Origin of the sequence: uncultured Clostridium sp., from assembly GCF_937920395.1 — a bacterium.
In the GTDB taxonomy this organism is placed as follows: domain Bacteria; phylum Bacillota; class Clostridia; order Clostridiales; family Clostridiaceae; genus Clostridium_AD.
In genome coordinates this window covers 1-57,671 of record NZ_CALEVF010000037.1, presented here as the reverse complement: position 1 = coordinate 57,671, position 57,671 = coordinate 1, and the positions used below count along the sequence as shown (strand labels likewise).

General features: G+C 30.8%; 60 protein-coding genes (1 of these 60 running past the window's edge). 3 read left to right on the top strand and 57 right to left on the bottom strand.

The window, feature by feature from the left end; translation table 11 throughout:
• The 24 genes from Q0649_RS03340 to mraZ all read right to left on the bottom strand — a co-directional run.
• Window positions 1-258 carry the 5' portion of a class I SAM-dependent RNA methyltransferase gene (locus tag Q0649_RS03340; RefSeq protein WP_298837273.1) on the bottom strand. The gene continues 882 nt to the left of window position 1, outside the view, so 258 of the gene's 1,140 nt are visible here — the first part of the coding sequence; its start codon is at window positions 256-258; the stop codon falls past the left edge of the window.
• Between the two features lie 206 nt (window positions 259-464).
• A complete protein-coding gene (uraA, locus tag Q0649_RS03335; RefSeq protein ID WP_298837271.1) occupies window positions 465-1,748 on the bottom strand; it encodes a uracil permease in 1,284 nt (427 codons plus the stop codon).
• A gap of 185 nt (window positions 1,749-1,933) precedes the next feature.
• Window positions 1,934-2,470, bottom strand: coding sequence for a bifunctional pyr operon transcriptional regulator/uracil phosphoribosyltransferase PyrR (gene pyrR, locus Q0649_RS03330; protein WP_298837269.1), 537 nt, complete (start codon window positions 2,468-2,470; stop codon window positions 1,934-1,936).
• Window positions 2,471-2,686: 216 nt separating this feature from the next.
• Window positions 2,687-3,598: an RluA family pseudouridine synthase gene (locus Q0649_RS03325; protein ID WP_298837266.1), complete on the bottom strand. Its 912-nt coding sequence runs from the start codon at window positions 3,596-3,598 to the stop codon at window positions 2,687-2,689.
• On the bottom strand, window positions 3,599-4,045 hold the full coding sequence (lspA, locus tag Q0649_RS03320; protein WP_298837263.1) for a signal peptidase II: 447 nt from the start codon (window positions 4,043-4,045) through the stop codon (window positions 3,599-3,601).
• Window positions 4,046-4,149: 104 nt separating this feature from the next.
• On the bottom strand, window positions 4,150-4,746 hold the full coding sequence (locus Q0649_RS03315) for a TraR/DksA C4-type zinc finger protein (protein ID WP_298837260.1): 597 nt from the start codon (window positions 4,744-4,746) through the stop codon (window positions 4,150-4,152).
• A 233-nt stretch (window positions 4,747-4,979) separates the two neighbouring features.
• Complete coding sequence (locus Q0649_RS03310; protein ID WP_298837256.1) at window positions 4,980-5,672, bottom strand: 5'-methylthioadenosine/adenosylhomocysteine nucleosidase; 693 nt, start codon at window positions 5,670-5,672, stop codon at window positions 4,980-4,982.
• A gap of 117 nt (window positions 5,673-5,789) precedes the next feature.
• The gene (locus tag Q0649_RS03305) at window positions 5,790-6,404 is read right to left on the bottom strand and encodes a DivIVA domain-containing protein (RefSeq protein WP_298837254.1); all 615 of its coding nucleotides are present in this window, start codon (window positions 6,402-6,404) and stop codon (window positions 5,790-5,792) included.
• A 16-nt stretch (window positions 6,405-6,420) separates the two neighbouring features.
• Window positions 6,421-7,194: an RNA-binding protein gene (locus Q0649_RS03300; RefSeq protein ID WP_298837252.1), complete on the bottom strand. Its 774-nt coding sequence runs from the start codon at window positions 7,192-7,194 to the stop codon at window positions 6,421-6,423.
• A 15-nt stretch (window positions 7,195-7,209) separates the two neighbouring features.
• Window positions 7,210-7,476, bottom strand: a complete 267-nt coding sequence (locus Q0649_RS03295; protein ID WP_298837250.1) for a YggT family protein — start codon at window positions 7,474-7,476, stop codon at window positions 7,210-7,212.
• Window positions 7,477-7,562: 86 nt separating this feature from the next.
• A complete protein-coding gene (locus Q0649_RS03290) occupies window positions 7,563-8,009 on the bottom strand; it encodes a cell division protein SepF (RefSeq protein WP_298837248.1) in 447 nt (148 codons plus the stop codon).
• Complete coding sequence (locus Q0649_RS03285) at window positions 7,999-8,685, bottom strand: YggS family pyridoxal phosphate-dependent enzyme (protein ID WP_298837245.1); 687 nt, start codon at window positions 8,683-8,685, stop codon at window positions 7,999-8,001. The genes Q0649_RS03290 and Q0649_RS03285 overlap by 11 nt, the downstream gene beginning before the upstream one ends.
• A gap of 125 nt (window positions 8,686-8,810) precedes the next feature.
• Window positions 8,811-9,521 (bottom strand): DUF881 domain-containing protein, encoded by a 711-nt coding sequence (locus tag Q0649_RS03280; RefSeq protein ID WP_298837242.1) that lies wholly within the window; start codon window positions 9,519-9,521, stop codon window positions 8,811-8,813.
• 9 nt (window positions 9,522-9,530) lie between these two features.
• Window positions 9,531-9,872 (bottom strand): small basic family protein, encoded by a 342-nt coding sequence (locus tag Q0649_RS03275; RefSeq protein WP_298837239.1) that lies wholly within the window; start codon window positions 9,870-9,872, stop codon window positions 9,531-9,533.
• Between the two features lie 10 nt (window positions 9,873-9,882).
• Window positions 9,883-10,602, bottom strand: a complete 720-nt coding sequence (locus Q0649_RS03270) for a DUF881 domain-containing protein (protein ID WP_298837236.1) — start codon at window positions 10,600-10,602, stop codon at window positions 9,883-9,885.
• Window positions 10,603-10,639: 37 nt separating this feature from the next.
• Entirely contained in the window at window positions 10,640-11,452 is an 813-nt protein-coding gene (locus Q0649_RS03265; RefSeq protein WP_298837233.1) for a cell division protein FtsQ/DivIB, read from the bottom strand.
• Between the two features lie 249 nt (window positions 11,453-11,701).
• On the bottom strand, window positions 11,702-12,808 hold the full coding sequence (gene spoVE / locus Q0649_RS03260) for a stage V sporulation protein E (RefSeq protein WP_298837230.1): 1,107 nt from the start codon (window positions 12,806-12,808) through the stop codon (window positions 11,702-11,704).
• Between the two features lie 20 nt (window positions 12,809-12,828).
• On the bottom strand, window positions 12,829-13,782 hold the full coding sequence (gene mraY / locus Q0649_RS03255) for a phospho-N-acetylmuramoyl-pentapeptide-transferase (RefSeq protein ID WP_298837228.1): 954 nt from the start codon (window positions 13,780-13,782) through the stop codon (window positions 12,829-12,831).
• Window positions 13,779-15,173 (bottom strand): UDP-N-acetylmuramoyl-tripeptide--D-alanyl-D-alanine ligase, encoded by a 1,395-nt coding sequence (gene murF, locus Q0649_RS03250; protein ID WP_298837226.1) that lies wholly within the window; start codon window positions 15,171-15,173, stop codon window positions 13,779-13,781. Before murF ends, mraY begins: the two co-directional genes overlap by 4 nt.
• Window positions 15,174-16,616 carry a UDP-N-acetylmuramoyl-L-alanyl-D-glutamate--2,6-diaminopimelate ligase gene (locus Q0649_RS03245; RefSeq protein ID WP_298837223.1) on the bottom strand — a complete coding sequence of 481 codons (1,443 nt, stop codon included), beginning with the start codon at window positions 16,614-16,616 and terminating at the stop codon, window positions 15,174-15,176.
• A gap of 328 nt (window positions 16,617-16,944) precedes the next feature.
• On the bottom strand, window positions 16,945-19,140 hold the full coding sequence (locus Q0649_RS03240) for a stage V sporulation protein D (RefSeq protein WP_298837220.1): 2,196 nt from the start codon (window positions 19,138-19,140) through the stop codon (window positions 16,945-16,947).
• A 41-nt stretch (window positions 19,141-19,181) separates the two neighbouring features.
• Window positions 19,182-19,649 (bottom strand): hypothetical protein, encoded by a 468-nt coding sequence (locus Q0649_RS03235; RefSeq protein ID WP_298837218.1) that lies wholly within the window; start codon window positions 19,647-19,649, stop codon window positions 19,182-19,184.
• 27 nt (window positions 19,650-19,676) lie between these two features.
• Window positions 19,677-20,609: a 16S rRNA (cytosine(1402)-N(4))-methyltransferase RsmH gene (gene rsmH / locus Q0649_RS03230; RefSeq protein WP_298837215.1), complete on the bottom strand. Its 933-nt coding sequence runs from the start codon at window positions 20,607-20,609 to the stop codon at window positions 19,677-19,679.
• Window positions 20,610-20,621: 12 nt separating this feature from the next.
• Window positions 20,622-21,050: a division/cell wall cluster transcriptional repressor MraZ gene (gene mraZ, locus Q0649_RS03225; protein WP_298837212.1), complete on the bottom strand. Its 429-nt coding sequence runs from the start codon at window positions 21,048-21,050 to the stop codon at window positions 20,622-20,624.
• A 239-nt stretch (window positions 21,051-21,289) separates the two neighbouring features.
• Here mraZ and ychF point away from each other — a divergent pair, with 239 nt between their 5' ends.
• On the top strand, window positions 21,290-22,387 hold the full coding sequence (gene ychF, locus Q0649_RS03220) for a redox-regulated ATPase YchF (RefSeq protein ID WP_298837209.1): 1,098 nt from the start codon (window positions 21,290-21,292) through the stop codon (window positions 22,385-22,387).
• 54 nt (window positions 22,388-22,441) lie between these two features.
• On the opposite strand, the gene Q0649_RS03215 is transcribed toward ychF, so the two are convergent.
• A complete protein-coding gene (locus tag Q0649_RS03215; RefSeq protein WP_298837206.1) occupies window positions 22,442-24,739 on the bottom strand; it encodes an AAA family ATPase in 2,298 nt (765 codons plus the stop codon).
• A 244-nt stretch (window positions 24,740-24,983) separates the two neighbouring features.
• On the opposite strand from Q0649_RS03215, the gene Q0649_RS03210 reads away from it, so the two are divergent.
• A complete protein-coding gene (locus Q0649_RS03210) occupies window positions 24,984-25,403 on the top strand; it encodes a hypothetical protein (protein ID WP_298837204.1) in 420 nt (139 codons plus the stop codon).
• 118 nt (window positions 25,404-25,521) lie between these two features.
• On the opposite strand, the gene Q0649_RS03205 is transcribed toward Q0649_RS03210, so the two are convergent.
• Window positions 25,522-28,131, bottom strand: coding sequence for a calcium-translocating P-type ATPase, PMCA-type (locus tag Q0649_RS03205; RefSeq protein ID WP_298837201.1), 2,610 nt, complete (start codon window positions 28,129-28,131; stop codon window positions 25,522-25,524).
• Window positions 28,132-28,412: 281 nt separating this feature from the next.
• On the opposite strand from Q0649_RS03205, the gene Q0649_RS03200 reads away from it, so the two are divergent.
• The gene (locus tag Q0649_RS03200) at window positions 28,413-30,056 is read left to right on the top strand and encodes a putative manganese-dependent inorganic diphosphatase (RefSeq protein ID WP_298837198.1); all 1,644 of its coding nucleotides are present in this window, start codon (window positions 28,413-28,415) and stop codon (window positions 30,054-30,056) included.
• Between the two features lie 89 nt (window positions 30,057-30,145).
• Here Q0649_RS03200 and Q0649_RS03195 read toward each other — a convergent pair whose 3' ends face one another.
• From Q0649_RS03195 to Q0649_RS03045, 31 genes are all read right to left on the bottom strand, one after another.
• Window positions 30,146-30,907, bottom strand: coding sequence for a hypothetical protein (locus tag Q0649_RS03195; protein WP_298837196.1), 762 nt, complete (start codon window positions 30,905-30,907; stop codon window positions 30,146-30,148).
• 144 nt (window positions 30,908-31,051) lie between these two features.
• Entirely contained in the window at window positions 31,052-31,837 is a 786-nt protein-coding gene (locus Q0649_RS03190) for a flagellar hook-basal body complex protein (protein ID WP_298837193.1), read from the bottom strand.
• 29 nt (window positions 31,838-31,866) lie between these two features.
• Entirely contained in the window at window positions 31,867-32,649 is a 783-nt protein-coding gene (locus Q0649_RS03185; RefSeq protein ID WP_298837190.1) for a flagellar hook-basal body complex protein, read from the bottom strand.
• Window positions 32,646-32,807 carry a hypothetical protein gene (locus Q0649_RS03180; RefSeq protein WP_298837188.1) on the bottom strand — a complete coding sequence of 54 codons (162 nt, stop codon included), beginning with the start codon at window positions 32,805-32,807 and terminating at the stop codon, window positions 32,646-32,648. Before Q0649_RS03180 ends, Q0649_RS03185 begins: the two co-directional genes overlap by 4 nt.
• Window positions 32,808-32,842: 35 nt before the next feature.
• On the bottom strand, window positions 32,843-33,301 hold the full coding sequence (locus Q0649_RS03175) for a DUF6115 domain-containing protein (RefSeq protein WP_298837185.1): 459 nt from the start codon (window positions 33,299-33,301) through the stop codon (window positions 32,843-32,845).
• Between the two features lie 47 nt (window positions 33,302-33,348).
• Complete coding sequence (locus Q0649_RS03170; protein ID WP_298837358.1) at window positions 33,349-34,074, bottom strand: FliA/WhiG family RNA polymerase sigma factor; 726 nt, start codon at window positions 34,072-34,074, stop codon at window positions 33,349-33,351.
• An 18-nt stretch (window positions 34,075-34,092) separates the two neighbouring features.
• Entirely contained in the window at window positions 34,093-34,737 is a 645-nt protein-coding gene (locus tag Q0649_RS03165) for a flagellar brake protein (protein ID WP_298837182.1), read from the bottom strand.
• A gap of 12 nt (window positions 34,738-34,749) precedes the next feature.
• Window positions 34,750-35,607, bottom strand: a complete 858-nt coding sequence (locus Q0649_RS03160; RefSeq protein WP_298837179.1) for a MinD/ParA family protein — start codon at window positions 35,605-35,607, stop codon at window positions 34,750-34,752.
• On the bottom strand, window positions 35,601-36,848 hold the full coding sequence (gene flhF / locus Q0649_RS03155) for a flagellar biosynthesis protein FlhF (RefSeq protein WP_298837177.1): 1,248 nt from the start codon (window positions 36,846-36,848) through the stop codon (window positions 35,601-35,603). Before flhF ends, Q0649_RS03160 begins: the two co-directional genes overlap by 7 nt.
• On the bottom strand, window positions 36,845-38,920 hold the full coding sequence (gene flhA / locus Q0649_RS03150; RefSeq protein ID WP_298837174.1) for a flagellar biosynthesis protein FlhA: 2,076 nt from the start codon (window positions 38,918-38,920) through the stop codon (window positions 36,845-36,847). The genes flhF and flhA overlap by 4 nt, the downstream gene beginning before the upstream one ends.
• Window positions 38,921-38,926: 6 nt before the next feature.
• Complete coding sequence (locus Q0649_RS03145) at window positions 38,927-40,762, bottom strand: fused FliR family export protein/FlhB family type III secretion system protein (RefSeq protein WP_298837171.1); 1,836 nt, start codon at window positions 40,760-40,762, stop codon at window positions 38,927-38,929.
• Between the two features lie 11 nt (window positions 40,763-40,773).
• A complete protein-coding gene (fliQ, locus tag Q0649_RS03140; RefSeq protein WP_298837168.1) occupies window positions 40,774-41,043 on the bottom strand; it encodes a flagellar biosynthesis protein FliQ in 270 nt (89 codons plus the stop codon).
• A gap of 10 nt (window positions 41,044-41,053) precedes the next feature.
• Window positions 41,054-41,878, bottom strand: coding sequence for a flagellar type III secretion system pore protein FliP (fliP, locus tag Q0649_RS03135; protein ID WP_298837165.1), 825 nt, complete (start codon window positions 41,876-41,878; stop codon window positions 41,054-41,056).
• Window positions 41,862-42,239, bottom strand: a complete 378-nt coding sequence (locus tag Q0649_RS03130) for a flagellar biosynthetic protein FliO (RefSeq protein WP_298837162.1) — start codon at window positions 42,237-42,239, stop codon at window positions 41,862-41,864. The genes fliP and Q0649_RS03130 overlap by 17 nt, the downstream gene beginning before the upstream one ends.
• Before the next feature lie 7 nt (window positions 42,240-42,246).
• Window positions 42,247-42,699 carry a flagellar basal body-associated protein FliL gene (gene fliL, locus Q0649_RS03125; protein ID WP_298837159.1) on the bottom strand — a complete coding sequence of 151 codons (453 nt, stop codon included), beginning with the start codon at window positions 42,697-42,699 and terminating at the stop codon, window positions 42,247-42,249.
• 14 nt (window positions 42,700-42,713) lie between these two features.
• A complete protein-coding gene (locus tag Q0649_RS03120) occupies window positions 42,714-42,905 on the bottom strand; it encodes a flagellar FlbD family protein (protein WP_298837156.1) in 192 nt (63 codons plus the stop codon).
• A 114-nt stretch (window positions 42,906-43,019) separates the two neighbouring features.
• Window positions 43,020-43,943, bottom strand: a complete 924-nt coding sequence (locus Q0649_RS03115) for a flagellar hook-basal body complex protein (RefSeq protein ID WP_298837154.1) — start codon at window positions 43,941-43,943, stop codon at window positions 43,020-43,022.
• Between the two features lie 114 nt (window positions 43,944-44,057).
• Window positions 44,058-44,480 (bottom strand): TIGR02530 family flagellar biosynthesis protein, encoded by a 423-nt coding sequence (locus Q0649_RS03110; protein ID WP_298837152.1) that lies wholly within the window; start codon window positions 44,478-44,480, stop codon window positions 44,058-44,060.
• Between the two features lie 29 nt (window positions 44,481-44,509).
• Window positions 44,510-45,172, bottom strand: coding sequence for a flagellar hook capping FlgD N-terminal domain-containing protein (locus tag Q0649_RS03105; protein WP_298837149.1), 663 nt, complete (start codon window positions 45,170-45,172; stop codon window positions 44,510-44,512).
• 40 nt (window positions 45,173-45,212) lie between these two features.
• Window positions 45,213-48,023, bottom strand: a complete 2,811-nt coding sequence (locus Q0649_RS03100; protein WP_298837146.1) for a flagellar hook-length control protein FliK — start codon at window positions 48,021-48,023, stop codon at window positions 45,213-45,215.
• A 58-nt stretch (window positions 48,024-48,081) separates the two neighbouring features.
• Window positions 48,082-48,534, bottom strand: a complete 453-nt coding sequence (fliJ, locus tag Q0649_RS03095) for a flagellar export protein FliJ (RefSeq protein WP_298837144.1) — start codon at window positions 48,532-48,534, stop codon at window positions 48,082-48,084.
• Window positions 48,535-48,561: 27 nt separating this feature from the next.
• On the bottom strand, window positions 48,562-49,878 hold the full coding sequence (fliI, locus tag Q0649_RS03090; protein ID WP_298837142.1) for a flagellar protein export ATPase FliI: 1,317 nt from the start codon (window positions 49,876-49,878) through the stop codon (window positions 48,562-48,564).
• Window positions 49,879-49,895: 17 nt separating this feature from the next.
• Complete coding sequence (locus Q0649_RS03085; RefSeq protein WP_298837139.1) at window positions 49,896-50,648, bottom strand: flagellar assembly protein FliH; 753 nt, start codon at window positions 50,646-50,648, stop codon at window positions 49,896-49,898.
• Entirely contained in the window at window positions 50,632-51,645 is a 1,014-nt protein-coding gene (gene fliG, locus Q0649_RS03080) for a flagellar motor switch protein FliG (RefSeq protein WP_298837355.1), read from the bottom strand. The genes Q0649_RS03085 and fliG overlap by 17 nt, the downstream gene beginning before the upstream one ends.
• Before the next feature lie 6 nt (window positions 51,646-51,651).
• The gene (gene fliF / locus Q0649_RS03075) at window positions 51,652-53,220 is read right to left on the bottom strand and encodes a flagellar basal-body MS-ring/collar protein FliF (RefSeq protein ID WP_298837137.1); all 1,569 of its coding nucleotides are present in this window, start codon (window positions 53,218-53,220) and stop codon (window positions 51,652-51,654) included.
• A gap of 15 nt (window positions 53,221-53,235) precedes the next feature.
• A complete protein-coding gene (gene fliE, locus Q0649_RS03070; RefSeq protein WP_298837134.1) occupies window positions 53,236-53,559 on the bottom strand; it encodes a flagellar hook-basal body complex protein FliE in 324 nt (107 codons plus the stop codon).
• An 11-nt stretch (window positions 53,560-53,570) separates the two neighbouring features.
• The gene (gene flgC / locus Q0649_RS03065; RefSeq protein ID WP_298837132.1) at window positions 53,571-54,005 is read right to left on the bottom strand and encodes a flagellar basal body rod protein FlgC; all 435 of its coding nucleotides are present in this window, start codon (window positions 54,003-54,005) and stop codon (window positions 53,571-53,573) included.
• A 6-nt stretch (window positions 54,006-54,011) separates the two neighbouring features.
• Window positions 54,012-54,416 carry a flagellar basal body rod protein FlgB gene (gene flgB, locus Q0649_RS03060; protein ID WP_298837129.1) on the bottom strand — a complete coding sequence of 135 codons (405 nt, stop codon included), beginning with the start codon at window positions 54,414-54,416 and terminating at the stop codon, window positions 54,012-54,014.
• Between the two features lie 442 nt (window positions 54,417-54,858).
• Window positions 54,859-55,701, bottom strand: a complete 843-nt coding sequence (locus Q0649_RS03055) for a flagellin (protein WP_298837127.1) — start codon at window positions 55,699-55,701, stop codon at window positions 54,859-54,861.
• 206 nt (window positions 55,702-55,907) lie between these two features.
• Window positions 55,908-56,351 (bottom strand): YjfB family protein, encoded by a 444-nt coding sequence (locus Q0649_RS03050; protein ID WP_298837124.1) that lies wholly within the window; start codon window positions 56,349-56,351, stop codon window positions 55,908-55,910.
• Between the two features lie 91 nt (window positions 56,352-56,442).
• Entirely contained in the window at window positions 56,443-57,669 is a 1,227-nt protein-coding gene (locus tag Q0649_RS03045; RefSeq protein ID WP_298837121.1) for a flagellin, read from the bottom strand.
• Window positions 57,670-57,671: the final 2 nt, after the last annotated feature.

Genomic DNA, 57,671 nt, shown 5'->3' with positions numbered 1-57,671 from the left:
TATTAAATTACCCCACTCAACAGCTTTTGTACCTTGAAATAATTCTTCAAAAGACAATGCATTAAATTCAGCCATTTTTATAAAAAGTCTCTCTGCAGTTCTTAACCAAATATTGCATATAGCAATATCCATTTCATCCCCTTCAAACATGACTCTTCCATTTTCAACTATTAAATCCTCGTACCCTAGTGCCTTTAGTTCTTTAGCTGTAACTGCTTCTAACCCAAAGGTTGTAGTGGCTATTAAAGTATATGTCATATATTATCTCTCCCATTTCTTCTTTTCCTTAGGAATATTTAAATAAATATTATAATAACTTTTATTTATTTCAATGTCCCTTTTAACTTGTATCACTCATATTATAATATCTCTATTTGCTATTATTGTCTATAATTTTTATATTAACCGTTCTTTGAAAAAACAAAAGTGCCAGAACTAGTCTGACACTACATATTATGATTTTCTTAATTCTCTCCCGACTTGCTTGTTTGAGGTAAAACTAAATTTAATACTATACCAACCAAAGTTGCAAGTGCAACACCTGCTATTTGTACTTGTGCGCCTGCAAAGTTGAAATTAATTCCCCCTCCACCTACTCCTAAAACTATTATAACTGAAGAAATGACTAGGTTTCTCTTTTTACTAAAATCAACCTTATCTTCTACAAAGATTCTAAAACCAGAGGATGCTATTATTCCAAATAACATTACACTCACTCCACCAATTACAGGTAATGGAATATTACCTATAACTATAGCTACAGGCCCTATAAATGATAATACAATTGCAATGATTGCCGCACCGCCAATTACCCAAACACTATAAACTTTTGTGATTGCCATAACGCCTATATTCTCACCATACGTAGTGTTAGGTGGTCCCCCTACAAATCCAGCAAACATTGTAGCAATACCATCTCCAAGTATTGATCTATGAAGCCCTGGATCTTTTGTAAAATTGCGACCACAAACATTACTTGTAACATATACATGTCCAATATGTTCTGCAAGTGTTACAAAAGCTATTGGAGCCATAAGCATAATAGCATTTATGTTAAATGTCGGTAAAACAAAACTCGGCAATTTAAATAATTTTGCTGATGCTATTTCCTTTAGAACTTCATGTGGAATTACTCCAAATAATATGGACAGTATATAACCAACTACCATCGCAATTAAAATAGGTACTACTCCGAAAAATCCTTTAAAATACATAGTCCCCACTATTGCTACACCTAAAGTTGTCATTGATATAAATATCCATGTAGATCTAGCTACGCCTTCAAGTCCAGGATCCGTAAATGTTGAATTTAGCCCTGACCAATTTATTGCACCACTTGCAAGACTTAGGCCAATTACAATTACAACTGAAGCTACAACAACTGGCGGAAGCATTCTATCTAACCATTTAATCCCAATACATTTAATAATTAGAGCTACAATTACATATACAAGCCCAGCAGCTATAATTCCAGAAAGCATTGAACTTTGTCCATATGCCTTTGTAGCAACACCCATTGGTCCTATAAAAGCAAAAGATGAACCTACATATGCCGGAAGCCTAGCCTTTGTACACAATATATATAATAGTGTTCCCACACCACTACAAAACAGTGCAATTGAGGGACTAAGACCTGTAAGCATAGGTACAAGTATAGTTGCCCCCACCATAGCAAATAAGTGCTGGAAACTTAAAGGGATAGTCTTTAAAATAGGTAACTTTTCATCAACATCTATAAAATCTTTCATTAGTTAGTTCCTCCTTTTTAGTCTCGCGGACTATATTAAAAGATTAGTCATCACCTGCAGTGCTGTAGTCATCACCTGCGGTGCTGTAGTCATCACCTGCGGTCCTGTAATCATCTTTTGTAAAACTGTAGTCATCACCTGCGAAGCTAGTCATCTTTTGTGAAGCTGCGGTATCTTTCATAAAACTAAAGTTCATATATACTTACTGAATCTTTTTCATCAGTTTCTAAAAGTTCAACAGAAATCATTTCTTTACTGGAAGTAGGTATGTTTTTGCCTACATAATCTGCTCTTATAGGCAGCTCCCTGTGCCCTCTATCTACTAAAACGGCTAATTGTATCATTTGAGGTCTACCCTTATCTATTATGGCATCTATTGCAGCCCTAGCAGTCCGTCCTGTATAAAGTACATCATCTACTAAAATTATTTTTTTACCTCTTACATCTATGCCCAAATTCACATTATTTAATACTGGTTGATCATTTAAAGTGGTAAGATCATCCCTATATAAGGTAATATCAACAGAACTTACTGGTACTTTAACTCCCTCGAATTGTTCTATTAAAAACGCAATTCTTTGTGCAATTGGTACTCCACGTCTTTTTATTCCCACTAAAATAATGTTTTCTGTACCTTTATTTTTTTCAGTAATCTCATGTGCAACTCTTGTTAATGTTCGATTTATGGCTTTTTCATCTAATAACACTGACTTAAATTCCATAATTTCACCTCCTATAAAATATATTATTTATATGGATTTAATATAAAAAAGCCTTCACCAAAAGGTAAAGGCATACTATAATTACATAATAGTATTGCTATCTTTATCCTTATGATCTCTCTGGAACATTTAAAGGGATAGATATTATATTAAAAAACAATACACATAATATGTGATATTGCACTTTCAATATAATATCACAGGTTACATACTATTTCAACTATTTCTTAATTTAGTTATTAAATTCTCAAAGTAAGTTGGAATTGGTGACTCAAATTCCATGTATTTATTAGTAGTTGGGTGTATAAATCCAAGCTTTTTGGCATGCAAAACCTGTCCCTTTAAATTAAAATGCTGTTTTTTGAACCCATATATCAAGTCACCAACTAAAGGATGTCCTATCTTTGCCATATGTACTCTTATTTGATGAGTTCTCCCTGTTTCTAAATTACATTCTACTAATGTATAACCATTAAATCTTTCAATAACTTTATAATGAGTTACTGCTCTTTTACCACTCTCAACTATCGCCATTTTTATCCTATCTTTGGGATGTCTTCCAATAGGCTCATCAACTGTACCTTCATCATCTTTAATAACACCTTCGACTATTGCTAAATAACTTCTTGTCATTGAATGATCTTTAAGCTGTGCTGCTAGAGAATTGTGTGCATTGTCATTTTTAGCTACCACTAACGCTCCAGATGTATCCTTATCGATTCTATGCACTATCCCTGGTCTAAGAATACCATTTATACCTGACAGGTCTGTACAGTGATTTAAGAGTGCATTCACCAATGTGCCAGTATAATTTCCTGGTGCAGGGTGAACCACCATGTCTTGAGGTTTGTTAACAACAATTACATCACTATCCTCATATATAACGTCTAAAGGGATATCTTCCGCTTTTACGTTTAACTCAACAGGATCTGGAATAGAGAACCCAATCATGTCGTCCAATTTCAATTTAAAATTACTTTTTCGACATTTACCATTCACAGTAGCATTTTCCTTCTCAATTAGTCCTTGAATATATGACCTTGATTTATCTTCAAGTTCATTTGCAATAAATACATCAAGCCTCATACCAACCGAGTTTTCTTCAACTTTAAAATCATAATTTTCCATCTATATCTCTTCCTTTACTATTGAAATTGCCAAAACCAATGTTCCCACAACAACTAACATATCTGCTACGTTAAATGTTGGAAAAGAGTAAACCTCTTTATAATGGATTAAAATAAAATCTACTACATACTTATAAAACAGTCTATCATATAAATTTCCAAGTGCTCCACTTATAATCAATGCAAAACTTATTCTTAGAAATTTTGATTTTGGCTTATACTTAATAATATAATATATCATGCAGAATATAACAAGTAATGTAACTAAAGCAAGTAATATTAATTTGTTCTGAAGTATTCCAAAAGCAGCTCCGCGATTCTCTAAATATTCCAATTTAAAAAAATCCTTAATTAATATAACTCCATTACTATCTTTCAAATAAGTGAGAGCCCAAACTTTAGTTAATCTGTCCAATACGAGGCCTAAAAAAATAATTAAAACTTCCATACCATTCCCCCCCAATTATACAAAAGAGAATATATATTGCTCAAAATTTATTATTTAAAATTATAAGCAATATATACTCTTTTATTCTTTATATTTATATATTGTTAATCTGGTAACTGATTTTTGTATTGCTGATTACTTATTTTATCTATAGGCTCAACATAACCATCGTCATCATCAAATTCAATTATGTCATCTAATTTATTATTAAAACGTTCTACTCCCTGATAAATATCTTCTGCATCAACACCTACATCGCTTTTATTGCTATATTTAAAAAACGATCCAAGTATATCTTCCTCAACACATCTATTGTTTTGCTCTGCCGGTTTCTTATTCCCAATAGATTTTTCACATGCCACACAATTAGTAGCATAAGGTATAAATTCTAATCTTTCAGGATCGATATCAACTCCACAACTTTTGCATTTACCATACGTATGATCCTCAATACTATTTAGCGCATCCTCAATTTTATTTAATACTGATATCTCATTTCCTTTTAACGCAATTCCTTTTTCCTTATCAAACAATTCGGTGGCAACGTCAGACGGATGATTGTCATAAAAAGATAATTCAGTTGCCATTTCACTATTAGAATCTATAACCCCATTTTGTCTCATTAATTTGATAAGATCAAGGACACGTGACTGTTCATTTATTAATTTTGTTTTAAAATATTGTATTTTATTTCTTTCCATGATAACAACTCCTCAAGTTTTAATATAGTAGTAATATAAAAAATATAACTTCTATATGATTATGTTTTCTCATGGGAAGAATTTTATTACACTTATTTAATAATATTTATATTTTTAACGACATTTCAGAAGGAAAGTCTCCAACTTTTATAAGTTGGATTATAAATCTCCTTCTGAAGTCGTTAATATTTCAGCTCCGCAGGAGATGATTTAATACCAATAAAAATTAATTTCTAAATTAGTTTCAACATATTATTTAAAATATTTGTAGAATTTTCAACTGCAATATCCTTAAATTTTTCATATTCCATTTGAGCCCCATTACTTGCATTGTCTGATATAGATCTAATAACAATAAATGGAGTTTCATTTAAATAACATACCTGAGCAATACTTGCCCCTTCCATTTCACATGCCAAACATTTAAATTCAGAATTTAACCACTTTATCTTATCAACACTTGCAATAAATTGATCTCCTGACACAATTCTTCCGGTAAAATGATTATGTCCTTTTATATTTTTACATGATTCTTCTGCAAATTTGATTAATGAATTATCACATTTAAAATCAAAAGTATCAAGCCTTGGAATTTGTCCTATCCTATCACCAAATATAGTTGTATCTATATCATGTTGTACTAAATTGTTTGCTATTACAATGTCCCCTGGATATATATTATCTTCTGTTCCACCTGCGATACCAACATTAATAATGTAATCAACATTAAAATCATCAATTAATATTTGAGCGCAAATTGCTGCATTAACTTTACCTATGCCACTAGTTACTACTACAACATTTTTATTATGTAACTTTCCAAGACTAAATTCCATTTTAGCCTTCACTTCTTTTCTTAAAAACTCCATATCCCTAATTAAAAATTGAACCTCTTCCTCCATTGCTCCAATAATACCTATGTTCATTCTTTATTCCTCCTTATTTTATAAATGTCTAACAATTTTTAACTATTTTAGTCTAATATGTACATTCCCTATTTGGCACATAAAAAATCTCACCCTAGGAGTGAGATTTTTAGATTTTTACTTTTTAGCAAAAAAACTTTTTATTTCTTCGAGCTCACCATTTTCATGAAAATCTTTTTCATCAATATTTTTGAGAGTTAAATTCGAACATTCAGAATCAATAGCAACTTCTCCCTCTGTTTGATGATCATTAATAGCATTTCCTACATTATAATTTTTAAGATAATCATTTTCAAGTCCCTCAAACATCTCAAGTTGACAATTCATGAAACTTCTAAATTTAGTCCTAAACTTTGCAAATTCCTGCTTAACTCTTTCATATTCATCATTTACTTTAAGTACATCATCATGGGCTTTTTCAAGCATCCTTTCAGAAGAATCGTTTGCATTTCTAACAATCAATTCCGATTCCTTTTGAGCAGAAATCTTTGCTTGTTCTGCTGCATTTTGAGCCAATACTAAAGTGTTCTGAATTGTTGCTTCTATCTTAACATGATGATCTAGTTTCTCTTGTAAAAAACTAATTTTCTCTTTAAGCGTAGAATTTTCTTTATACGCCATTTCATATTCATCAGATATCGTCTCTAAATAATCATCTACCTCTTCTGAATTGTATCCTCTTAATACCTTTTTAAATTCTTTATTATTAATGTCCATAGCTGTTATTCTCATTACGTCCCCCCTATACCTATATGTACCTCTTTATTGCAACTTTCAAACGACCCTTTTGTGTATTTCCTATAGTCTCTACTATCTTAATCTTCCCATATCCCCTAATTGTTAATGTATCATTGTTTTCAACTACTTTATCCTTCTTTGCACTTTGAAAATAATTAACTAGTACTTTACCTGTTGATATTAGTTCAACCGAACTATTCCTAGAAATATTACATACAGCTGAAACTAAACCATCCAATCTAAATGACGTAGTTATAATAATTTTCTCCTCAAATTTTCTTTCAGGTAACTTCTGTGATATATAATCATACTCAGTTACTGTGCAAGGGCAATTCTTAACTTTATTTAAATTATTAATTATGAAGTTACTAATGTCACTACAAACCGGTGCATAACATATAGAATCTTGAATTATTAAATCACCCAATTTTTCTCTTTTTATACCTAGTGACATTATTGCACCCAAATAATCCTTATGATCAACCTTAGAAAATTTAGATTTATTTTTTATTTCAAGTAAATCTATAGGATACTCTGTAGGCGAATCCCCGGTCGAAAATGATAACATTCTCCTATCTGAGTCTTTAAATATTCCATTCGTAAATGATTTTATTTCATACTCTTCACTTATATCCATAATTTGATGCCATATAGCTGGAGGTAAAAAATCATTAGTAAATATGATTTGTTTTGTTTTTTCAGCTATTTGTATTTTATTAAATATGTTAGAAATTAAGTTCTTATCTTCACAATTTATACTATTCAAAAAATGTTTTTTATCCATCTGTATTTCTCCTTACTATAATAATGTAAATAAAACATATACAATTTGTCTTAATATCATTATAATAACAAGCGCGATTATTGGTGAAAAATCGATCATCATATTACCAAAGAATCTATCTTGTATCTTTCTACCTGGTTCTAGCAAAGGATTGGTGACTTTATGTAAAATTTCAATATATTGATTTGATCTTCCTGCATAAACCCAAGACAAAACCACTTCAATAAGAATTGCATATTCTAACACCTTAAAAAACATATTAATTACATTATACAAATACAAATTTTATAACCTCCTGAACTTTTCAAATATAGACAACAATATTTTATTGTGTCCTAAATATTTCTTCATTCCTTTAATACATATTTTTACTTATTCCAATTAAAAATCCCCTTTGAACTTAGCTCGTTTTTTAATTCATTATTAACTTCTATATTTGATGGTGAAATTATATATACTCCTTTTTCTACCTGCTGAAGATCACCACCTAAAGCGTAACATACTCCACCAACAAAATCTAATAATCTTTGACCAGTTCTAGGTTCTAATGCAGTGGTATTTATCACAATTATCTTTCTTGACTTTAAGTTATCACTAATCACAGTAGCTTCATCAAAATCCTCAGGTTTTATAATTACTACTTTTGTAGATGTTGACGTATGAATATTCACTACTTTACTCTGTTTCTTATTTGCACTCATTAATGATTCAATGTCCACATTTTCATCTTCGTTATCCATTTCTTGAACCTCATCCTCTTCTTCCTCTGCCATACCTAAAAAACCCATAACCTTATTAATCACTTTACTTGCCATTTTGTATTACCTCCAGTTTTTTATAATCTCTTTTTCCAAATATTTTTGTGCCAAGTCTTATCATATTAGCTCCTTTTTCTAGAGCAATTGGAAAGTCTTTACTCATCCCTAATGATAGAAACTCCATGGAAACATTTTTATATTTATAGTTCTTTAGATTATCAAAAATAGCCTTCATCTTAGCAAAATACTTTCTAGAGCTTTCATCATCACCAATTGGAATTGTCGCCATAAGCCCTTTTACTTTAACATTCGTGCATTCTTCGCATACTTTTATCAAGTCATTTACTTTCTCAACATCAATACCAGTTTTTGAAGCTTCTTTGCCTATATTTATTTGGATTAAAACATTTGCTATTTCATTCTTTGATGAATAACGTTTTTCTATTTCTTTGAGTAAATGTATGCTATCTAATGAATGTATAAGATAAACTTTTCCAACTATGTACTTTACCTTATTGGTTTGCAAATGTCCTATAAAGTGCCATCTGCTGTCTTTCTCTATATTGTCATATTTTTCAAGAAATTCTTGAACTTTGTTTTCTCCAAAGTCCCTAGCTCCACAATCATAAGCTTCTTTTATCTCACTAATTTGCCTGGTCTTAGAAACACATACTAGTGTTACGTTTTTTGGGATTTCATTCTTTATTTTATTATAAACTTCTCCAATTGACAACTATCCGTCCCTCCTTAGTTTTTAGGGCGCATTGCAATTATTAATTGCCCTATCCTATTTCTGTACTAATTCTTCATTAAACATAAAAATCCTTTAATATTCGTGTATTTTAATGATTTATAAAATTATTTATTTACTAAACTCATATACTTATAAACAACATTACCATTATATGCCAATATATTTATACTATTTGACTTAACAATTTTAATTTTAACATCACTACTTTGTAACAATGCTGTATGTGTTTGCTCTAAGGTTAAATAATTATACATTACATCTTTATTCCCAATGGCACTAATATAAAATGGAGTTACTATCTTAACACCATTTAAATCAATATTAGAACCAGCACACAATCCCCAATTATTGTAAATAACCCTTATTCCATTTACTGATATTGCTTCTGCACCTGCATTTCGAAGATCATTTATTACTTGAACAATATCAGAATCATGAATTAACTGACTCATAGTAACATTGTTATCAAAGCTGTCAACACCATCCTCTAGTGTAATTTTAACGCCTTGACCACTAACATCGCTATTTCCAATTATTAAGTTATTATTAATAACTTCCTTTTTAATTTCTTTTGAAACCTGAAGTGTTTTTTCATCACCAGAATTATATTTTTTAAGTTTTAAGTTGGTAATATAATATTGTTGCTTTAAACTATTTAGTTCCGCATATAATTCAATTCTCTCATTATAGGCCTCATCATATTGTTTTACATCTAAAAAATCACTTTTCCCTTTAAATCCAATATTCATGGATATAAGAATCCCTATGATTATTGAAGCAATAAAAACAAATATAGTAGCTTCATTATTTTTCATTTAATCACCTCATGAATGGGATTTAGTTTTATCAATTAAAAGTCGTCTAATAATTGCAAAGTTATCAAATATCCGACCTCCAAATACAATAACAGCAGCCAGATAAATTGGTATTCCTAATTTATCACCTAAATATACCATGGCTACAGCTAAAGCTGCATTTCCGAAAAAACCTGACACAAAAATATCTGCACGAAAATTATGAGATATTGAACCCCTTAATGCACCAAAAACAGAATCTAAACACGCAAAAATTGCTACTGAAATATATGGAGAAAATTTAACTGGAATGTTTACATTCCATACAATTCCTAATATTACACCTATAAGTAACCCTACAAAAGCAACCATTTAATCACCTCTACTTCTTTTCTATTGGCTTTGCAAACTCAAATTTATATGTTTCATTTGATTTAGCAATTTCAATTTTATTTGATTTTTCCATTGTTATATCACAAGTTTGACTAAGCGTTTGCGGAATTGCTCCTGGGAAGCTGATGGCACTTTCCAATATATCACTTTTACCGATTGCTTTAATAGTTATTCTTTTACTATAAGAGACTCTTTCATCACTTATAATAATCGCATTTCCAGCATTCCTTATGCCACTACGTGAAGTTAGTCTAATATCATTAATAGAAATAGCTTCTGCATCTGCAGCATTTAATTCATTTACTATATGAACTAAATCTGTATCATTTATTTGCTGATCCTGCGAATCACTTCCGAAAATACTGCTTTTAGGTGTTACATAAATTATCATACCTTCACCTTGTACATCTGTACCTCCAGTAAGTATTCTCGTCTCATCCAATTCTTTACTTAACAATTCACTTGCTGCGTTTTTACCACCTGCAGCCGTTTCATATTCTTTTGTTTTAGCATCCAAATCATCAATCTTTTTTTGCATATCTACCTTACTCTTTTTTAATTGTTCATTTTCAGTTATAATTTCAGGTGCATTTTTACTTGTATCTGCTGCTGCGTTTTGTTTACTTATCATTTTAAATTGGTAACTTATCATAAATCCTAATAATACACATATAATACCAATGGATATTTGGGATTTAAACTTCTTCATAAACTTCCTCCTTGTTACTCTCTGGGGGAGATAATTTTTACTTTTGGTGTTCTACATAAATCACTGGGCTTCCTGTAAAACTAACATCTACATACCCCTTTGCATTTTTATATTGAGGTTGAGTAATAATGTTTATCGCCTTATTAAATTTGTTTTTTAAATCGTGTGTTGTTCCAAATTTAATATACATATTTTCATATAAGACCCTAATGTCTAACACATTATGTACATCTACCATCATTATCTTACTTGATTTACTATTTTCATCATAATTTTTAATAATACTAGCCATCAAAACTAGAATATCTATTTTTCGATCACCTTTTGTTGCAATTAAAGAACCTGCTTGGGCTTTGTCGTAATTAAATCCAATTAAATTCACTAATTTCATCCCTTGAATATTAGATCTTTTTTGAAGTAGCCAGCCTTTATCATCTATGATGTAATAATTACCATTTGATTTCCCGTAAAACATAGCTTCTTTTTCAGTTACTTCTATTATAATCTTGCTTGGAAAAACCTTTTTAACTTTTACACTTAGGATATATGGATCCTTCATAATTTGTTTCTTACTGTCACTAAAAGTATCATATAGAATATTACTTCCCAAATGAGTTTTAGCTATATTGTTAATTTCAGTTTTAGATGAATTAACATTTCCTATTATTTCAATCTTTTGAAGATTAAAATAAGGCAATTTCATACATAATGTAATTAATGTTGTTATCATAATTATTACTAATAACAATAGCCCTCTTATTTTTTTTCGTTTTTTTCTTTTATATAATAGTTTTTCTTTATTTTCTATAATGTAATTCCCTTTTTCAAGATTATTACTTTTTTTCCCCATTCACTTCCTCGCATTCCTTAACAAATTTACAAATTATATATTAATACACACCAATAAAATTTGTATATTGCAAAATAGATTCAAATTTAATTTGTACAATATCATTTAAAACTAGTCCTATATATATAATAACACTTAAGTTAACTATTTTCATCTGAAATTCAACCTATTTATAGTATTTATTTAAAAATGCTCTCATTTAGTTTACTTTTAAACATAGAAAAGGCAATGCATTTACGCATGCCTCTTCTAACTTTTACTTGAAGTTTGCCTTGATATATTTAAAAGTACTCCAACTGCAAACATATTAAAAACCAGAGCTGATCCACCGTAACTTATAAATGGCAATGGAACACCAGTTACTGGCATTGACCCTGTAACTACAGCAATATTTATTACTGCCTGTATTGCTACAACTGATGTAATTCCAATACCTAAGATAGTTCCATACATATCTTTAGCTGTAACTGCTGTTTTAATACCTCGCCATACGAAAATTATAAATAACAATATTATAAACGCGCATCCGATTAACCCCAATTCTTCACCAATTATTGCAAAAATAAAATCTGTTTGGGGCTCTGGTATATATAAACATTTTTGCCTTGACTGGCCAATACCTGCACCAGTAATGCCACCTGACCCCAGTGCAAGAAGTGACTGAACTAATTGATATCCCTTACCTTGGCTATCAGCAAAAGGATTTCTAAAGTTCATCAGTCTAGCCAATCTATATGGTTCAAGAATCGTTAAAGCACCAACTGCTGCAACAAGTGATGAACCTATTGCTAAAAGATGTGATATTTTTGCACCTACTGCAAATAAAATAATCACAGTAACAATCATTATAACAGCTGCAATACTCAAGTTTGATCCAAGCAAAACCAAACCTGCATAAAGTCCTGAAACTAATAAATATGGACATATACCCTTAAGAAATTCTTTAACTCTTTCTCCCTTTCTCTCTAAACTTTTAGCCATAAATAGCACCACAGTATATTTAGCGATTTCTGATGGTTGAATAGATGCGAATCCTAATGGAATCCATCTTTTAGCACCGTTGATAGCCGGGAAAGCTAAAACTACAATTAAAAGTGCTATCGTAATCACCATAATTATTCCAGTATATTTTTTTATAATGTGATAATCAGTTTTAATAGCTATAGCCATAAAAATACAGCCAACAACTGCCCACATAAGCTGCTTTTTCAAAAAATACTCTGGATCATTATATTTAAAAGCCGCAACATATGAACTGGAACTATAAACCATTACTACTCCAATAGCCACAAGAACAATTATCGTTGCAAATAATATAAAATCTATCTGTCCCATTTTAGAATTATACTTTTTCATATTATATCCTCCTTACATCACTAATAGGAAAATGATAAAAATCCGATTAAACATAAAATTACTGTTACAACGGAGAATACTGCAACAACTTTAGTCTCATGCCATCCACTTAATTCAAAATGATGATGAATAGGGGACATTTTAAATACTCTCTTACCTGTAGCCTTAAATACCGAAACTTGAATAATAACTGAGAGTGCCTCCATTACATATATTCCACCTACTATTACAACGAGGAACGGTGATTTTAGTATCATGCCAACGGCTGCTACTGCTCCGCCAAGTGCTAAAGATCCCATATCCCCCATAAAAATTTGTGCTTTATAAGAATTGTATTTTAAAAATCCTAATAGAGCACCTGCAAGTGCTGCACAAAATATTGAAAGAGAAGGATGAAACAGCATATTGCTAACTAAAGCAAAAAATGTCATAACCACTATCGTAACTGAAGTTGCGAGTCCATCTAACCCATCAGTTAAATTAACTGAATTAGTAGTTGCTGCAAAATAAATAATAATAAAAGGTACGTACCAAATTCCCAAATTCACACTTCTACTAGTAAATGGTATCGTTATGTCAGTTCCTAACCTAATTGAAGCGTAATAGCCAATTATTCCTGCAACTATCACTATAAGTAACATCTTTTGTTTAGATTTAAGTCCTTCATTTTCTTTATGTGTTATCTTTAGAAAATCATCAATAAGTCCTATTATTCCAAAAGCTATTAAACAATATAATGCAATCATGGCTTCATCATTTGTATGTCTAACAATTAATAACATTGTAATTATTGTTGAAATTATAAATATTATGCCACCCATAGTAGGTGTTCCAGCTTTTTTAAGATGACTTTTAGGTCCTTCTGCCCTTATATTCTGACCAAATTTAAGCTTATGTAGAAGTGGAATTATCAATGGTCCTTGTATAATTGATAATAAAAATGCAATTATTACAGAATAAATAATCAAACTCATTTTTCTATCACCTCTTTATTATTAATATTTTCGAGTTTCTCCACTATACTCTCAAACTTCATATATCTTGAAGCTTTAACCAAAACAACATCGTCTTTTTTTAGAACTTTATCTAGAAAGGAAACTACTTCATTATAGGTTTCAAAACTTCTATATTTATCTATATCATTAAATCCTTCTTTATATGCATCATTAAATTCACCAAGTGTAATTAATAAATCAATCCCTTTGCTTTTGGCATATTCTCCAACTTGTTTATGTCCATCATATGCACTATCTCCCAGTTCTCTCATAGTGCCAAAAATCGCGATCTTCGTTGTGCCTCGAGTATTTCCCAGGACATCAATGGCAGCGAGCATTGAATCAGGACTAGCATTATAACAGTCATTAATTATAGTGAATTTTTTCCCTTTTGTTATATTTAATCGCATAGACGTAGCTTCAAGTTTTTTAAACCCTAACGTTATTTCTTTATAACTCATATTCATTACTCTTGCACATGCTACAGCGAGCATTGAGTTGAGGATGTTATGACGTCCTGGTATATTTACCTCAATAGCAGTTTCTACTAAGTTTTTTCCATCCATTACGTTAAATATTATTTTCTTTTCAAGGACATTTAAATTACATGCAGTATAATCAGCCTCTGAATCAATCCCCGTTTTTATAAGTTTATATTTTGATATGATATCTTGTAATAAATCATTATCTGAATTTACAATTAGAACACCATCATCACTAAAAAAATCTGTTATTTCCATTTTAGCTTTTAAAATATTTTCTCGAGTTTTAAGATTTTCAATATGAGACATTCCAATGTTAGTAATAATAGCAATATCAGGTTTAGCAACTTCACACAAGTTATGAATTTCGAAAAAGTCACTCATACCCATTTCAAGTACAGCAACATCATAAGTTTTATCTAACTTAAATATCATCATAGGCAATCCTATTTCATTATTAAAATTACCTAACGTTTTAAACACTTTAAACTTAGCACTAAGAACTGCTGCAACTAAGTCTTTTGTAGATGTCTTGCCTGTAGAACCAGTAATTCCTACTACCTTTATATTTAGCTTGTTTATGTAAAATTTAGCAAGCATAAGAAGTGCCTTTTTTGTATCTGCTACCTTAATAACAGATGTTTTCTTATTAAACTCAGACTTTTTGAATTTCATATCATCAATTATACAAATTGAAGCACCTTTTTTACTAGCAATGGAGGCATACTCATTAGCATTAAAATTTTCACCTTTTATTGCTATAAAAATATCGTCATCTTTTATAATTCTTGTATCTAAACATACATTATTATGCTTAGTACTCTCACCTTGCAAGACTAATTCTCCATGAACTGCCTCTATTATTTCATTTGTTGTAATATATTCCATTTATAATTTCTCCTTAAGTATCTCTGAAATGACTTCTCTCTCATCAAAATGTATAGTTTTATCTTTAAGTATTTGATAATCTTCATGACCTTTTCCTGCAATAACAATTATATCACCAATTGTTGCGCTCTCTATTGCTCGTTTTATAGCATCACGTCTATTCTCTATTATTTCAAAATTATTCTTTTCAATGCCGCGAACTACATCTTTAATGATTTCCATTGGGTTTTCAGTTCTTGGATTATCAGAAGTTATAAATGAAAAATCACTTAAACTTGTTCCTATTCTACCCATTATTGGTCTTTTTGTTTTATCTCTATCCCCACCACAACCATAAACAGCTATAAGTTTACCTTTCGTAAATTCCCTTACAGTTTCCAAAATGTTTTCTAAACCATCAGGTGTATGTGCATAATCTAAAATTATTTCAAACCCCAAATTATGATTGTTTTCAACAAGTTCACATCGTCCAAGTACTTGTACCTTTCGTAGTGCCTCTCGAATTACAGGTATCTCAACTCCTTGATTTAAACAAACTGCTATAGACCCAAGCGCATTATATACATTATAATTTCCTGGTATATTTAATTCCATATCAAAAGAATTTTCTTTGTATTTTAAAGTGAATTTACTACCCCTTGAATGCATTTTTATATTGGTAGCCATAATATCTGCCTTATGGTTTAATGCAAAGCTTAATTTACTATTTTTTATTGAATTATATGCTTTTACACCATATTCATCATCAATATTAATTACTGATACTTTGCTTAACTTAAATAATTTTAATTTAGCATTAAAATAATTTTCAAAGGTTTTATGAAAATCCAAATGATCTTGAGTTAAATTTGTAAAAATGCTTTCACAAAACTCTATACCATATACTCTATCTAAGCTTAAAGAATGTGATGACACCTCCATTACACAATAATCAACATTAGAATCTACCATTTCTTTAAAAAGCCCATGTAGCTCTAATGATTCCGGAGTAGTTCTCTCTGTATGAATCTTCTTTGTCCCTATAAAATTTGCTATAGTACCTATTAGTCCAACCTTATATCCACTCTGCTCGAGTATTGCTTTAATCATAAATGCTGATGTTGTTTTTCCGTTAGTTCCAGTTATCCCTATCATTTTCATGTTACGACTTGGATTTGAGTAATAATTTGACGAACTTATGGCCAATGCCTTTCTTGAATCCTTAGTATTGATCACAATGGCATCTATATTTTCTATTTCTTTCTGACATACAACTGCAATAGCACCATTATTAATAGCACTTTGTATATATTTATGTCCATCAAGCTTATATCCTTCTATAGCGAAAAACACATCACCCTTTTTAACCTTTCTTGAATCATATTGAATTTCTTTTATATCTGTATCAATATCACCCTTTATTAAATCGAATTTAATGTTCTCCATTATTTTTCTTAACTTCATACAATCGCTCCCTTAAGTCATAACATAATACTACTAAGTAGAAATATATTATACTTTTTATTACTAACCTCTTTTATAAATAATATACAAATAAAGTTAATTTCATAAAAAAATAACTCTACCCTCTAACATGGCAAATCCGACAGTTCAGAAATACTGAATCCTGTCGGTTTTTGTTTTCCACATGTTAATTTATAATTATACACTATATTTAACGACATTTCAGAAGGAAAGTTTTTAATTTCTATAAAAGCTAGTTTAAATCTCCTTCTGAAGTCGTTAATTCATCTCTTTCAGAGATGTTGCAGCGACCCAGGAGATGATTTAACTAATCAGCCATAATATCTAGATCTGCAGTAATTATAGTTCCTTTTTTCACAACTTTACCATCGTCACTTTGGTCTGTGACTATTCCACTTCCAGTAAATTTAACATTTAGACCAAGTTTACTTAGTAGTTTGCTAGCCCTTTGTGAACTACTCCCTATAATACTTGGAACCACAACCATATTATTCTCATTTTGTACCTTACCTGTATGCAAGATAATTTCAGTTCCCTCTTTAACAGTAACACCAGGTTTTGGAGTCATATCCGTAACTGTACCTTCAGCTGGACTTGATTTTATCCTTAAATTATTATCTTTTAGTATCTTTTGCGCATCTGCTGTTTTAAGGCCTCTTACCTCAGGTACGATAATATCCTTTAATAAACTTTTGCCGACCTCTTCACTAGTTGCATCAGATTTTAATGATAAATAATTAAATATATCGTTAAATACCTGTTTTCCAACAACAGTTGCAATCTGACCACCATAATAATTAGAAGGATCTGGTTCATCTATATTAACAAGTATAGTTATCTTAGGGTCATCCGCCGGAGCCATTCCTGCAAATGATGAAACATATTTTTGCGATGCATAACCTGGACCTGTTGTACTAATCTTTTGAGCAGTTCCTGTTTTTCCTGCGATATGGTAGCCTGCGATAAATGCCTTCTTACCACCACCGCTTTCAACAACTTGTTCAAGATAAGACCTAAGTTTTTTTGCAACTGCTGTATCAATTATCTTTCTCGTATTATAATTCGAATAAGTTTTTAAAACTTTTTTAGTATTTGTATCACCATAATCAACTATCTCTTTCATGATATGAGGAGTTATAAGCTTGCCGCCATTTGCAATAGCATTAAAGCCAGTTAAATATTGTATGCAAGATATAGCGTTACTTTGACCAAATGATGTTGTTGCTACATCTTGAGCAGTCATGTCTTTAGTCTTTCTAATTATTCCTGAAGCTTCACCATTAACATCTATACCAGTTTTTTTACCAAACCCAAACAAATAAATGTACTTATTTAATTTTTCAGGTCCTAGTCTACGACCTAGCTCCATAAATCCAACATTACAAGAGTTTTTTAATATATCCACAAAGTTTTCAGCTCCATGTCCTGTAGTTTTCCAACACTTGATTCTTCTTCCTGCAACTACTGTGCTACCAGAGCAGAAAAATTTATCATCTTCCTTAACTAACTTTTCTTCCATTGCAGCTGTAGCTGTAAACACTTTAAAAATAGACCCTGGCTCAAAAATGTCACTAACAGCCCTATTTCTCCATGCCTTTTGGTTTTCGTCATAACTTTTGCTAAGATCCCAAGGATCATTAGGGTTATAATCCGGTTTATTAGCCATACCTAATATTTCCCCGTTTTTAGGATTCATAACAATTATACTAACTGCTTTTGCTTTATTATCAATCATAGCTTGTGATGCAGCTTTTTCGCAAAAATACTGAATCATCTCATCAACAGTAAGCACTACATCTTTACCATTTATGGGTTTTGTATAATCCGATATAGTATAAGGTACTTCTTCACTTTTTCTATCTGTTTCTGAAATTTTCATGCCAGGTATCCCTGATAGAAATTTATTGTAATAAAGTTCAACTCCTGTTAAACCATTACCATCAGAATTTGTATGTCCTAAAACACTTGATAAGAAATTATCATTTGGATAATACCTTTTAGTGTCACCTGTAATAACAATTCCTCGTAGATTATGCTTTTTCGAATAATCACTTATTTTATCAGCTGTAGCTTTTTCTATTCTTCTCTTCAAAATTGCTGATCCAATAGCTTTACCTTTTGAATTTGTCTTAGTCAAAGTTGATAAAACGTCACTAGATTTCATTTCAAGGATTGTAGCTAGTTCTGGTGCAATAGTTTTCATACTTAAGCTATTTTTCTTTGTAGTTTCTCTTAATGCATTAAGATCTAAATCTACTCTAAAAACATTTGCACTTATAGCTAGCTCTTTTCCATTTCTATCTAGAATCCGTCCCCTCTTTGGTGAAATTCGAACATCACTTGTCCACTGTTGAATTGCTTTTTCTTTGTAATCTGATCCCTTAACTATCATTACGTAGCTTAACCTACTAATTAATAGAAAAAGCAAAATAAAAAGTATGAAAAAGACAATTAACATTCTGCGTTTAACTACCACCTTGTCCCTATACTCTCCTCTTGCCAACTTATTTCCCCCCTGATACATTGCTGGGCATTAATTATTATTTAAAACATAACATTTTTTATTTTATTTACTACTGTATTACTTATCCTAATTTTAGAATTATCATTCGTACCTAAATTGTTTTTACTCAAATTAAAATATTTTATGTCACTGGCACTGGGTTTAACCATATGAAGTTTTGTTGTGGCTGTTTTCTCAATATAGCTTATATTTTTAAACTTTATTAGATCTACCTGATACGCATCATTTTCTTTACTTAATACTTCTATCTGAGCTTTAGCTTTAGAACTCGCTTGTTGATAAGAGTAAATCATGCAGTACCTTGCTATAACAACCATTCCAATAACAAATCCTATAAGTATATTTGTAAGAATTCCTTTTTTCTTTTTAATATCATTTTGTCTTTTACTTTGATTAGCTTGTTTTCTTGACTTCTCTAACTCTTCATATTCTTGTGGTTCTAAAACTGTATTTCCATATACCTCAAACTCTTTTTTTGCTACTATCACTTTATTCACCCCATCCACAATTTAGAACTAAATCTTTTCTGCAACTCTTAGTTTTGCACTTCTACTTCTACTATTTATCTCTAGTTCTTCCTCTGTTGCCCTTATAGGTTTTCTACTAATAAGCTTTACGATTGGTGTTTTACCACACACACACATAGGTAACTCTTTTGGACATTTACATGGATCCTCTAGGTTTTTAAATTTAACTTTAACAATTCTATCCTCAAGTGACTGGAATGTAATAATCGCCATTCTTCCACCACTATTTAGTCTATCTACTCCGTCCTCTATTGCCTTGTCAAGTATTTTAAGTTCCCCATTAACTTCAATTCTTATGCCTTGAAAAGTTCTTTTAGCAGGGTGACCTCCATCTCTCTTATACTTTGCAGGGATAGCTGCATCTATAACATTCACAAGTTCAAGCGTTGTTTCAATTGGTTTGTCTTTTCTTCTATCCACTATGAAATTAGCAATTCTTTTAGAAAATTTTTCTTCACCATAATTTCTTAAAACATCGGCTATTTGCTCTTCTTCATAATTATTTACAACGTCAAAAGCTGTTATTCCGCGACTTCTATCCATTCTCATATCAAGTTTTGCATCTCTCATATAACTAAATCCACGTTCTGTATTATCTAATTGATATGACGAAACTCCTAAATCCATAAAAATTCCATCAACTTTTTCAATTTCTAGTTTGTCTAGTATCGCCTTTATATTGTAAAAATTATCATGTACATATGTAACGTTGTTAAATTCCTTAATCTTTTCCTTTGCTGCCTTTAATGCATCCTCGTCTTGATCAATTCCAATAAGCCTTCCTTTAGCTGATAATTTTTTTAAAATTTCAAGTGAATGACCTGCACCTCCTAGTGTACAATCCACATAAATTCCATCTTCCTTTATATCAAGTGCTTCAATACATTCATTTAATAAAACTGATATGTGCTTAAACTCCATTTTTATCTCCTTTTATAAGCCTAATTCGTTCATTTTTTCTGCAATCTCATCAAAATTAATATCCGACTCATTATATTCATCCCATTTGTCTTTAGCCCATATTTCTATTCTAGTTGATACGCCTATACTTACTATTTCCTTTTTAATCGAAGCGTATTCACATAAATTTTGTGGTATTAAGGCCCTTCCTTGCTTATCACATGTTATTTCATTTGCACCTGAGAAAAAAAATCTCACGAATGCTCTGGCATCCTTACTAGTTAATGGAAGTTTTTTAAGTTTTTCCTCCATTATCTTCCATTCGTCCATTGTGTATATATACAAGCATCCATCAAGGCCCTTGGTTAATATAAATTCGCTACCTAATCCTTCACGAAATTTTGTGGGAATAATCATTCTATTTTTACTATCAATGGCATGTTGATACTCACCAATAAACATAATATTCCCCCACTTTATATTATTACTCCACTTTCAACCACTTTAAACCATTTTAAACCACTATTAAGTAATATTCTATAGAAAAACGAAAATTCCTTTTTATTTTACATCATTATTAAAAAATTAAAAATTTTTTAAATTTACTTCTTGAAATGCATTAGCTTGAAATAGAATAATATCTAGAGTATAATTTATAAGAACTTAATAATATTAAACGTAAGAAAGGAATGTACATATATATGAAGCTAGGAATTGTAGGTTTACCAAATGTAGGAAAAAGCACATTGTTTAATGCAATAACAAAGGCAGGCGCGGAATCTGCTAACTATCCATTTTGTACTATAGAGCCAAACGTAGGTGTTGTAAGCGTTCCAGATAAAAGATTAGATGTACTACAAGGTATTTATGATAGTAAAAAAATAATTCACACAGCAATCGAATTTTATGACATTGCCGGCCTCGTAAAGGGAGCAAGTAAAGGAGAAGGTTTAGGTAATAAATTTCTATCTCACATAAGAGAAGTTGCATCTATTGTTCATGTTGTAAGATGTTTTGTAGATGAAAATATCATACATGTAGATGGCACTGTTGATCCACTTCGAGATATAGACACTATTAACTTAGAACTTATTTTTTCTGATCTTGACGTATTAGAAAGGCGACTCGAAAGATCACAAAAACTTGTTCGTTCTGGCGATAAAACAGCAAAAATGGAATATGATCTTATGGAAAGAATAAAAGAGCACCTTGAAGCAAATCTTCCAGCAAGGACTCTTGAGTTTACCGAAGAAGAAACTATTTTTGTAAACAGTCTTTTCCTAATTACTTCAAAACCAGTATTATATGCTGCAAACATTAGTGAAGATGATCTTATGTCTGGTAACACAGAAAATGATATGGTTAAAAAAGTTCAGGAATTTGCTAAAAACGAAAATTCAGAGGTAATTGTAGTTTGTGCAAGCCTTGAAGAAGAATTATCTACTTTAGATGATGATGAAAAAATGGAACTTTTAAAGGAATATGGTCTTAATGAAACCGGACTTGATAAACTTATTCATTCAAGTTATAGATTACTTGGACTCATGAGTTTCTTAACTGCCGGTCCTCAGGAAATAAGAGCTTGGACTATACACATTGGAACTAAAGCCCCTGCGGCGGCTGGTAAAATCCATTCTGATATAGAAAGAGGTTTTATAAGAGCAGAAATAGTTTCCTATGACAAGCTTGTTGAATGTGGTAGCGAAGCTGCTGCTAAGGAAAAAGGACAATATAGACTTGAAGGAAAAGATTATATCATGCAAGATGGTGATGTAGTAAACTTTAGATTTAACGTATAAAAAATATAAGTCACAGATACTAATAAATTAGTTTCTGTGGCTTTTTTTCATTAATTATTTTCTACTACTGCTATATTTCTTTAACTCTTTGCTGATGGTTAGCATTAGGGATTCAAAGTTTTCTTCTGAGTCACCCATTAGTACTTGAATGGCATCATCTATTGAGGTCATTGTATAGATATGAAAGTTTCCATTTTTAATTTCCTGTTCAACTTCCTCATTTAGAACCAAATCGTCTGCATTAGATAGTGGTATCAATACACCTTTATCCTTTACAGTGTCTAAGACTTTGCAGGCCGCAAAGAAACCTTCTATTTTATGATTTACTCCTCCTATAGGTTGAACTTCACCAAATTGGTTTACAGAACCTGTAAGAGCAATGTTTTGCTTTACTGGTACTTTACTTAATGCAGAGAGCATACTTATTATTTCTGCAACTGATGCACTATCACCATCTATTTTTCCGTATATTTGTTCAAAACTCAAATGAAAATCTACCGGTAGTCTACTAAATCCACCATTAATATTACTCATATATCCCTTCAAAATATTAATAGATTTACTATGGATGCTACCACTTAAATTACTCTCTTGCTGAACATCTATTATATTACCTGATCCTTTATAACAACAGCAAGTGATCTTTATCGGCTTACCAAAACTAAAATATCCTGTATCAATTACTGATAATCCATTCACTTGTCCTATTTTACTATTGCTAACATCTATAAGCATTTTCTTTTCAGTATAGTGGTTTAAAATTTCCTTTTCCATAATATCTTTTGTGTACCCTACATCAATTATATCATTTTCATTAATCTGAGTTCTATTTTCTAACTCAACCTTATTACTGGCTAAAATTAATATTTTCTTGATCTCATGTTTATCATAATAAATTTTTTTCTTACTTTCTACCCTCTTAGACATTATCTTTGCTACTTCTCTAATAGCTCCATTTGTAATTGATTTAAAGTTATTTTCATAACACATCTTATTAATCTCAAACACTAAAGAATTTTTTAGATTATTATCTATATTCTGCACTGGATTACATTCTGCTTTTATAGTGAAAATCTTTTTAAAGTCCTCATCATAATTATAAAGCAAGTCATATGTCTCATAATCTCCAATAAGAATTATTTTTGTTTTGATGGATATTGGTTCTGGTTTTAAAGCATTTAAAGAAATAATCTCATAATGGTTACTTGTAGCTCCAACATCTACCTTTTGTGTTAATAAAGATTTCTTTAATTGGGAATAGGCCAAAGGGTTACTTAGTAAACTATTCATTCTAATTAGCAAACACCCTTGATTTGCTTTGAGCAAACTACCACTTTTTATAAATCCAAGGTTTGTTGTATAAACCCCTTTGTGGTTTTCATATTCTATATTACCAATTAAATTCATTAAGTTGGGATCTTGTTCAAAAATTACTGGAGGTACTTTATTATTACTGTTATCTACAATTACATTAACAATATATTTGTATATAATTTCATTTATTTGTTCTTCATCATCATCATAATTCAGTGAATAATTATCTATAAGTCTTGTTTCGATGGCATTGCATACTATCTCTATATACTCCACTACAACCTCATCTTCCACAAACATATCTTTAAAGTCTTCTTTTAATTGGCTCATTTCATTTTTATAGTATATTCCCATTATTTGTTTTATTTTATCTAAGTCTTTTACTTCAAAATCTTTTAATTCTTCTAAAGTATTCTTAGCTTTTTCTTTTAACATTTTTGCCGTAGCTAAAATTTCTTCTTTCCTCACTTTATCTAAAGTATCATATTCATTCTCTGACATTTCTTTTCCTTTACTTAATGGAATAAATGTAAAACCATTATTAGTAGACTTTATATCAAAACCTCTATCCTTTGCTATATCTATCAGTTCACCAATAAGTTCATTCCTTTTTTTTTGAATTCCTTCTTGAATTTCCTCTTTTTCTTTATTTGATGAATTATTATAAAACTGGAATGTGCACTCTAAATACTCATCCTGCAATCCCTCAAGTATATCTTTCAACCTATTTCCACCCCCATTACTTATAATAATAGGTTTTGGAATTTTTTCATCTTCATATAATACATAACAAATGTCTTTTGGTTTGCTACTATTCTTAAACATATTAGCTACACATTCAGTAATATCTTTAAGGCTTTCCTTTGAAAAATCGTCTATTAAATAAACATTAAAACCCTCTTTTTCTATACTCATTGCAGTTTTAACATTTTTTATTACATCTAAATATTGTGGCATAGAATCTAATGTTTCCCTTGCGCCCATATTTTCAATATCAAATTCATATATTATATCCTTTGGAGTTAATTCCTTACTCATATTCCTCCTCCTTTCAATTCTTTATTCTATTAATATTCTTAAATTACACATTTGGGGACAAATATTATCATTATAGATTAATAATTTTTCTAATTTTATGACTACATATCTTTTTATATAAAAAAAGTAATATAATTTTATAAATAGACATTTTTTAATGCTTGAGTTAAATAACAACTTAAGATATAATAAGCTTATTGACTTTTTTTATTTTTTATAATTTTTATTGTAAAGGAGTAATTTGATGGGATTAAAAGAAAAATTAACCAATAGCTACACACAGTCATACTTAAAAAGATATGGTGATAGACTTACTCAGGCACAAGGTAGAGTTCTATCTGTCAAAGTAGAATCAAAGAATTATCTTAGAATATTTTATAAATTAACTGTTATAATTCTTGTAAAGGCTGATGGAAGTAAAGCGATTTCTAAGTGCATATTTAAAAAACATCGTTGGTTCAAAAAGATACACTTTATATCGGTACTTCAAGGACATTCTGTTATAATTCAAGGAATGAAAGGTAAAAAAGGTAAAGAGCACAGAGAACAGATTCAAATTGTTAACATAAGAAATATGACTACCAAAAAAGACTTAGTTCCAACTAAGGAAGGCACCCCTGCTCCAAAGGTACAACGAGTAAGAGCTGATAAACGATTTAAGTAAAAAATGAACTGTCTGAAAATAGAATTAAATTCTACTTTCAGACAGTTCATTTTTAAATTAGAATACATAACCGTTAGGTGATGAATTCCCTAGCGATTACAATACTAATAAGTGATGCTTAGTGTTTATTTGTTAAATATAAATACAAACTATTTATAAAAGAAATAATGCTTGAGAAAAATAAAATAATTAACCATTGTCCTAAATTAAGTGCTATAGTATGAAATACATTCTGTAAAAATGGAATGTAAACTATACTAAGTAACATAATTACTGATATACTTACAGCCCCCAATAAGAACATATTTGTAAATGGATTAATTTCAAACAAAGAATGTTTTTCAGATCTACATTCAAATACATGTATAAGTTGAGATAAAACTAAAGTTCCAAGAGCAAGTGTTCTACATGCCTCAATACTCATACCATAATATTTACCACCAATGAATGACAATATTGTACAAACACCTATAAGGCAGCCACGTATGATAATCTTTTCTGTAAGCCCTCTTGAAAATACACTTTCATTTTTTCCTCTAGGTTTTTCAAACATTATATCAGGATCTGCAGGATCTACTCCTAGCGCAATAGCTGGAAGTCCATCTGTAACTAAATTTACAAATAAAATTTGAATTGGAAGAAGTGGATTCTCTAAATAAAATAAAGAAGCCAAAAACATGGTAAGTACCTCTCCCAAATTACACGATAATAAATATCTTATAAATTTTCTAATGTTATTATAAATAACACGTCCTTCTTCAACTGCAGAAACAATAGTTGCAAAATTGTCATCGAGTAATATCATAGATGCTGCCTCTTTAGTTACATCTGTACCTGATATGCCCATAGCTATTCCGATATCCGCCTCTTTTATAGCTGGAGCATCATTAACCCCATCACCGGTCATTGCTACAATATGGTTTTTATGCTTAAATGCCTTAACTATCCTTAATTTGTGTTTAGGACTTACTCTTGCAAATATCTTAAAGTTATCAATATTCTTATCTAATTCTTTATCACTTAGTTTATCTAGTTCATCTCCAGTTATAACTTCCTCTGGATATTTACAAATATCTAAATCTTTTCCTATTGCATAAGCTGTATTTTTATGATCCCCTGTTATCATTACAGGCCTTATACCTGCAATCTTGCACTTTATAACCGCGTCCCTTACTTCTTTCCTTGGAGGATCAATTATCCCTGCTACGCCTATGAAAATTAAATTACTTTCCAAATTATCATCTCTTGTAATCCCTGTCACCTTATAGGCACATGCCATACATCTTAAAGCTTTGTTTGACATAGACTCCACAGATCTCAATAGTTTATTTTTATAAACGGGAAGCATTGGCTGTATAAATCCATCAATTAATATATAATTACACTTTTCTATAACCCGTTCCGGAGCACCCTTTACATAACAAACCTCTCTATCCTCTTCTTTAACAATAACAGACATAATTTTTCTTGTTGAATTAAATGCTATTTCATATACTCGTCTTGCTTTGTTTAAAAATTCCTGCAACTCTTTAGGATTATAAAAAAAGCCTTTAATCAATGCTGTTTCTGTTGGATCACCAAATAAACACTTTTCAATATTTCTACCACTGAAATCATAATTACAATCATTACAGTATGTATAGGCTTTTTTCATCATTAAATTCATCGGAATTTTGTCATTATCAATATTGTAAATCTTACCATCAAAATATAATGCTTTTACTGTCATATTATTTTCAGTAAGCGTTCCTGTTTTATCAGTACATATTACAGACGTACAACCCAAAGTTTCAACGGCTGGTAATTTTCTAACTAGAGCGTTCCTTTTAAGCATTCTAGATACACCAAGGGCCAAAGCGACTGTAACTATAGCAGTCAATCCTTCAGGGATTGCGGCAACCGCAAGACTTACTCCAAGTAAAAACATTTCATACTTGTCTTGTCCACGCCAAATTCCCATAAGAGATACAACCACGCAAATTATTATACAAAGTATAACTAATATTTTGCCAAGATGTGCCAAACGGTCTTTTAATGGTGACCTCTCATTATCTATACTATGAAGCATATCTGCTATTTTTCCCATTTCCGTACTCATACCAGTTGCAATAACTTTTGCTTTTGCTTTTCCAGTAAGAATTATTGTTCCCATATAAATGGTATTTTCCTTAGAACTTGCACTTTTAGATACACCAGCTGACTCTCCAGTAAGTAAGGATTCATCAAGCATGACATTATTACATAACGTCAAAATACAATCTGCAGGTATCCTATCGCCACTTTCTAAAATCACAAGATCTCCTGGCACTAGATATATTGCATTTATTACTGAAATCCCGCCATTTCTAACTACTTTAGCTGTTGGTGCTGCGAGCTTACTAAGTGCCTCTAAAGACTTCTCTGTTTTAAACTCTTGAATAAAGCCTAAAATTCCATTCATTATAACTATTATCAATATAGTTATTGCATCTGCTTTTTCGCCCATAAGTCCCGAAAGCACTGTTGCTACAATTAATATCCAAGTAATAAAATCATTAAATTGGGAAATAAATATTTGAAGAGCTGATATCTTTTTTTTACTTTCTAATTTATTAAATCCATACTTTTTAAGCCTACTCTCTGCATCTGCATTTGTTAACCCCTTCGATGAGGTAACACTATCATAACCAAGTCCGCTTGACTTATTTTTATCCTTAGCATTGTTATTTGACATTCGTTCATTAAACACTTATATTCCCCCTTACGCCTCTTTAATATAGATAACATATTTTAATTGTTATCTTCCATATGCAATTATCTTGTTATTTTAAGATGACTACATTTCTATAATTTTTATTCTTTACTACTATATGTGCTTACTTTCCTACATATGAAAAGAATATATGGTTTTTTCTTTACAATATGTAAGTTTGAATATAAAATAATATTATCAATAAATATTAGTTAAAACGACACGCAGATAATAATTAGTATTATTATCTGCCATAGGAAAAGACAAGGAGGATATACGTGAAAAACATTATTTATATTACTGGTCACAAAAATCCAGATACAGATTCTATTTGTTCTGCTATTGCATATTCAGAGTTTAAAAATAAAACTGGTAAAGTTACTGCAATTCCAATAAGGCTTGGTGAAACAAATCCTGAAACAAAATTTATTCTTAAATATTTTGCTGTACCTGAACCTAAACTTATAACTACAGTTAAAACACAAATTTCTGATTTAGATATTGATGTTGTAGCTCCAATTTCACCAGATATTTCTTTAAAAATGGCTTGGTCTATTATGAAGAAAAAGAATGTTAAAACACTACCTGTAATAGATGAAAATGAACAATTAGCTGGTGTAGCTTCAGTTTCAAATCTTGCTTCAAACTATTTAGATATTTGGGACAATTCAATTCTTGCAAAGAGTAATACACCACTTGAAAACATTTTAGATACTCTATCCGCTAAATGTTTATACAAGCCAGAGACGCCCTTTAAAATAACGGGTAAAATAATTGTAGCTGCTATGCAGCCTGATAGCACAAAAACAGTAATTGAAGCTGGAGATATTGCCCTATGTGGTGATAGAGAAGATTCACAGTGCTTAATAATTAGTTCTAAAGCATCACTTATAATTATTACAGGTAATCATACTCCAACAGAAGAGGTTCTTGAGCTTGCAAAAACTAATGGGTGTACAGTTATATTAACACCATATGACACTTTTACAGCTTCTAGGCTTATAACTCAAAGCATCCCTATAGATTATGTTATGACTAGAAAAAATCTTGTTACTTTTAATACAGATGATTTTATTGATGAGATAAAATACACTATGCTTGAGACTAGATATAGAAGTTATCCAGTTCTTGATGAAAATAATAAAGTTGTTGGCAGTATTTCAAGATTTCACTTAATATCTGAAAATAAAAAAAAGGTTATACTTGTAGATCATAATGAAAAAACTCAATCAGTACTTGGCCTTGAAGATGCTGAAATATTAGAAATAATAGATCATCATAGAATTGCAGATGTTCAAACTGGTCAACCTATATATTTTAGAAATGAACCAGTGGGAAGTACTTCAACAATAATAGCAACAATATTCTTTGAAAATGGAATTAGACCATCGAAAAGTGTTGCAGGAATTTTATGTGCAGCCATTATTTCCGATACATTACTTTTAAAATCGCCTACTTCAACAATCGTTGACGATTTAACTTTAAAAAGATTAGCTCAAATTGCTGATTTAAACATAGAAGCGTTTGCTAAAGAAATGTTTAAAGCTGGTACATCTCTTGACGGTAAAACAGCTGAAGAAATTTTCTACCAAGATTTTAAAGTTTTTACTCTTAGTGGTTTTAAAGTAGGAGTATCCCAAGTTGGTACAATGTATATTGAAGGATTCGATCTAATCAAAAATGACATGATAGATTTAATGAATAAAAAAGCAAAAGAAAGTGGTTTCAACTTGATTATATTAATGTTAACCGATATATTAAATGGCGGTTCAGTATTAATAGCTGCAGGAGAACACAAAGACATTGTTTCAAAAGCTTTTAATATTACATTAACTGATAGCGGTATATATATACCTGGTCTTGTTTCAAGAAAAAAACAAGTTATACCACCTATTACAGTTGCTCTAAGTAAAATAAAATAAAATTTAAGATTATTTAAATAAAAAACAAAGCAAAGCATTTATTACAAAATATTTGCTTTGTTTTTTATTTATTATAATTTATTAATACCCTATAATTGTTGTAAAACAAAAAAAACTATAAAAAGTAGGAAACATATAGAATAACTTATGCTTAAATAGTCCTTGATGCATACGTTATCAATTTTATTATTATAGGAACCATAAGACTTTAGATAATGCATATTGTTACCATTATGATAAGAATAAAAATTAACTGATTCTATAAATGCAGCCAAAATATCAACATTAAGGAGAGGTACTATAAAAAGATTACTAATATAATCCCCTTTAAATTTTATCTTTAAATTTCGATTTCTAAACACATAAATTATATATAAAAAAGCTTCTGCTATTATTGATGGTATTATAATAGCTATAGACATAACAAAGCCTATTATATTAAAATCCTTATCAGAACTTAAATTGTATAGTATCATAAACACAATTGCTGCACCATTACCAAATATTATAATGAGAAACAAAGGTGTTATAAATCCACAGATAAGAGCGCTAGATATAGTAGATATTGTGTCATAAAAATGTTTTTTGTAATTACTTTTTAAATTTTTTCTCTCTGTATTACTAATATCTATTACTATAAAAGCTGTAATAGCATTATATAATTGGTTGTTTTTTATAAAAACAAGCCCCAAATACATAACAAATATAAGACATAAATATAAAAATTGCACTATATATATGTTTTTGATTTTATTCCTTGATTTTATATTAATAAAATTAAATACCTTTTGTCTATCCAATCTCCACAGTAATATGCTAAATAAACAACCAATTATATATCCACTCCCCATGATCACCCTCCTAAATCATATTATTATGTGCTTTACTAATAATATATGAGTGTTTCTCCTTAATTAAAACTATTTTTATTATTATTTCAAAAAACAAAAGACACACTAACAAAAGTATGTCTAACTTAGACTTAATAAAATAAATTATTTTTGAAGATTATTAGCCATTTGCCACATTTCATCAGCTGTTTTTAAAGTACTTGAACTAAGCTGAAACGCTCTTTGGGTCATAAGCATATCAGTCATTTCAGTACTAATATCAACATTTGATCCCTCTAAGTAACCTTGATTAATAGAGTAATCTTTGCTATCTGAGACAGTTATTCCAGATTTGGGCTGAAATAAACTATCACCTATTGATATCATTGAATTATCGCCTACAACAGTTGAAATTTTTATTTTTCCAATAATAGCATTGCTACCCTTTATAGCTACATTACCATTTTCATCAACCTGAAAATTATTAGCAGTAAATTTATAAGGTCCATTTACTTTATTAATATTATTACCACCCGTATCAACTATACTTAATCTGTTTCCCATCTCATCAACTATAGTTCCACTTGCATCTGTCAGAAAATTACCAGACCTAGTATATGCCTTAGTGTTATCTGGTTGAGTCACCTCAAAATAACCAGTGCCATCTATAGCTAAATCAGTTGATAGGCCCGTCTGCGTGAGTGAGCCTTGTGTATTATCTCTTTTCCATTCTCCTACCCTAACACCTGTACCATTTTGAAGCACAGTTTTCGAAGCAGCATTTACTGGATATCCTTTTCTATCAAGTGTCTCATGAACAAGATCTTTAAAATTTGTGTTTAGTTTTTTATACCCATTGGTATTTGCATTTGCAATATTATTTGATATTGTATCTAACTTTTCTTGTTGCGCCCTCATAGCACTTTTACTATCCCACATAATTTCTAACATCTGCTACCACTCCCTCCCATTCGTATTTTTTATTTTACTGTGCCTACTTCATTTACAGCTTTACCTAAAGTCTCATCAATAGCTTGTATGACTTTTTGATTGCTTTCAAAATTTCTCATGATTTCCATCATATTTACCATTTCGCTTGTAACATTAACATTAGATTTTTCAAGAGATCCTTGCCTTACACTAACATTTGCATTTTGAATGGGATTTGCTGCATCATATAAGTTATCTCCAACTTTTTTAACAGTATTATAATCTTTAAAGTCAACTAAATCAAATTTATATTGATTTTTACCATTAACACTAATATTTCCGTATTTATCAGATTTAAGTTTACCATCACCAACAAATATTGGTTCTATTGCATTAGTTGCTGTATTTTTACCTAAAACCTTATCTCCACTATCTGTTACTAAATATCCACTTCCATCTATATGAAAATCACCAGTTCTTGTATAATAGTTTTTAGTATTTATGCCATTATCTCTTTGGACTGTAAAAAATCCCTTTCCATCAATTGCAAAATCTGTAGATTTATCCGTTGTCTGTAAAACCCCTTCAGTAAAATCTGTATTTGTAGCATCGATTTGACTTCCCTGACTTAGAGAGCCAAGAATGGTTTTAACATTTTTACCATTTACAGTTTTATCATAATTTTGTATTAAAACATCATCAAATGACTTGATAGAAAGATTTTCAGCTTTATATCCGTTTGTATTGGAATTTGCTATATTATTAGTTACAGTGCTTTGTTTAGCTTCTCCAGTTATGAGACCTGTAACTGCTGTGTATAAGGCTCTAATCATTTTTTCACATCCTTAATAATTATTGGCATTTCATCTGGGTAACGCATACCATATCCATTTGCCTTAATTTCAATTTGTCCTTTACTCATTTCATAATTTATCTTTGAACCAGCGAGTAAACAACATGCCATAATTAAACCAATTCCTATTCCTATCAAAAGTTTCCTATCACTTAAAAAGTCTATTAATTTTTTTATCTTATATATAAATCCTTTATTAATAGTACTTCCCCCTTACCTAAATGCAATATTTCACAAACTTCATCAGTAGATGAGCCTTCACTAAATAACCTTTTTATTTCATCAACTTTTTCACTACTATTATTGCGCGGTGCATCCAAAATTTCATTCTCATTTTCTAGTTTAGTATCATCTTTAACAATTCGCTTATCTTTATTATCGTACTTTTCTTCATTGTTTTTATGAATTTCATTGTTTTTTTCCATAAGTTCCTTAATACCCATTATTTCACTTTGGAGTTCTAAAATGCTTTCAGAAAACTCCGCTCTAAGTTCTCCTATCCTAATATCATCATCTTGTATATTTCCAATAGCATTCCCTAGTACTCCATTAAAAGACTTATTTTGCTTTTTTATAGATAATACATTTAAAATTATAAGAATTAGTCCAATAAAAATCAATAATCCTGCCATATAATTCACTCCAGATCTTAAAAATAAATTATTAATATATATTAATTCTATGATACATCATATTTTAGTTTTACTAATGCCTTTCTTAGGTTTATAAGTGCTCTACTGTGTAGTTGACAAACTCGTGATTCAGACACATTTAAAATACTTCCTATTTCTTTTAATGTAAGACCTTCATAATAATATAAAGTTAAAACCATTTTATCCTTCTCTTTAAGATTTTCAATACCAACAGCCAAATATTCAATTTGCTCTTTTTCTTCTAATGCTTCCTCAGGGCTTGGACTACTATTATCTTTAATAGTACCACTAAGTGGCATATCATCCTCTTCAGAAAAGATTAAATCTTCAAGCGAAACTACCGATATATAATTTATATTATTTTCAATTCTTGCAACTTCATTTATTGTAATACCAAGTTCAGTTGCAATTTCGTGGTTTGTTGGTTCACGATACAAGCATTTCTGAAGCCTCTCAATTGCTTCGTTATATCTGTTAAGCTTATCCATAGCTCCCTTAGATATTGGGCTATTACGCCTAAGCTCATCTATCATAGCACCTTTTATTCTTATTGATGCATAACTTGAAAACTTCATACCTTTAGTAGCATCATATTTTCCTAAAGCGTCCATAAGTCCTAGCATACCATAACTAATTAAGTCTTCATATTCAACATATTTAGTTTTTCCAATAATTACTCTAGAAGCAATGTATTTGACTAAAGGTATGTGTTTTTTTACAATCTGCTCTCTTATATCATCTGCTTTAGCTATGGACATTCTAAAACCTCCTCAAATTTTTTTCATTTGATTTCTCATAAGTTGAAAAATATATTTAATAAGTTGCTCACGTGTTCCGTTATCTAAAAACTCAAAACTAAGACCACAAATAAATCTACCCTCATCGTCTTTCATTATCCTCTTTGTTTGTCCCACAATAAGTACCTCTTCATCATTAACAGTTAATGATATAAATAAAAAATCGTTAGGACTGATTTTCTCAGACACCTTAACCCTCATGCCACCACCACTTAAATCAACAAGTACTGCTTTTAAATATTTACTATCATCAATTGTGCTAAGATTTACTTTGGGTTCATTTTTAAGATTTATGTATTTAGCAGTTTTTACTAATGGTACTCTAACATATCGTCTTCTCTGAATCCTTTTTACTTGCTCAGGTTTTGCTATGAGTAAAATAGGTATATTCTCAAATTTACGTCCTATTATTATTGATTTAAATTTATAAAGATTTTCTTCTGCATAATAAAGTACATCTATAATAGACCCCTTTGACAATGGAACATATTCACCAGCACTCGAAGGAATACTAATTGCTATATAGTCCTCTGTTATATCTTGTATGTTGCTATTAAAATATTTTTCATTAATCAATATTTCCAATTTTTTGTTTAATTTAAAATCAACTTTAATCACTACTACAACCCCTTATGAAAAAATGCTGAAAATTTTCTTAAATAACCCCTCTACTCCAATATTACTTGATTTGTCTATCGTGCCCTCAATTTTACTTGCAATTTTATTTATATCCTTAGATACCTCAGAATTCGGATAACTTACAATTACAGGTTGTTGTTGCCTTACTGCATAAGCTAATTTTTTATCTTCCCCAATTTTACCAAGGTATTCTATTTCCATATTTAGAAATTTAATAACAGCATTATTAAATTTATTAAAGGTCAAATTAGCTTCATTATTGTCGAGTGACCTATTTATTATAACTTTTGCAGAATTCTTAATTTTAAAATGATTAACAGCCTTGAGTAAACTATATGCATCTGTAAGTGAAGTAGGTTCAGGTGTTGTTACAATTATTAAATCTTCACAGCAAGCAATAAATCCCAAAACGCTTTTATTTACACCTGCTCCAGTATCCATTATTATATAATCAAGCCCTGTTAAAGCTGTAAGCTTTTTTAAAAATTTATCTCTTTGAATTTCTGTTAAATCCTCAACTTTTGTAAGCGCAGATCCTCCTGGAAGAAGTTTTACACCATATGGCCCAGTTACAACAACATCTTCAATTTCCTTATCATTGCATATAACATCAAATACATTATATTTAGACAAACACCCCATTATAATATCATCATTTCCCATGCCAATATCTGCATCAAAAATCATAACTTTTTTCCCCATTTTCTGTAGTGCTATAGACAAATTTACCACTATATTACTTTTGCCTACTCCACCTTTACCTGATGTAACAGTTATAATTCTTGGCTGCAAACTTACTTCGTTACCATCATTCGCCATTTGCCTAAGTCTTTGTGCTTGGTCTAACATATCGTATCCTCTCCCAATATAAGGTTAATAATTGAGTCAACAGATAACTCTTTAATATCATCAGGTACATTCTGACCGGTTGACACAAAACTAAGCGGTATTTTAGCAGTTTCTAATATATTTAGTATAGATCCATATGTGGAAGTTTCATCTAATTTAGTTACTATTATACTATTATAATTCAAAATTTGGTATCCTTCAATAATATATTTTAAGTCTTTATTCTTCGTTGTAGCACTCAACACCAACTGAATATTTTTTGTATCAGCTTTTTCTACAAAAGTTCGAAGTTCAGCTATTTGCATTCTATTTTTACTACTTCTTCCTGTAGTATCAATTAAAACAACCTCACATTCACTCATAGTTTCTATTGCATCATCCATATCATTCATATTATATACAACCTTAAAAGGCAAGTTCATAATATCAGCATAAGTTTTGAGTTGCTCTACTGCACCTATTCTATAAGTGTCTACAGTAATCAGTCCTACCTTTTTCCCCTCAACTAGAGCAAGTCTACCTGCAAGTTTTGCTATGGTAGTAGTTTTTCCTACACCTGTTGGACCTACAAGCACTATTCTACCTTGAAGTTTTGGCTTAATCACATGAATCATATCTTTTAATACAATTTTTAATTTTTCTAAATATGTCACATCATTTGTATTATTCTCAATTTCCATCATTATATTTTCAATGTTTTCACTATCTACATCATTTTCACGTAATATCTTTTCTATATCATTTTTCTGATTATCGTAAGGCTTGTCTGAATGTGAAAGTTCTCTCTCCTGAGAGAGTTTTCCGATCATAGTTTTCATTTTTATCATTTCACTCATTAATTTATCTGAATAATTATCACTACTATTATCGTTTTTTTCCTCAACCTGATTTGAAATTTTATGTACTACACTATTTTGTTTTTGACTCTGCCTAGAATCATCTTTAATTGCATTTTCTTGTTGCACAACTTTTTTAATTGCTTCAATACTACTTAATTCCATACTACTTAATTTATTATTATTATTATTTAGAATATTACTATTTACAACATTTTGTTCCTTATCATCGATTTGATTTTCAACTGCAGCAGTAACTTCAATAAGCTTGCTAGTGAATAATCCCTTTATTCCTGGCTTTCTAATTTTTCTTTGACTTATAATTACTGCATCCTTACCTAGTTCATATCTTATTCTTGTCATAGCTTCATTCATGGTTTTAACGATATAACGTTTTATAATCATTGTAGAGTCACAACTCCTTCGGTTTTGATCTCAACTTCGTTTGGTATCTCATTAAGAGAAAGCACAGTGACTGTAGGGAATACCATTTCAATTAACCGTCTAAATGCTGGTCTTATCTTTGGGGATACTAGTATAACTGGTTGGTTATTATGAAAATATATTGTATCAATATTATTTTTAATAGAATTTAATATTTTACCTGTAGTCTCTGGATCTACTGCCGGAAACGAACCTTGTATTGATTTTTGAATATTATTAGATATAATATTCTCAACTTCAGGTGTTAATGTCATGATTGTCATAACTCCATTTTCATCAACCAATCCATTACAAATGCTTCGTCCAAGTGAAAAACGTACATATTCCGTTAATACTTCTGTATCCTTAGTTACTCTAGCATTATCTGCTAGGGATTCTAAAATAGTTACCATGTCCTTTATAGCAACCTTCTCCTTAAGAAGACTTTGAAGAACCTTTTGAACTTCTCCAATAGTCATAAGATCTGGTATTAATTCTTCAACTACCGTATTATACTTTTCTTTTACAGAATCAATTAACAACTTAGTTTCTTGTCTTCCAAGAAGCTCAAAAGCATGATTCTTAATAGTTTCTGTTAAATGAGTTACCATTACTGTAGTTGGATCTACTACTGTTAATCCTTTAATTTCCGCATCTTCTCTTTGATCATTATTTATCCATACTGCTGGTAATCCAAATGTTGGCTCAACAGTATTAATGCCTTGCATAGTAATATCTTCAGACCCTGGATCAATGCAAAGTAGCATACTTGGCATTAATTCGCCTTTAATTATTACAGTACCTCTTATCTTAACTACGTATTCATTTGTTTTTAATTGCAAATTATCTTTAATTCTAATAGGTTGTACAACAATTCCCATCTCGAGTGCGCACTGTCTTCTTACTGATGCTATTCTTTGTAATAAATCTCCTCCTGAAGCTTCATCTGCAAGTGGTATTAAACCATAGCCTATCTCTATTTCCATAGGCTCCACAGAAATCAAATTCATTACATTCTCCGGTTCTCTATTTTCGGTTTCATGACTTTCTTGTTCTACATTCTCTGCTAGTATAATTTTTTGATCTTTTTCATCCTTGTTTAAGAAATACGCACTGGCTGCTAAACCAATAGCAAGTATTATGAAAACAAAATGTGGCATTCCTGGAATACAAGCCAAAACTAATAACACAACTGATGCTAAAGCAATAGCCTTTGGAAATGTAGTAAGTTGCTTTGTTATTTGAGTTCCTAAATTTGTAGTACTACTAGATCTAGTAACCAAAATACCTGATGCAGTTGATATTAAAAGAGCTGGAATCTGACTTACAAGCCCATCTCCTACCGTTAACCTAACATAAGTCGTTGCAGCAGTCCCAATTGGCATGCCTAGCATTACAACGCCTATAATTATACCTCCGAAGATGTTAATTATAGTAATAATTATACCTGCTATTGCATCTCCTTTTACAAACTTTGAAGCCCCATCCATCGCCCCATAGAAACTAGCTTCATCTTGTAGTTTTGTTCTTCTCTCTCTTGCCTGTTCTTCAGTTATAACCCCTGCATTCAAATCAGCATCAATACTCATTTGTTTACCTGGCATAGCGTCTAGTGTAAATCTAGCAGATACTTCTGATACACGACCAGCACCGCTTGTAATAACAACAAACTGTATAATGATGATTATTAAGAAAATAATTATTCCAACTACATAATTACCACCAACAACAAACTCACCAAAGGCCTCAATTATATTACCTGCATAAGCTTGCGTTAATACAAGTCTAGTAGATGAAATATTTAAGCCTAATCTTAAAAGTGTTGTAATAAGTAATAAGGTTGGAAACACTGAAAATTGCAAAACTTCTGTTGTAAACATTGTCAATAATAAAATCACAACTGCTAGTGTAATATTAAATGCAATTATTACATCAAGAAGGGCTGGTGGTAAAGGAATAATTATCATTAAAACTATCCCTATGACACCAAAAGGTACTATTACATCCAAATTATTTTTAATGTTGAATTTTGCTTTTTCAGCCACAAGTATCATCCTTTACTATTTTTTCTTCAGTTTATATACCAATGCTAATATCTCCGCTACTGCTTGATACATATCCGCTGGGATTTCTGAGCCTATCTCTAATTCCTTGTATATTAACCTTGCTAAAGGTTTATTTTCAATAATTGGGATATCATTTTCACTTGCAATTTCTTTTATTTTTACAGCAACATTATCTGCACCCATAGCCACAACTATAGGTGCTCCATCTCCGCCTTGCTCATATTTAATTGCTATGGCAAGGTGAGTTGGATTTGTAATGACAACTGTAGCATCAGGTACATCTTGCATCATTCTACCTGATGCCATTTCTCTTTGCTTTTGTCTGATTTTCGATTTAATTTGAGGGTCTCCTTCTTGTTGCTTATATTCTTCCTTAATTTCCTGCATACTCATTTTTAATTCTTTATTGTGTTTATATTTCTGATAAGAAAAATCAATTATTGATACTATAAGCATGAATAATGCTATTTTAAAAAATATATCTATTACAAGACTTCCAAATGCAGCCAAAACAGCTTCTATCTTCAGACTTCCATAGGTCATTATGTCCATATAATTAGCTTTAACAAACTTATAAGCTATAATTGATATAATAGTTACTATTGCTAAATTTTTTATCAAATCCACCACTGATCTCATAGAAAACATTTTTTTAAATCCACTTATAGGATTTAATTTTTTCAAATCTGGTTTAAGTGGTTCCCCTGTAAATATAAATCCAGATTGCATTAAACTAGCAACTATTCCCATGATCATAATAGGAACTACAATTGGTAAAATTAAAATTCCAAATTTCATAAGTGATACAAGTAGCACAGTTTTAAATGTATACTCAGTAAGTGTAAAATTTAAATAATTGTTTAAGAAAAGAATTACAACTCCTTTTAAATTGTCTAGAGTATAAGTCCCAAGTGTTATCATTAGAAGTGTTACTGTAAGCAATGTAGTTGTAGAAGATAATTCCTTACTTTTTGCAACTTGACCCTTTTTTTTTGATTCACTTTTCTTTTTAGGAGTAGCCTGTTCAGTTTTTTCACCACTATCCGCCGAAATAAAAATTAATAATGGTATAACTTTATAGAATCCCTTAATTATATCTGGAATAGTATAGAAAGAATTCACTATTAATTGTAAAGCAGCTGGAAGCACCAAAGAAAAACAAGCGAGTCCTATTACTATCTTTATTGGCATACCTAGTATCATAACATTTAATTGTGGTACTGTCCTTGACACAAGTCCAATACTCAAATCTGTTATAATAACTATTAAAATAATTGGTATTGCTATTTTTAACCCAAGTGTGAAAAACTCTATAAAAACTTTCACCATCATCATAGCTGTCTGCTGATTGAGTATAAACTTTCCGATTTCCACATTGTTGAATGAGTCAATAATCGCTCTTATTAGCATGTGATGACCATCCACAACAAAAAACATTACAAGACTTACTCTATAAAGTAAAGTTCCAAGCAAAGTAACGTTATCATTAGATATTGGATCAAACATGCTCATCATAGAAAATCCAATTTGAAAATCCATAAGCTGTCCAGCCATTTGCGCGGAGTAAAAACAAAACTTTGTTAAGTACCCAAGCATTAAACCAGTAACAACTTCTGATAATGCAAATATTATAAGTGTTGCATTGTTAGTAATTAAATTTACATTTTGATAATTAATGCCAGGCATAATTATAAAAGTGAATACAACACAAAATCCAACCTTAAGCATCACAGGAGCACCAGTTGGGAAAAAAATTGGTAGACTCATAAAAAATGATGATATTCTAAGTAACACCATTATAAAACCTAAAAGATAAATAGCATTAACCAATTCAATTACACCTAGCCTCCCATATTAGCAATAATTCCAAAAATTCTCGTTGTAAAATCAATCATAATGTGAAGCATCCAACTACCCATTAATAAGCCAATTAAAGCTACTGCAACTAGTTTTGGCACAAAAGTTAATGTTTGCTCTTGAATTTGAGTAGTAGCTTGAAATATACTTATTATTAGGCCTACTACAGTAGCTACAACTAAAATCGGAGCAGATACCATTATCGCAGTATAAATAGCATCTTTTATTACAGATAATACCATGCTTTCTGTCATTTAATTCACCTCAACTAAAACTCATAATTAAAGATTTTACAAGTAGATTCCACCCATCACACATAACAAATAGCAATAATTTAAATGGGAGAGAAATCATAACTGGTGGTAACATCATCATTCCCATAGCCATGAGAATACTTCCTGTTACGATATCTATTATAATAAACGGTATAAATAATAAAAATCCCATTTCAAAAGCTCGTCTTAATTCGCTTATTAAAAACGATGGGACAACAGCATATAGCGGCACTTTATCATAAGTGACAACAGGCTTTCCATTTTTAAGTACTTCATTACCATTTTCATCTACTTGATTTTTAACTGTATCTTCCAATTTTCCTACATCTAAAAAAAGTTTTAAATCCTTCGCTCTTGTCTGTTTTAGCATAAAATCCCTCATTGGTTTTGAACCCTTTTCTATTGCTACCGATTGAGTTATTTTATTATTTAGATATGGAGTTAAGGCATCATTATTAATTTTTGTAAATGTCGGTGCCATAGTGAAAAATGTTAAAAATAGTGCAAGACCCATTATAACTTCCTTGGGTATTGCATTTTGAACACCAATAGCATTTTTAAATAAAGATAAAACTATTATTATTCTTACAAAACTAGTAGACATTATAATAATTGATGGTAAAAGCGTAAGTACTGTTAGAAGCAATAATAATTTAATATTATCAACATATTCTTTGGGTGTATTTGCATTATCAACTGAAATATTAATTTTAGGTATTGGTAATGTAGTTGCGTTTGCAATATGTACGGTAGCTATGCTGATTATCACCAGCGCTATCGCAAAAACAAGTAAGTTTTTATTTTTTATTTTCATATTTAACTTCCTCTTTGGTTTCCTTTTTCAAAATATGCTTTTTGAATAGTTCCTTCATGTCCTCATATTGAGGTAGCTCTTTAATATTCTCAATTTTTATAATTTCTTCACTAGGTAATTCAAATAAAATTTTAATATCTCTTGAACTTGATGATAATGCATAAGCTTTATCCCCTATTTTTACAACTGCTATACTGTTTTCCTTAGATAAAGAGATTCTATCGAGTACTCTCATATATCTACCATCTTGCAATTTTCTAAGTTTAGTGCCACCATATTTTAAGGACAAATATAACATAAATAATATGAAAGGCAAAAATATTATAATTTTAAAAATCAGTATTAAAAATTCATTATTCATTATTTTATCACCTACTTATTACTATGTTATTAAAATATATATGAGATATTTTTCCTTTTGTTAAAATAGGATTTAATCTATTTATTAAATCACTCTTTATTGAAACAAGACCAGTAGACGCAAAGTCAACACTTCGTTTTGATCTCAGATAAGTATTGACTATATCCCTAATAATTGGCTTTTGTGTCACCAATTCTGCAGCTAATTTCGCATTTTCTTCATAGCCAAGATAAACTGTAACCTTAAGGTATAGCAATCCATTATCATCTAAAAGATTTACTAAGAACTCATCTAATGAATAAGTATTCTCTGTAACTACCTTTGCTTTAGATGTTGCTGATGCTGTATTATTACCAAAATAATACATACCTCCAAAAGCAGCTCCTCCAACTAAAATTAATAATAATAAAACTATAATAACTATTTTAAAAACGTTCGTTTTTTTTATTTTTTCACTCATTTCGTAATTACCTCCTAAAACTCACCAGAAAATATCCTCTTTTTATACTTTATTACTTTCTCGACTACTTCTTCCGCCTCTTCAATTACAATATACTTTTTCCCATTTATTAATGTTATTAATGTTTCTGGCATCATTTCTATTTTTTCAATAACTTCAGCATTTAAGATAAATTCTTTTTTATTAAAACCTGTAAGTCTTATCATGGGTACCCTCCTATGATTTGTTTTATACTTAAGATTATACAAATTGGATAAGTCTCAAATACTAAAATATTTGAGACTTATTACAAATTTTATGTTAATATTTTATATCCTCTATTACCTCTTTAGACCTATTAATTCCTGTAATATTTCATCTCCAGTAGTAATCGACTTACCTGATGCTTGGAAAGCCCTTTGTGCAATTATCATATCTGTAAACTGCTCAGAAAGATCAACATTTGACATCTCGAGCATTCCTGAAAGCATATCACCATAACCACTGCTGTTGTCAGTAGTAGCTCCTAATCCTGATCTAACAACAGCTCCCCCTGAGTTAGAAGTACTTTGGTATAGGTTGTTACCAGTTTTTTTAAGTCCTTCTGGATTACTAAATGATGCCATTGCAATCTGTCCAACTGCAGAAACAGTACCATCTGCTAAAACGACATTAATAACTCCATCCTTTGCTATAGTAAAACTAGTTACTTTCTTTCCTGTAGTTGCTGGAACTGAATCTGGTATTGATAATGAAATAAGTGGTGTTGAAGTTGCTTTACCTGTAGCATCTATAGCATAACCCATTACCCTAGCTCCATCTGATGTAACTAAATGCCCAGCATCATCTTTAATTAAAGCTCCATCTCTAGTATATGAAATTTCTGTTCCAGTGTCTGCTCCAGTTACTTTATTTGCTGCTAATGTTACTGTCCCACCGGTAGGGCCCTTGGCAACTATCAAATACCCTTCGCCATCAATAGCAACATCGAGATTTCTAGATGTTGGCTGCATTGTGCCTTGACCTACAATAGTGTCTATTCCTGATATTTGCACTCCAAGACCTACTTGTTTTGCATTAACTCCACCTAAACTTGTTGTATTAGCTGCAGCCTCAGTAACATTTTGACTAACCATATCTTTAAACCTAACTCTTGAGCTTTTAAAGGCTGTAGTCCCTACATTAGCTATATTATTTCCTATAATATCCAACTTTACCTGATTTACTTTAAGTCCGCTTATACCTGAATAAAATGATTTTAACATAATAATACCTCCAATTTTTATTGTATTTCAATATAGTTAAATCGCAATTACAATTTTTAATTTATCACTTTGCTTCTATCCTTCTGCAAAGTTAAGCTTCCTAAAAGGTCCGGCTTATATCATAACTACGCTATCTATATTGGTTATTATTTTTCCCTTACTTTCATTTTTGTCCATTGCAGTGATTACCGTTCTATTTTTAATACTAGTAATTAATGCCATGTCTTTATATAAGATTAAAGCTTGTTTTGCACCTTTTTTATCTGCCATATTTATTCCATCATTAACCTTTTTCATATCAACATCATTAAAATCAATGTTACGACTATTAAGCCTTTGCGCCGCATGAGCTGATATAGTGAACCCTTCTTCTTTTTTAATCTGTGTATTTAAAATTTGGTTAAAAGAACTGTTATCTTTGTTATATGTGGCTTGTTCTTTTTTAACTTTGCCTTTTTCATTTTGAGTACCTATTTTAGAATACTCAGTAAAGTCTGCAGTTGAGTATAATTTTCCATTTACTACTCTGTAAGACATATTTAACATCACCTTGCCATATTAATTAATTATTCTACTTTCGAGATATCATCATAGCTTATATCTTTAGTGACATCTACACCATTTTCTTTATAAGTTATAGTTAATTTAGTTCCTGTTGAATCCTTTGACACACTTGTAACAGTTCCTGAATATACTTTTCCATCGGATAATGCTACCGTATCAACTTGTTTACTCATTAAACTTATAGCCGAAGAAAATGTAGTATTAACATTTGAAGAACTGGGTATAGTATCAGCTGAATCTATAACATCTGATAAAGTGTCAGCTGGGAAATCTTTTGTAGATCCATCTGCCAATTTTACAGCAATATATGTTGAACCTGAATCTTTATAAACAGCCTGTACAGTTCCACCATATTGCACTCCTTTATCATCGTAACTGCTAAAAGCTACTAACTTACCAACTAAAGACGCTGAACTAGAAAAGGACATAGTGCTATTTAAATTATTCATTTGTTCCATTGACGCAAACTGTGCCATTTGAGCTACAAATTCTGTACCATCCTTAGCATTTGTCGGGTCTTGATTTGTAAGTTCTGCCGAAAGAATTTTCAAGAATGAATTTTGATCTATTGCTGCATCTTTTTTAACAATTGCCGTTCCTCTGTTAGTTGCACTAGCTAAACTTGCCTTATCTGTATTGGATGCGGCTGTCACATCATTTGCCATTTTCATCACCCCTTTTAGACTTATTTATATTCGTAGATACCTAAACAAATTTATTTACTTGATTTTCTTCTATAACATAATTATTGGTTATAGCAATGTCTTCTTCTACATTAGCACTTGGTTTTGAATTATTATTTTGTCTACCATCGTTATTTCTTCCGCTTGAATTCTTACTAAAAAATGTTGAATCCTCATATATATTTATATCTAAACTATGGATTTTAATTTCCATATTTTTTAACTTATCACTTATATCTTGTATATTGACATTTAGTAAGTTATAAGTATCCTTATTTTGAGCAGAAATATTAGCCTTCATAATTCCACTTTCCATAGTAATCTTAATTATTACTTCTCCAAGTTCCTTAGGATTCATTTTTACTATCAAATCTTTAACATTATTAATATCCATAAATTTTATATTTTTAATTACATCAACTTCAAAATTATTTTTATTAATTGTTATATTAGATATTACAGCTTTCGTTGGTTCTACATCCTTTGCAGCTTCAAATTGACCCATAAAATTAACAACTTTTGATATTTTTGTTTCATTCTTATCTTTACTAATCAAATTGTTAAGAAATTTTTCCTCAAACGAATTACTATCTGAAGATTTATTATTTTGACCAGCATCACCCAAATTTTGCATTTGATTTACAGGAGTAATTACAGATGTAGTTTTTATACCTTGCTTTATTACCTTTGTTAATAGGTTATCTTTAATTAAATTTTCTTGACTATTTTTCATGAAAATTTGGGAATTAATAACTTTTAATAATTTGAAATTTCCATTTACACTTTTTACTTCAGTAGTTAATTTTTGTAGAACATCAAGTATTTTTAACGGAGCCAGATTGTTATTTTTTGACTTTTCAATCAAATCCACTATTTCAGTAAGATTATTTTTAAGCAAAGTTTTTATTTCTGGTGTTAATTTATCTACTCCTACCAATTGTTCTAAGTTAATAGAGTTAAGTTCATTATTAGTGGTGGTGGTGGTAGCTTTTTCTACACTTTGAAGCACTAAACTCAATGATTGTATTACTTGCTGAACTTTTGACACTTTATCAGTATTTTCATTTTTTCCTACCAATTGATCTACTGAATTATCGCTATTTTGTTTTTGTGCATCAATAGCCACCCCTACAAAATTTATTACTTTTGCTTTTAGTTCATTATCTTCCTGCGAAGTCTTCAAGTTAATTGTTGTCGTTTCCTCAACTGCAGCCGTACTCGGCAGTATATTGCTCTTATCATCCCCTTTCAATAAACTTCGATTTGCCTTTATTCCTTCTACTTGATTAGTTAGTTTTTGTAACACCTCAACTATTTGTGTAGAATTATTGTTATTGTCTTTTGATTTTTTAATTAAAGTTGCGACATCGCTAAGATAGTTTTTTAGTATATTCTTTGTATTAGGCGCTAATTTGTCTACTCCAACTAAATGTTCTTCAACCATTTTTTCTAAATTACTAGAATCAAGTTTATTTTTATCATCATTATTATTATTAGTAGTTGTTGTCACTTTTGCTAATTCTTGAAAAACCGAACTTAATGATTGTAATACTTGCTGCACTTGTACTACATTTTCAGCAGATTTGTCTTTGCCTACCAATTGTTCCACAGGTTTTTCTGGATTTTGTTTTAAAACATCAATAGCTACCTTTACAAAATTTATTACCTTAGATTTTAATTCATTATTAATATTATCATCTGATGAATTATGCAAAACAACTGTATTTTTATCACTAACTACTTTTAATGAGTTTAGATTTCCTTTTGCCGCATCAACTCGAGTACTTAGTTTCTGTATTACATCAAGTATTTGAGGTATGGTGACATTATTTACCTTTGACTTATCTAGCAAAGCAACTATTTCATTAAGACTATTTTTTAGAATAGCTTTTGTTTCAGGGGCTAATTTACCTACTCCAACTAAATGTTCTTTAACCATCTTTTCTAAATTACTAGAATCAAGTTTATTTTTATCATTATCATTATTAGTATTATTAGTACTAGTAGTAGTATTCACTTTAGCTAATTCTTGAAAAATTAAACTTAATGATTGTAGGACTTGCTGTACTTGTACTACATTTTCAGCAGATTTGTCTTTGCCTACCAATTGCTCCGAAGGTTTTTCCGGATTTTGTTTTATAACATCAATAGCTACCTTTACAAAATTTATTACCTTAGATTTTAATTCATCGTTAATATTATTATCTGATGAATTATCCAAAGTAACTTTGTTTTTATCACTAACTACTTTTAATAAACTAACATTTCCTTTAGCCGCATCAACTTGATTACTTAGCTTCTGTATTACATCAAGTATTTGAGGTATGGTGACGTTATCTACCTTTGACTTATCGAGCAAATCAACTATTTCATTAAGACTATTTTTTAGAATAACTTTTGTTTCAGGGGCTAATTTACCTACTCCTACTAAATGTTCTTCAACCATCTTTTCTAAATTACTAGAATCAAGTTTATTTTTATCATTAGTAGTACTATTAGTTGTCACTTTCTCTACACTTTGAATTAAAGAATCCAAAGACTCTAACAAATTCTCCATCTGAGAAATTTCATCAATAGATTTTTCTGTGGCCGTTACTGCATTGGATGGTTTCACATTTGTTTTTTCAATATCATCCGTTTGATTTTCATTAATTGTTTTACCCAATTTTTGCTCTCCATTGTATTCTTTATAAACATTCGAAAGCAAAAACTTCTTAGAACTTACTTCATTATCACCCAAAATTTTTTCGAATTTTTCTTTTGTATTTGATAATTTTGATAGACTAGATTTTCTATAATCAACATTGGAATTCACATTAATGTTTACATTCACTTTTTTCACCTCCTTTACTAAAATAGTAAGTATAAATAAACAGAGTAAATAGCTTTATCTATTTATTTTCATGTATTTTGGGATTATTTCTAATAAAAGCAAAGAGTGCGAACTCATCATTTGACTTTTGTTCTATTAAATCTTGTTCTTTTAAAAAAGCACTTTTCTGCTTTTCTTTCAAGATTTCAACAGTTTTTTTTTCAACTTGACATTTTTTCAGTTCTTGTCTCTTTTCCTCTAATATTTTATCTTTATCCTCTAAGACTGCTGTATTTTTGTCAATTGCAAAATTTAAAGCATTCAAATAATTTTGTTTGATTTTCTGATGAACTATCGATTCATAACAATCTATATTTCTATGGTTCTGATATTTTTCTTTAAGGCCATTTAGATCCTTTTCTACCAAATCTTTTTCCCTTTGAGCTTCTTTAAATTGAATTTTGCTTTTGTCTTCATAATCTTTTCTAATATCAAGAAGTTTTTGTAGTCTAAATTTATACAAATCAGCCAATACAAATACCCCCTCCCAAAGAACCTTTTATGAAATGTGGTTAAACATATTTTCTAACACGTTTAAGCTAACTTCAAAATCAGTATTTTCATTTATACCTTGTCTTAAATAGGCCTCTATGCTGTCATTGTACTTAATTGCTTTATCTATTTTTTTATTACTACCCTTAACGTAAGCACCAATATTTATTAAATCTTCAGAATCTTTATAAGTTGCCATTAAATCTCTTGCTAAAGAAGCAGCTTGTTTATGCTCCTTTGTAGTTATCTCAGGCATTAGCCTGCTCACACTGCTTAGAACATCGATGGCTGGATAATGATTTTTAGCAGCGAGTGCTCTAGATAAAACTATATGTCCATCTAGTATTCCACGTACTGCATCTGCTATCGGCTCATTAAAATCATCTCCATCTACAAGAACAGTATAAAAAGCTGTAATTGATCCCTTATCTGACATGCCGCTACGTTCCATTAATTTAGGTAACATTGCAAATACTGATGGAGTATATCCTTTACTCGCTGGAGGTTCACCAATAGCAAGTCCTATTTCTCTTTGAGCCATAGCAAACCTTGTTACTGAATCCATCATTAAAATTACTTTTTTCCCTTGATCCCTAAAATATTCTGCAATAGCAGTCGCTGTGAATGCACCTTTTAATCTTACTAATGCTGGTTTATCCGAAGTTGCACATACGATAATAGATTTTTTCATTCCATCAATTCCTAAATCTTTTTCTATAAAGTCCCGTACCTCACGTCCTCTTTCACCAATAAGTGCAATAACATTTACATCTGCTTTTGCTCCTTTTGCAATCATTCCAAGGGTTGTACTCTTTCCTACTCCACTTCCAGCAAATATACCAACTCTTTGGCCTTCGCCGCAAGTTAAAAATCCATCAATTGCTCTAATTCCAGTAGGCAAAATTTCTTTTATTCTGCGCCTTTTTAAAGGATCTGGAGGAGATGCATTCAAAGAATAAGCTATGTAACTTGTAATTTCACCATCATTTAATGGATTTCCTAGTCCATCTAATACCTTACCAAACAATTCATCAGAACATTTAACAGTCAAGGGACTTCCCGTTGGTACAACGCGACATCCTGGTGATATACCCACCAATTCTCCAAGGGGCATTAGTATTACATCTTTATCACGGAACCCAACAACTTCGCATGGAATTTTTTCATTTAACATATTATAAATATTACATACTTCACCAACGAAAGCTGTTATTCCTTGAACTTCAATAGTAAGTCCTATAACATTCTTTACCACACCTTCGGAATAAGTGTAATCAATATCAGGAATTTTATTCATTAAATACTCAAAATTTAGAGATATCATAATGTTTCTCGCCCTTTCTATCCTTGTAATTGTTCTTCTTTAAATAATTCTTTAATTTTTTCTATACCATAAGATATACTTACAATACTTTTGCCTGTTTCTTTTTCAATGACAGCAGTTCCATCTTCTAAAAAATTATCCTCTATTACAAATATATCTCCTTGAAATGCAATCTTACTTTTCCAGTTTTCAATTTGACTTTTTATCATAGGGAAATGAGAACTATTAGTTTTTATAATATATAATTTTACATTTCTTTCTTCTTTAAGTGTATTAAAAATCATTTCGTTTATTGCATCTGGTTCTTTTACTTCTTTTTTTAATATGCTCTCAGCTATACTTACAATTAAGTCTTTTATGTGCTTTTCTTTCTCTACTAAATACTCATCATACTCTGATTTAGCTGCTATTAATATAGAATCAGCCTTTGCTTTCACCTTCGCAGCTTCATCCATTGCCCCACTAATAGCATCATTATATGCATTTTCATACCCTTCCTTACTTCCTTGCTCCATCCCTTCTTTAATAGCGCAGGTTTTTGCCTCTGCTGCATCAATAAAAGCTTTTGATGTAATTTTCTCACTTTCATTTCTTGCATTCTCTAATATATTACTAGCAATCTTTTCATAACTTTCCATGTTAGCATTTTGAATATTATGTTGGTCTCCCACGGTCACAGCGATCGGAACCTCACTTAATTGAGTGTTAATTTCCATATCACCTTGTTCTATCACTCTTGAATTCTTTATAACATTAAAGTACAATTGCATTCTCACCTCCCCTTGAAATTACAATTTCACCAGCTTCATCTAACCTTCTTAAAATACCAACAATCTTTTGTTGTGATTTTTCAACATCTACAAGTCTAACTGGTCCTAAGAATTCCATGTCTTCTTTTAAAGATGCCGATGCTCTCTTAGATTGATTCCTAAATATAACATTTGTAACCTCTTCTGAACATCCCTTTAATGCAAGTGATAAATCCTTAATATCTGTTTCTCGTAAAAATCTTTGTATTGAAACATCATCCAATGTGATAATATCTTCAAATACAAACATAGAATTTTTAACTTGCTCAGCTAGCTCTACATCTTCTCTTTCTAAACCCTCTGTAATATTTTTTTCTGTAGTTCTATCCACTTGGTTTAAAATGCCCACTAGAGAGTCAATTCCACCAATTACAGTAGTATCTGTTCTAATAACAGAAGATAATTTTCCATTTAAAACTTTTTCTATTTCTTTAATAACCATAGGAGAAATAGCACTCATAGTTGCAATTCTATAAGATACTTCACTTTGCAATTCTAGGGGCAACGCTGCCATTATCTGAGCAGCTTTATCCGCCTGCATGTAACACATAATAAGTGCAATTGTTTGTGGATGTTCATTGACAATAACATATAAAAGTTGATTTGCATCTGCTTTCCTTAAAATAGAAAAAGGTCTATATCGTTGAGTTTCTTCCATAACCTTGTCTAATATCCCCTTGGCCTTTTGCGTACCTACTGCTTTTGAAAGCAAATTTCTTGCATATTCAATTCCACCTTCTAACAGAAAATCCTTTGCTTTATTCATTTCCATAAATTCATCTAAAATTGCCTGTTTTTGATCAGCTTTAACTGAAGTTATATTAGCAATTTCATAGATTATCTTTTGAATGTCCTTTTCTGGTAACTTTTTCAATATACCTGCTGAAGCATCCGGACCCAAAGTTATGAATAATATGGCCGACTTTTGAATTCCTGTAAGTTTATCATTTTTAGCCACCATTTATCACCTCTCATCGTCTGTCAGCCAAGACTTAATAATATCTGCTACTTGTTCTGGTTTCTCTGAGGCATATTTTTTAACCTCATTTTCAATATGAACTTTTTTAGACTTACCTTCGAATTCAATAGGTTCAAATGTTTCAGGTTTCTTTGGAGTTATGTTATCATCAATAATTCTATCAAACCCTTGTGAAATTTCTTCTGAACCTTCTTCCGGTTTCTTACTTAACCTACGCATTACAACTATTATTATAATAACTATCATAACAGCTAGAGCTCCCAAAGCAATTCGGGTATATAACACTTTTGCCGCTGCTGCTTTATCTGCATTTGCGATATCAAGAAGTGCTTGCTGAGCTGCCTTTTTAGCAGTAGTATCAAAATAAAGACCCTCTATACTAATACTGTCTCCTCTTGCTCCTGAATATCCAGTAGCTTGTGCAACTAAATTATTTACAGATGTCTTAGTAGCTGCATCTAAATTACCATCTAGTACAACAGATGTAGTAAGTTTTTTAACTGCTCCAGGTGCTGTCACTAAGTCGTCAACTGTTTGTGAAATATCATAATTTTTGGTACTATCTCTATTCACAACATTTCCATCTTTAGCTGTTGAAGTTGTAGTATTTTGTGATGCATTGTCTACCGGACTAGTGGATAATCCAGTACTAGTACCATTATTCCATGTTTCTACATCATGTGAACTTACAATTGTACCCTTTGTACCATATGTTGTAGATTTTCTTGTAAACGCATCAAAATTAAGATCCGCATTAACAGAAACTTTTACGCCATCTTTATATACAGGGGAAAGTACATTCATTATCTTATCTTCTAAATTCTTTTCAACTTGTGATTTTAATGCTTGCTGATCATCTGTAGAATTAGTTACAGTATCCTTTTCTTTATCATAGAGTCCCTCAGTTAAAAGTTTAAAGTTATCAGATATTATACTCACGTTTTCCTTTGGAAGATTCTGAACAGCCCCAGTTAGCAATGCAACTATTGCCTTTACCTGACCATCATTAAGAGTAGCACCAGCCTTAAGTTTTAACACAACCGATGCCGTAGCTGGATCCGTTGCCTTGACAAAAGCAGTGTTGTCAGGTAAAACCAAATTAACTTTAGCCCCATCTACTTCTGGAAAAGACTTTATAGCTCTCTCAATTTCACCTGATAATGCTCTTTGATACATGATTTTAGTTTGTGCATCAGTAGGTGCCATTTGACTAGTATCAAAAAGTTCAAATCCCTTACTTCCATCAGTAAGTGGAACCTCCGACATAAGTTGCATTCTAATAGTATCGATTTGTGCTGTAGGCACAAGTATGCTGTTGCCACTTACTTTATAGCTAACCTTATCCGTTTTTAACTGTGTCAACATTGCACCAGAATCCGTTGTTGACAAATTAGAAAATAACACATCATATTTAGTTTGGGATGTCGCTACTATAAAAGAGATAAGGGCTATTAGGATTACGCTCGCAATTAGGCTGTAGGATATTTTTTTGTTTCTGCTTAAATTACCCCATCCTTGCGAGATCTTATTTCTAATTTCAAGTAGCTTGCTCATATTCTTACTCCCTTCCTATATCTGCATTTTATTAAACGCATCATAGGCATCTACAAGTTTATTTCTAATTTGCACTGCCAAATCTAAGGATAATTTTGCCTCTTGCGTAGCAAGCATTACCTTTTGCACGTCTGTTTCATCACCCTTTATGAACTTTTGGGTGATATCATCTGCTTCTATTTGTTTATCATTAACTCCATCTAATTTTTCTTTTAATGTATCTAAAAAGCTGATACCACTATTGCTAGAATTATCAGTATTTAGAGAATCCGTTTTAAGTACATCTGGTGTTGTTACACTACTTGCAGTAGTATTGTTTACATTAGTATTAACATTCATAAAACGCCCTCCTATTTACCTATTTCTAAAGCTTTAGAAAACATATTTTTTTCAGCAGTCATCGCACTTACATTTGCCTCATATGCTCTTGTAGATGCAATCATATCTGCCATTTCATTTGTAATATTCACATTTGGCATCATAACATAACCATCTTTACCTGCATCTGGATTTGTTGGATCATAGACACGTCTTAAAGGAGAATCATCATTTACAATACCAACAGCCTTAACACCTTTAAAACTTGTTTTATATGTACCTGTAGTTTTGTCTAATTCTCGTTGTAAATTTTCTTGAAACACAGCTATTTTTCTTATGTATGGTTGTCCATTTTCTCCCCTTGTAGTTGTTGCATTTGCTACATTGGAAGATATTGTATCCATTCTTAATCTTTCTGCTGTAAGCCCACTAGAACTTATTCTCATTGCACTAAAAGCATCATTCATAATTTATTACCTCCCTCCACTTATAACATAACTGGTAAGTGAAATCTTACTATTAACTTGACTTACAAGTGCATCATACATTAAACTATTTGCAGCTTGATTAGTCATTTCTAAATCTATATCAACGTTATTACCGTCTTGCCTCGCGCTGGTATCCACATCTCTTTGTACTTTAATTTCTCCATTACCACTACTTGCTTGTATGTCTTTCTCATTGTCAGTTTTCATTGTATCTGCAGCCATGTTGTCATTTAAAGTATCCTCAAAGGTAACATAGAGCCCTTTATAGTTTTTTGTATTAATATTTGCAATATTATTTGCGCTAACTTTACTTCTAAGTGTTGAGGCCTCCATACTTTTTTTAAGTAAACTATATGTGTCTCCACTTGTAGAACTTCCAATTACATTCACAATCATCATCTCCATTAATTTAGAGTTAGATTAATACATATTCGCTTATATACTAATTTTCTACTATTCTTTACTTATAATAGCTAAATTTTCTCATCATGAGAATATATTCCACTTTATAATTATTATTATATACTATTTGTTTATTTTAGTGAATATATTTTTATTAATTTATGTTAACACAATAAAATTAAAATGATAAGTTACCAAATAACACTACTAAAATGCTTATTTATAAGCTTATGTTTATTTGCTAATAGTTTCTGTGATGCTTACTGTTGTTTATTTATATACTATTAATCATCTATAAATTGACTGTTTTCGTAAAATAAAATACTTCTACACTCATATCATAAATTATTACCCTATTATTAAATACGCAATTTTCTACTTTAAGTTGCAAAAACTTCAAAAAATAAATAAAGAACTCAAAATGAGTTCTTTATCTGCTTCTAATATTTTCTAGTATTCGTAGTGCATCTTGTGGTAATTTATTTGATTGAACCATCATTGCATTTCCAGCTTCTATAAGTATATCATTCTTAGAATATTCCATCATTTCTACAGCTAAATCTGCATCTCGTATACTACTATCAGCAGATTCTACCTTTTCTGATATTTCCATGGATGAATCGTAATTACTCTCAAATCTATTTTCTAACGCTCCATATTTACTTCCAACACTCATAATATCATGAAGAGCACTATCTATAAGTTTAAGTGAATTGTCTACGCTTTTTACATTTACATTTAATACATCTCCAGTCTTTAAGCCTAATCCTTTTGAGGTTAAATCACTTTTTGGTATACTAGCTGTATCTCCAACACTTGCACCAATTAACATTTCTATATTAATACTACCGTCATTTGCTCCACCAGTTAGAAGTTTCACACCATTAAACTCAGTATTGTTTGCCATATCATTAGCTCCCTCTAACATTTGGTTTATTTCAGTTTGAATATTTGCTTTATCAGAATCTGTTGTAACTCCCCCAGCTTGAACAAGTAAGTCCCTAACTCTTTGCAGACTACTAGTGATTTCAGAAATACCACCCTCTGCGGTTTGAAGCATACTAACCCCATCTTGAGTATTCTGCCCCGCCACTTGGAGCCCTCTTATTTGCATTCTAAATCTCTCACTTTGAGCAATTGCATTCGGATTATCTTTCGCACTATTTATCTTAATTCCAGAAGATATATGCTCTAAAGCAGATCCCTGTTTTATAAGATTTTTGCTATATTCCCTATATATTTTTAAAGATGCTATATTATTATTTATTATCATAAAATCAACTCCATTAAAGTATTCTTAATATATTTAATTTGTGGTTTCACTTAATACTTCGTCTAAATAGTTGATAACTTTATATAAATCTTTATATTTCTTCATTAGTTTTTATAATTTCATGTTTTACTTTTCTTGCACAGTATAAAAAAACTATCTATAACAACAAAATGAGCATAAGTAGCTAATTATATAGCCACTTATGCTCATCCTAATTTTTTACCACCCTTTGTTCTTCTACTATCACTCTCTATTGCGCTAACCTGTGCTGCTAAAGTGTCTAACCTATCATTTAACCTGTTTTGTTCTTTTGGATTAAGACTATTCAGCTGTCTACCTTGTTCCTCTATCTCTCTCATTTGTAAAAGTTTCACTTCTTTAAGGTTAAGCATCTTCTGTTTGTCCTTTGCCCATTTCAGTTCCTGCTGTAGTTGTTTATTTTCTGCTTCATTCTTATCCTTTTGCACACCTGCAACTACATCTAAATTCTGTCCTACATTAGCATCTATCGCAACATTGTGTGTTGATTTTATAATTTGTTTATCATTTTCTTTTTCTATATCAATAGATGTTGTCTTAGGTACTACTATAGCAGCAGATTGTTGAACCTTTGTTTGAATGTCTACCCTTGATAGTGGTGTAATATCCATATGATTACCTCCTATCTACTATTTATTATTTTAAAAAAGGAGCCAGAGTTTTCACCCTGACTCCTTAATGTTACTATTACAAATTCTTCAATTATCTTAATAATGCAAGAACTTGTTGTGGTTGTTGATTAGCTTGAACAAGCATTGCTTGAGCAGCCTGATTAAGAATATTATTCTTTGAGAATGTAGACATTTCTTTAGCCATATCTACGTCTCTAATTCTTGATTCAGCTGAAGTTAAGTTTTCACTTGATGTTCCAAGATTAGCTATTGTATGATCTAATCTGTTTGAATAAGCACCAAGTTTTGCTCTCTCACCTGATACTGTAGCTGTAGCATTATCAAGAACCTTAATTGCTGCTGAAGAACTAGCTGATGTAGATAAATCAAGAGCATGTTCTCCAGCTGTTGAAACATCTGATAAATCATTAGCTGTTCCAGTAGCTACGTAAGAAGCTCCGTAGACTGATGTGCTTGTACCTGCAGCTCCTGCTAATCCTAAAGCAGAAGAACGCATATCGGTAAAGCTAGCAGTAAACTGTTGGTCCTTATTTGCACCTATTTGAAATGTAAATGCTGATGATGCTGCTTTTTTATCTACTCCAGCAGTAGTTGCAGCAACTGCACCTGCACCGGTAGCAGTTGGAAGAGTAGCTGAATAATGTCCTGATTTCTGTGTTAGTGTTAGTACAGCACCAGAACCAGACGCAGTGTATTTTGAAGCTAATTCAGGAGTATTGCCAATTAAAGTTGCTAATTCAGTAGCATCTTTAAAGTTTGTAACTCCACCACCAGTAGCATTATATGTTAATGTCTTTCCATCAAGCACTACATCAGCAGTAGTTACGCCTGAAACTGTAAAGACACCAGCTGAACCTGTTGTAGGTCCTGTTACAACGCCTGCTGTACCATCAAGTAAATTTTGAGTATTAAACTGAGTAGTGTTACCAATTCTGCTTGTTTCTGAAGTTAACTGATTCATTTCCTTTTGTATTTGTGTTCTATCTTCAGTTGTATTAGTATCATTAGAACCTTGAACTGCAAGTTCTCTCATTCTTTGAAGAATTGAAGTAGTTTCATTTAATGCGCCTTCTCCAGTTCCTATCATTGAAATTCCATCTTGAGCATTAGCTGAAGCTTGGTCTAATCCTCTGATTTGCCCTCTCATTTTCTCTGATATAGCAAGACCTGCTGCATCGTCTCCAGCCTTGTTAATTCTAAGACCTGAAGAAAGTTTTTCCATTGATTTTGAAGCTGTTGAAGCGTTTATACCCATATTTCTTGTAGCATTCATTGCACCTAAGTTGTGATTGATTATCA

Bases quoted from the DNA above. Each gene is read 5' to 3' on its own strand.
- uraA (WP_298837271.1), bottom strand. From the start codon at position 1,748: ATGAAAGATTTTATAGATGTTGATGAAAAGTTACCTATTTTAAAGACT.
- pyrR (WP_298837269.1), bottom strand. From the start codon at position 2,470: ATGGAATTTAAGTCAGTGTTATTAGATGAAAAAGCCATAAATCGAACA.
- Q0649_RS03325 (WP_298837266.1), bottom strand. From the start codon at position 3,598: ATGGAAAATTATGATTTTAAAGTTGAAGAAAACTCGGTTGGTATGAGG.
- lspA (WP_298837263.1), bottom strand. From the start codon at position 4,045: ATGGAAGTTTTAATTATTTTTTTAGGCCTCGTATTGGACAGATTAACT.
- Q0649_RS03315 (WP_298837260.1), bottom strand. From the start codon at position 4,746: ATGGAAAGAAATAAAATACAATATTTTAAAACAAAATTAATAAATGAA.
- Q0649_RS03310 (WP_298837256.1), bottom strand. From the start codon at position 5,672: ATGAACATAGGTATTATTGGAGCAATGGAGGAAGAGGTTCAATTTTTA.
- Q0649_RS03305 (WP_298837254.1), bottom strand. From the start codon at position 6,404: ATGAGAATAACAGCTATGGACATTAATAATAAAGAATTTAAAAAGGTA.
- Q0649_RS03300 (WP_298837252.1), bottom strand. From the start codon at position 7,194: ATGGATAAAAAACATTTTTTGAATAGTATAAATTGTGAAGATAAGAAC.
- Q0649_RS03290 (WP_298837248.1), bottom strand. From the start codon at position 8,009: ATGGCAAGTAAAGTGATTAATAAGGTTATGGGTTTTTTAGGTATGGCA.
- Q0649_RS03280 (WP_298837242.1), bottom strand. From the start codon at position 9,521: ATGAAAAATAATGAAGCTACTATATTTGTTTTTATTGCTTCAATAATC.
- Q0649_RS03275 (WP_298837239.1), bottom strand. From the start codon at position 9,872: ATGGTTGCTTTTGTAGGGTTACTTATAGGTGTAATATTAGGAATTGTA.
- Q0649_RS03270 (WP_298837236.1), bottom strand. From the start codon at position 10,602: ATGAAGAAGTTTAAATCCCAAATATCCATTGGTATTATATGTGTATTA.
- Q0649_RS03265 (WP_298837233.1), bottom strand. From the start codon at position 11,452: ATGGGGAAAAAAAGTAATAATCTTGAAAAAGGGAATTACATTATAGAA.
- spoVE (WP_298837230.1), bottom strand. From the start codon at position 12,808: ATGAAAAAGTATAATTCTAAAATGGGACAGATAGATTTTATATTATTT.
- mraY (WP_298837228.1), bottom strand. From the start codon at position 13,782: ATGAGTTTGATTATTTATTCTGTAATAATTGCATTTTTATTATCAATT.
- murF (WP_298837226.1), bottom strand. From the start codon at position 15,173: ATGGAATATATTACAACAAATGAAATAATAGAGGCAGTTCATGGAGAA.
- Q0649_RS03245 (WP_298837223.1), bottom strand. From the start codon at position 16,616: ATGAAGTTAAGAAAAATAATGGAGAACATTAAATTCGATTTAATAAAG.
- rsmH (WP_298837215.1), bottom strand. From the start codon at position 20,609: ATGGAGTTTAAGCACATATCAGTTTTATTAAATGAATGTATTGAAGCA.
- mraZ (WP_298837212.1), bottom strand. From the start codon at position 21,050: ATGTTTATTGGTGAGTATCAACATGCCATTGATAGTAAAAATAGAATG.
- ychF (WP_298837209.1), top strand. From the start codon at position 21,290: ATGAAGCTAGGAATTGTAGGTTTACCAAATGTAGGAAAAAGCACATTG.
- Q0649_RS03215 (WP_298837206.1), bottom strand. From the start codon at position 24,739: ATGAGTAAGGAATTAACTCCAAAGGATATAATATATGAATTTGATATT.
- Q0649_RS03210 (WP_298837204.1), top strand. From the start codon at position 24,984: ATGGGATTAAAAGAAAAATTAACCAATAGCTACACACAGTCATACTTA.
- Q0649_RS03195 (WP_298837196.1), bottom strand. From the start codon at position 30,907: ATGGGGAGTGGATATATAATTGGTTGTTTATTTAGCATATTACTGTGG.
- Q0649_RS03190 (WP_298837193.1), bottom strand. From the start codon at position 31,837: ATGTTAGAAATTATGTGGGATAGTAAAAGTGCTATGAGGGCGCAACAA.
- Q0649_RS03185 (WP_298837190.1), bottom strand. From the start codon at position 32,649: ATGATTAGAGCCTTATACACAGCAGTTACAGGTCTCATAACTGGAGAA.
- Q0649_RS03175 (WP_298837185.1), bottom strand. From the start codon at position 33,301: ATGGCAGGATTATTGATTTTTATTGGACTAATTCTTATAATTTTAAAT.
- Q0649_RS03160 (WP_298837179.1), bottom strand. From the start codon at position 35,607: ATGTTAGACCAAGCACAAAGACTTAGGCAAATGGCGAATGATGGTAAC.
- flhF (WP_298837177.1), bottom strand. From the start codon at position 36,848: ATGATTATAAAACGTTATATCGTTAAAACCATGAATGAAGCTATGACA.
- flhA (WP_298837174.1), bottom strand. From the start codon at position 38,920: ATGATACTTGTGGCTGAAAAAGCAAAATTCAACATTAAAAATAATTTG.
- fliQ (WP_298837168.1), bottom strand. From the start codon at position 41,043: ATGACAGAAAGCATGGTATTATCTGTAATAAAAGATGCTATTTATACT.
- fliP (WP_298837165.1), bottom strand. From the start codon at position 41,878: ATGAAAATAAAAAATAAAAACTTACTTGTTTTTGCGATAGCGCTGGTG.
- Q0649_RS03130 (WP_298837162.1), bottom strand. From the start codon at position 42,239: ATGAATAATGAATTTTTAATACTGATTTTTAAAATTATAATATTTTTG.
- fliL (WP_298837159.1), bottom strand. From the start codon at position 42,699: ATGAGTGAAAAAATAAAAAAAACGAACGTTTTTAAAATAGTTATTATA.
- Q0649_RS03120 (WP_298837156.1), bottom strand. From the start codon at position 42,905: ATGATAAGACTTACAGGTTTTAATAAAAAAGAATTTATCTTAAATGCT.
- Q0649_RS03115 (WP_298837154.1), bottom strand. From the start codon at position 43,943: ATGTTAAAATCATTTTATTCAGGTATAAGCGGACTTAAAGTAAATCAG.
- Q0649_RS03110 (WP_298837152.1), bottom strand. From the start codon at position 44,480: ATGTCTTACAGAGTAGTAAATGGAAAATTATACTCAACTGCAGACTTT.
- Q0649_RS03105 (WP_298837149.1), bottom strand. From the start codon at position 45,172: ATGGCAAATGATGTGACAGCCGCATCCAATACAGATAAGGCAAGTTTA.
- fliI (WP_298837142.1), bottom strand. From the start codon at position 49,878: ATGATATCTCTAAATTTTGAGTATTTAATGAATAAAATTCCTGATATT.
- Q0649_RS03085 (WP_298837139.1), bottom strand. From the start codon at position 50,648: ATGCAATTGTACTTTAATGTTATAAAGAATTCAAGAGTGATAGAACAA.
- fliF (WP_298837137.1), bottom strand. From the start codon at position 53,220: ATGAGCAAGCTACTTGAAATTAGAAATAAGATCTCGCAAGGATGGGGT.
- fliE (WP_298837134.1), bottom strand. From the start codon at position 53,559: ATGAATGTTAATACTAATGTAAACAATACTACTGCAAGTAGTGTAACA.
- flgC (WP_298837132.1), bottom strand. From the start codon at position 54,005: ATGAATGATGCTTTTAGTGCAATGAGAATAAGTTCTAGTGGGCTTACA.
- Q0649_RS03055 (WP_298837127.1), bottom strand. From the start codon at position 55,701: ATGATAATAAATAATAATATAGCATCTTTAAAAATATATAGGGAATAT.
- Q0649_RS03050 (WP_298837124.1), bottom strand. From the start codon at position 56,351: ATGGATATTACACCACTATCAAGGGTAGACATTCAAACAAAGGTTCAA.